General features: G+C 60.4%; 53 protein-coding genes, 1 tRNA gene and 3 pseudogenes (1 of these 57 running past the window's edge). 38 read left to right on the top strand and 19 right to left on the bottom strand.

What is annotated here, in order from left to right:
- Both lpxK and N902_RS0108630 read right to left on the bottom strand, forming a co-directional pair.
- On the bottom strand, positions 1 to 87 hold the 5' portion of the coding sequence (lpxK, locus tag N902_RS0108635) for a tetraacyldisaccharide 4'-kinase (RefSeq protein WP_153304179.1). It extends 942 nt beyond the left edge of the window; the window shows 87 of its 1,029 coding nt (coding positions 1-87); the start codon lies at positions 85 to 87; its stop codon lies beyond the left edge, outside the window.
- A gap of 2 nt (positions 88 to 89) precedes the next feature.
- A complete protein-coding gene (locus N902_RS0108630; RefSeq protein WP_027370616.1) occupies positions 90 to 797 on the bottom strand; it encodes a Bax inhibitor-1/YccA family protein in 708 nt (235 codons plus the stop codon).
- A gap of 342 nt (positions 798 to 1,139) precedes the next feature.
- Between N902_RS0108630 and N902_RS19200 the strand changes: the two genes are divergently transcribed.
- From N902_RS19200 to N902_RS0108600, 6 genes are read left to right on the top strand one after another with little or no spacing between them, the layout of a single operon-like run.
- Positions 1,140 to 1,325, top strand: a complete 186-nt coding sequence (locus N902_RS19200; RefSeq protein WP_084288083.1) for an FmdB family zinc ribbon protein — start codon at positions 1,140 to 1,142, stop codon at positions 1,323 to 1,325.
- Between the two features lie 39 nt (positions 1,326 to 1,364).
- On the top strand, positions 1,365 to 2,486 hold the full coding sequence (rlmN, locus tag N902_RS0108620; RefSeq protein ID WP_027370614.1) for a dual-specificity RNA methyltransferase RlmN: 1,122 nt from the start codon (positions 1,365 to 1,367) through the stop codon (positions 2,484 to 2,486).
- Complete coding sequence (gene hisI, locus N902_RS0108615; RefSeq protein WP_027370613.1) at positions 2,473 to 2,847, top strand: phosphoribosyl-AMP cyclohydrolase; 375 nt, start codon at positions 2,473 to 2,475, stop codon at positions 2,845 to 2,847. Before rlmN ends, hisI begins: the two co-directional genes overlap by 14 nt.
- Entirely contained in the window at positions 2,848 to 3,732 is an 885-nt protein-coding gene (gene hisG / locus N902_RS0108610; RefSeq protein ID WP_027370612.1) for an ATP phosphoribosyltransferase, read from the top strand. It abuts the gene before it with no gap.
- Positions 3,733 to 3,761: 29 nt separating this feature from the next.
- Positions 3,762 to 4,595 carry a tetratricopeptide repeat protein gene (locus tag N902_RS0108605; RefSeq protein ID WP_027370611.1) on the top strand — a complete coding sequence of 278 codons (834 nt, stop codon included), beginning with the start codon at positions 3,762 to 3,764 and terminating at the stop codon, positions 4,593 to 4,595.
- A gap of 31 nt (positions 4,596 to 4,626) precedes the next feature.
- Positions 4,627 to 5,934 (top strand): B12-binding domain-containing radical SAM protein, encoded by a 1,308-nt coding sequence (locus N902_RS0108600; RefSeq protein WP_244147393.1) that lies wholly within the window; start codon positions 4,627 to 4,629, stop codon positions 5,932 to 5,934.
- A 10-nt stretch (positions 5,935 to 5,944) separates the two neighbouring features.
- Here the strand turns inward: N902_RS0108600 and glgX are convergent, their stop codons facing one another.
- Entirely contained in the window at positions 5,945 to 8,104 is a 2,160-nt protein-coding gene (glgX, locus tag N902_RS0108595) for a glycogen debranching protein GlgX (protein WP_027370609.1), read from the bottom strand.
- 115 nt (positions 8,105 to 8,219) lie between these two features.
- Between glgX and lepA the strand changes: the two genes are divergently transcribed.
- Genes lepA through N902_RS0108580 form a run of 3 tightly spaced genes read left to right on the top strand, consistent with a single transcriptional unit; the run spans position 8,220 to position 12,246 of the window.
- Positions 8,220 to 10,028: a translation elongation factor 4 gene (gene lepA, locus N902_RS0108590; protein WP_027370608.1), complete on the top strand. Its 1,809-nt coding sequence runs from the start codon at positions 8,220 to 8,222 to the stop codon at positions 10,026 to 10,028.
- A gap of 31 nt (positions 10,029 to 10,059) precedes the next feature.
- Entirely contained in the window at positions 10,060 to 10,707 is a 648-nt protein-coding gene (gene lepB, locus N902_RS0108585) for a signal peptidase I (protein ID WP_027370607.1), read from the top strand.
- Positions 10,708 to 10,710: 3 nt separating this feature from the next.
- A complete protein-coding gene (locus N902_RS0108580) occupies positions 10,711 to 12,246 on the top strand; it encodes a YifB family Mg chelatase-like AAA ATPase (RefSeq protein WP_027370606.1) in 1,536 nt (511 codons plus the stop codon).
- 2 nt (positions 12,247 to 12,248) lie between these two features.
- Here the strand turns inward: N902_RS0108580 and N902_RS0108575 are convergent, their stop codons facing one another.
- Positions 12,249 to 12,830 carry a type I restriction enzyme HsdR N-terminal domain-containing protein gene (locus tag N902_RS0108575; RefSeq protein WP_027370605.1) on the bottom strand — a complete coding sequence of 194 codons (582 nt, stop codon included), beginning with the start codon at positions 12,828 to 12,830 and terminating at the stop codon, positions 12,249 to 12,251.
- Positions 12,831 to 12,922: 92 nt separating this feature from the next.
- Positions 12,923 to 14,398, bottom strand: coding sequence for a glycogen synthase GlgA (glgA, locus tag N902_RS0108570; RefSeq protein ID WP_027370604.1), 1,476 nt, complete (start codon positions 14,396 to 14,398; stop codon positions 12,923 to 12,925).
- Between the two features lie 205 nt (positions 14,399 to 14,603).
- On the opposite strand from glgA, the gene N902_RS0108560 reads away from it, so the two are divergent.
- From N902_RS0108560 to N902_RS20580, 8 genes are all read left to right on the top strand, one after another.
- Positions 14,604 to 14,678: transfer RNA gene (locus tag N902_RS0108560), tRNA-Val, on the top strand.
- Between the two features lie 88 nt (positions 14,679 to 14,766).
- Positions 14,767 to 16,698 carry a threonine--tRNA ligase gene (gene thrS, locus N902_RS0108555; protein WP_244147394.1) on the top strand — a complete coding sequence of 644 codons (1,932 nt, stop codon included), beginning with the start codon at positions 14,767 to 14,769 and terminating at the stop codon, positions 16,696 to 16,698.
- Positions 16,682 to 17,209 (top strand): translation initiation factor IF-3, encoded by a 528-nt coding sequence (infC, locus tag N902_RS0108550; protein WP_027370602.1) that lies wholly within the window; start codon positions 16,682 to 16,684, stop codon positions 17,207 to 17,209. Before thrS ends, infC begins: the two co-directional genes overlap by 17 nt.
- Before the next feature lie 141 nt (positions 17,210 to 17,350).
- Positions 17,351 to 17,545, top strand: coding sequence for a 50S ribosomal protein L35 (rpmI, locus tag N902_RS0108545; RefSeq protein ID WP_027370601.1), 195 nt, complete (start codon positions 17,351 to 17,353; stop codon positions 17,543 to 17,545).
- A gap of 66 nt (positions 17,546 to 17,611) precedes the next feature.
- Positions 17,612 to 17,965, top strand: a complete 354-nt coding sequence (gene rplT, locus N902_RS0108540) for a 50S ribosomal protein L20 (protein ID WP_027370600.1) — start codon at positions 17,612 to 17,614, stop codon at positions 17,963 to 17,965.
- Positions 17,949 to 19,037: a phenylalanine--tRNA ligase subunit alpha gene (pheS, locus tag N902_RS0108535; RefSeq protein WP_051564455.1), complete on the top strand. Its 1,089-nt coding sequence runs from the start codon at positions 17,949 to 17,951 to the stop codon at positions 19,035 to 19,037. The genes rplT and pheS overlap by 17 nt, the downstream gene beginning before the upstream one ends.
- 31 nt (positions 19,038 to 19,068) lie before the next feature.
- Entirely contained in the window at positions 19,069 to 21,483 is a 2,415-nt protein-coding gene (gene pheT, locus N902_RS0108530) for a phenylalanine--tRNA ligase subunit beta (RefSeq protein WP_027370598.1), read from the top strand.
- Between the two features lie 9 nt (positions 21,484 to 21,492).
- On the top strand, positions 21,493 to 21,987 hold the full coding sequence (locus N902_RS20580) for a MerR family transcriptional regulator (RefSeq protein ID WP_153304178.1): 495 nt from the start codon (positions 21,493 to 21,495) through the stop codon (positions 21,985 to 21,987).
- Here the strand turns inward: N902_RS20580 and N902_RS20365 are convergent.
- A pseudogene (locus tag N902_RS20365) lies at positions 21,931 to 22,461 on the bottom strand (LysO family transporter); the annotation flags it as partial. The gene N902_RS20580 and the pseudogene N902_RS20365 overlap by 57 nt on opposite strands.
- A complete protein-coding gene (locus tag N902_RS0108520; RefSeq protein WP_027370596.1) occupies positions 22,451 to 22,732 on the bottom strand; it encodes a LysO family transporter in 282 nt (93 codons plus the stop codon). The pseudogene N902_RS20365 and the gene N902_RS0108520, both read right to left, overlap by 11 nt.
- Positions 22,733 to 22,975: 243 nt before the next feature.
- Here N902_RS0108520 and N902_RS17125 point away from each other — a divergent pair, with 243 nt between their 5' ends.
- Both N902_RS17125 and serB read left to right on the top strand, forming a co-directional pair.
- Positions 22,976 to 24,175, top strand: a complete 1,200-nt coding sequence (locus tag N902_RS17125; protein ID WP_051564454.1) for a pyridoxal phosphate-dependent aminotransferase — start codon at positions 22,976 to 22,978, stop codon at positions 24,173 to 24,175.
- 163 nt (positions 24,176 to 24,338) lie between these two features.
- Positions 24,339 to 25,556 carry a phosphoserine phosphatase SerB gene (gene serB / locus N902_RS0108510; protein WP_034622367.1) on the top strand — a complete coding sequence of 406 codons (1,218 nt, stop codon included), beginning with the start codon at positions 24,339 to 24,341 and terminating at the stop codon, positions 25,554 to 25,556.
- A gap of 120 nt (positions 25,557 to 25,676) precedes the next feature.
- Here serB and topA read toward each other — a convergent pair whose 3' ends face one another.
- A complete protein-coding gene (gene topA, locus N902_RS17120) occupies positions 25,677 to 28,001 on the bottom strand; it encodes a type I DNA topoisomerase (protein WP_051564453.1) in 2,325 nt (774 codons plus the stop codon).
- Between the two features lie 142 nt (positions 28,002 to 28,143).
- Here topA and era point away from each other — a divergent pair, with 142 nt between their 5' ends.
- A complete protein-coding gene (era, locus tag N902_RS0108500; RefSeq protein ID WP_027370594.1) occupies positions 28,144 to 29,076 on the top strand; it encodes a GTPase Era in 933 nt (310 codons plus the stop codon).
- Between the two features lie 80 nt (positions 29,077 to 29,156).
- Positions 29,157 to 29,858 (top strand): YggS family pyridoxal phosphate-dependent enzyme, encoded by a 702-nt coding sequence (locus N902_RS0108495; protein WP_027370593.1) that lies wholly within the window; start codon positions 29,157 to 29,159, stop codon positions 29,856 to 29,858.
- A gap of 26 nt (positions 29,859 to 29,884) precedes the next feature.
- Here the strand turns inward: N902_RS0108495 and N902_RS19670 are convergent, their stop codons facing one another.
- Entirely contained in the window at positions 29,885 to 30,640 is a 756-nt protein-coding gene (locus N902_RS19670) for a TrmH family RNA methyltransferase (protein ID WP_051564452.1), read from the bottom strand.
- Between the two features lie 30 nt (positions 30,641 to 30,670).
- Here N902_RS19670 and N902_RS0108485 point away from each other — a divergent pair, with 30 nt between their 5' ends.
- Entirely contained in the window at positions 30,671 to 32,461 is a 1,791-nt protein-coding gene (locus N902_RS0108485; protein WP_051564451.1) for a lytic transglycosylase domain-containing protein, read from the top strand.
- 126 nt (positions 32,462 to 32,587) lie between these two features.
- Here N902_RS0108485 and aroE read toward each other — a convergent pair whose 3' ends face one another.
- The 6 genes from aroE to queA all read right to left on the bottom strand — a co-directional run bounded on the left by aroE (position 32,588) and on the right by queA (position 37,424).
- Complete coding sequence (gene aroE / locus N902_RS17115) at positions 32,588 to 33,433, bottom strand: shikimate dehydrogenase (RefSeq protein WP_051564450.1); 846 nt, start codon at positions 33,431 to 33,433, stop codon at positions 32,588 to 32,590.
- Positions 33,434 to 33,482: 49 nt separating this feature from the next.
- Positions 33,483 to 34,052: a 2-oxoacid:acceptor oxidoreductase family protein gene (locus N902_RS0108475; RefSeq protein ID WP_027370590.1), complete on the bottom strand. Its 570-nt coding sequence runs from the start codon at positions 34,050 to 34,052 to the stop codon at positions 33,483 to 33,485.
- A 25-nt stretch (positions 34,053 to 34,077) separates the two neighbouring features.
- Entirely contained in the window at positions 34,078 to 34,836 is a 759-nt protein-coding gene (locus tag N902_RS0108470) for a thiamine pyrophosphate-dependent enzyme (RefSeq protein WP_027370589.1), read from the bottom strand.
- Positions 34,829 to 35,917, bottom strand: coding sequence for a 3-methyl-2-oxobutanoate dehydrogenase subunit VorB (locus N902_RS0108465; protein WP_027370588.1), 1,089 nt, complete (start codon positions 35,915 to 35,917; stop codon positions 34,829 to 34,831). Before N902_RS0108465 ends, N902_RS0108470 begins: the two co-directional genes overlap by 8 nt.
- On the bottom strand, positions 35,907 to 36,146 hold the full coding sequence (locus tag N902_RS0108460; protein ID WP_027370587.1) for a 4Fe-4S dicluster domain-containing protein: 240 nt from the start codon (positions 36,144 to 36,146) through the stop codon (positions 35,907 to 35,909). The genes N902_RS0108465 and N902_RS0108460 overlap by 11 nt, the downstream gene beginning before the upstream one ends.
- 171 nt (positions 36,147 to 36,317) lie before the next feature.
- A complete protein-coding gene (gene queA / locus N902_RS0108455) occupies positions 36,318 to 37,424 on the bottom strand; it encodes a tRNA preQ1(34) S-adenosylmethionine ribosyltransferase-isomerase QueA (protein ID WP_027370586.1) in 1,107 nt (368 codons plus the stop codon).
- Between the two features lie 111 nt (positions 37,425 to 37,535).
- Here queA and N902_RS0108450 point away from each other — a divergent pair, with 111 nt between their 5' ends.
- The 6 genes from N902_RS0108450 (at position 37,536) to N902_RS0108425 (ending at position 42,106) form a co-directional block, all read left to right on the top strand.
- The gene (locus N902_RS0108450; protein WP_027370585.1) at positions 37,536 to 38,018 is read left to right on the top strand and encodes a hypothetical protein; all 483 of its coding nucleotides are present in this window, start codon (positions 37,536 to 37,538) and stop codon (positions 38,016 to 38,018) included.
- The gene (coaBC, locus tag N902_RS0108445; protein WP_051564449.1) at positions 38,015 to 39,241 is read left to right on the top strand and encodes a bifunctional phosphopantothenoylcysteine decarboxylase/phosphopantothenate--cysteine ligase CoaBC; all 1,227 of its coding nucleotides are present in this window, start codon (positions 38,015 to 38,017) and stop codon (positions 39,239 to 39,241) included. The genes N902_RS0108450 and coaBC overlap by 4 nt, the downstream gene beginning before the upstream one ends.
- Entirely contained in the window at positions 39,217 to 39,837 is a 621-nt protein-coding gene (locus tag N902_RS17110) for a hypothetical protein (protein WP_153304176.1), read from the top strand. The genes coaBC and N902_RS17110 overlap by 25 nt, the downstream gene beginning before the upstream one ends.
- 27 nt (positions 39,838 to 39,864) lie before the next feature.
- Entirely contained in the window at positions 39,865 to 40,872 is a 1,008-nt protein-coding gene (locus tag N902_RS0108435) for an NAD-dependent epimerase (protein WP_027370583.1), read from the top strand.
- Positions 40,873 to 40,903: 31 nt separating this feature from the next.
- Positions 40,904 to 41,197, top strand: coding sequence for a GAK system XXXCH domain-containing protein (locus tag N902_RS0108430; protein WP_027370582.1), 294 nt, complete (start codon positions 40,904 to 40,906; stop codon positions 41,195 to 41,197).
- A gap of 129 nt (positions 41,198 to 41,326) precedes the next feature.
- Positions 41,327 to 42,106: a ParA family protein gene (locus tag N902_RS0108425; RefSeq protein ID WP_027370581.1), complete on the top strand. Its 780-nt coding sequence runs from the start codon at positions 41,327 to 41,329 to the stop codon at positions 42,104 to 42,106.
- A gap of 96 nt (positions 42,107 to 42,202) precedes the next feature.
- On the opposite strand, the gene N902_RS0108420 is transcribed toward N902_RS0108425, so the two are convergent.
- Positions 42,203 to 42,619, bottom strand: a complete 417-nt coding sequence (locus tag N902_RS0108420; RefSeq protein WP_027370580.1) for a hypothetical protein — start codon at positions 42,617 to 42,619, stop codon at positions 42,203 to 42,205.
- 123 nt (positions 42,620 to 42,742) lie between these two features.
- On the opposite strand from N902_RS0108420, the gene N902_RS0108415 reads away from it, so the two are divergent.
- The 5 genes and pseudogenes from N902_RS0108415 to N902_RS20515 form a co-directional block, all read left to right on the top strand.
- Positions 42,743 to 43,660 (top strand): ParB/RepB/Spo0J family partition protein, encoded by a 918-nt coding sequence (locus tag N902_RS0108415; protein WP_027370579.1) that lies wholly within the window; start codon positions 42,743 to 42,745, stop codon positions 43,658 to 43,660.
- A gap of 89 nt (positions 43,661 to 43,749) precedes the next feature.
- Positions 43,750 to 44,448 carry a cell division ATP-binding protein FtsE gene (locus N902_RS17105; RefSeq protein WP_034622337.1) on the top strand — a complete coding sequence of 233 codons (699 nt, stop codon included), beginning with the start codon at positions 43,750 to 43,752 and terminating at the stop codon, positions 44,446 to 44,448.
- The gene (locus tag N902_RS17100; protein WP_034622333.1) at positions 44,423 to 45,286 is read left to right on the top strand and encodes a cell division protein FtsX; all 864 of its coding nucleotides are present in this window, start codon (positions 44,423 to 44,425) and stop codon (positions 45,284 to 45,286) included. Before N902_RS17105 ends, N902_RS17100 begins: the two co-directional genes overlap by 26 nt.
- Positions 45,287 to 45,339: 53 nt before the next feature.
- Positions 45,340 to 47,022 (top strand): dihydroxy-acid dehydratase, encoded by a 1,683-nt coding sequence (gene ilvD / locus N902_RS0108400; RefSeq protein WP_027370578.1) that lies wholly within the window; start codon positions 45,340 to 45,342, stop codon positions 47,020 to 47,022.
- A gap of 257 nt (positions 47,023 to 47,279) precedes the next feature.
- Positions 47,280 to 47,882 (top strand): annotated as a pseudogene (locus N902_RS20515) (class I SAM-dependent methyltransferase); the annotation flags it as partial.
- Positions 47,883 to 48,168: 286 nt separating this feature from the next.
- On the opposite strand, the gene N902_RS0108385 reads toward N902_RS20515, so the two are convergent.
- The gene (locus tag N902_RS0108385) at positions 48,169 to 49,413 is read right to left on the bottom strand and encodes a molybdopterin molybdotransferase MoeA (protein ID WP_027370576.1); all 1,245 of its coding nucleotides are present in this window, start codon (positions 49,411 to 49,413) and stop codon (positions 48,169 to 48,171) included.
- A gap of 2 nt (positions 49,414 to 49,415) precedes the next feature.
- Positions 49,416 to 50,120 (bottom strand): molybdopterin-guanine dinucleotide biosynthesis protein MobB, encoded by a 705-nt coding sequence (locus tag N902_RS0108380; RefSeq protein ID WP_027370575.1) that lies wholly within the window; start codon positions 50,118 to 50,120, stop codon positions 49,416 to 49,418.
- A 188-nt stretch (positions 50,121 to 50,308) separates the two neighbouring features.
- Between N902_RS0108380 and hisS the strand changes: the two genes are divergently transcribed.
- From hisS to N902_RS17095, 5 genes are read left to right on the top strand one after another with little or no spacing between them, the layout of a single operon-like run.
- A complete protein-coding gene (hisS, locus tag N902_RS0108375; RefSeq protein WP_027370574.1) occupies positions 50,309 to 51,562 on the top strand; it encodes a histidine--tRNA ligase in 1,254 nt (417 codons plus the stop codon).
- Between the two features lie 30 nt (positions 51,563 to 51,592).
- Positions 51,593 to 53,383 carry an aspartate--tRNA ligase gene (gene aspS, locus N902_RS0108370; protein WP_027370573.1) on the top strand — a complete coding sequence of 597 codons (1,791 nt, stop codon included), beginning with the start codon at positions 51,593 to 51,595 and terminating at the stop codon, positions 53,381 to 53,383.
- Positions 53,384 to 53,390: 7 nt separating this feature from the next.
- Entirely contained in the window at positions 53,391 to 53,891 is a 501-nt protein-coding gene (gene def, locus N902_RS0108365) for a peptide deformylase (RefSeq protein ID WP_027370572.1), read from the top strand.
- Positions 53,876 to 54,853 carry a methionyl-tRNA formyltransferase gene (gene fmt / locus N902_RS0108360; protein ID WP_027370571.1) on the top strand — a complete coding sequence of 326 codons (978 nt, stop codon included), beginning with the start codon at positions 53,876 to 53,878 and terminating at the stop codon, positions 54,851 to 54,853. Before def ends, fmt begins: the two co-directional genes overlap by 16 nt.
- Before the next feature lie 34 nt (positions 54,854 to 54,887).
- A complete protein-coding gene (locus tag N902_RS17095; RefSeq protein ID WP_051564447.1) occupies positions 54,888 to 55,400 on the top strand; it encodes a DUF116 domain-containing protein in 513 nt (170 codons plus the stop codon).
- 19 nt (positions 55,401 to 55,419) lie between these two features.
- Here the strand turns inward: N902_RS17095 and N902_RS19925 are convergent.
- Positions 55,420 to 55,727, bottom strand: a pseudogene (locus tag N902_RS19925) (hypothetical protein); the annotation flags it as partial.

Here is a 55,727-nt window from a genome sequence, read left to right as displayed (position 1 = left end):
CCAAGAGGGGATCAATCCGCGGGCATAGGCCAACTCCCGGATGTGCATTGCGTGTGCATACAGCCGGCCGGCCACTGCTCGAGCCACGGCTATTCCCGCATCTGTCCCAGAAAGTGGAGCAGGAAGAGAAAGAGATTGATAAAGTCCAGATACAGGGTCAACGCGCCGAGGATGCTCCCCCGGCGGAGGGCTGTGGCGTCGTCCATGGGCGCGGTCTCACCCATCCGGGTCAGCTTCTGCGTATCATAGGCCGTGAGCCCGACAAATATCAGCACCCCGAGCCCGCTGACCACGAAATCGATCATCGGACTCTGAACAAATATATTCACCACCATGGCCAGGATGATCCCGATCAGGCCCATGAACAAAAAGCTTCCCCAGCCTGTCAGATCTTTGCCTGTGGTCATTCCATACAGGCTCATCGCCCCGAACATGCCCGCGCAGACCACGAACGCACTGACCACCGAGGCCGGGGTGTACACCGTGAGCACGGCCGAAAGGGTGATCCCGTTCAGTGCGCTGTAGAGCAAAAACAATCCCGTGGCCGTGGTCCCGGACATCCGGTTGATCCCGGCGCTCACGGCAATAACCAGGCCCAGCTCTGCGGCGATCAGAACAAACAAGAGCATGGGATTGCCGAAAATCAGCTCCATCATTGCCGGACTGGAGGCGGTCATATAGGCGGCTCCGGCCGTGATGACCAACCCCGCGCCCATCCAGCGATAGACGCCCTGCATGAATGCGTTCAGGGCCAAGCCCCGGCTTTGAACCCGGGAAGTTCCGGTGCGATGTTCCATACATGTTTCTCCAGGATAAAAGTGTCAGACCCAGATTTCTTTGGTTTTTGACTCCAACTGACTGTAATTCATACCCGAGGTTGAAGGTCAAAGACCCAAATTTTTCCCTGATCAGTCATTAAAATCTACCCTTCTGGAGCAAGCTGCGTCAAGCTGCAAAAGGGGTTGACAAGCCAGCTGAAAGTTGCATCTTTAACAAAGCAGTTCACGACACTGTCCTGGGGAGAAAGGCTTTCGACCCAACCGGTCGGAGGTACTGGACAGTGGTCCCTGCTATGCCTTTTCGGTTCGACCCGCCACGGGTGAGACCAAGATCACAGAGATGTCGATTTGGAGGGATATATGCGCCTCTACGAGTTTCGCTGCCTCAAATGCGAGCATGAATTCGAAGACCTGGTCCGCAGTGATCAGGATACCGTCCACTGCCCCAAATGCGGGAGCACACAAGTGACCCGGCTTTTGTCTGCTGTGCGCCGTCAAAGCCCGGGGGGACAATCCAGTTGCGCCCCATCAACCGGATTTTCCTGAGCCTCATAGCATCACTCCGGTCCGGAGTGCACATCACCCATGAACAGACAGGACAACCAGCAGACCCGTGCATCTGTCTTCGATCTATCCTATTCGCAGCTCGAAGCCAGAATGCAGGGCCTCGGACAGCCTTCTTTCCGGGCCCGGCAGGTGTGGCAGTGGATCTGGCAGAAAGGGTGCCCGGATTTTGCCCGGATGACCAACCTGAGCAAGGAGCTGCGCCACCGCCTGGCCCAGGAACTGGACCTCCGGCTCCCGGCCCTGTCCGGCCTTGCATCCAGCCGGGACGGGACCAAGAAGGGACTGCTCAGCCTCTACGATGGTCAGGAGGTGGAATGGGTCCTTATTCCAGACAAGGACCACTTCACCCTCTGCCTTTCCACTCAAGTCGGATGCAGCCTTGGATGCACCTTCTGCAGCACCGGCCGGATGGGCTTTGTGCGCAACCTGACCTCAGGGGAGATCCTGGCTCAAGTCCTGATCGCCACGCAGGTCCTGGAGGAGGCCCGCAGCTCCTGGCCCCTGCGCAATATCGTCTTTATGGGCATGGGCGAGCCCCTGCTGAACTGGTCCCAGGTCCACAAGGGGCTGACCATCCTTCGGGATCCAATGGGGCTCGGGTTCTCTCATCGGCGGGTCACAGTTTCCACAGTGGGGGTTCCGGGCACCCTCACGGCCTTTGCCCAGACCGGCTTGGCCTCTTTGGCCGTTTCTCTGCACGCACCCAATCAGGCCTTGCGCCGGCAGATCATGCCCGCGGCATCCAGGTTGCTGCCCTTGTCCGACCTGATGGATACATTGCAGGCCATACCCTTAAAGCCCAGGCAGCGAATCACTGTGGAGTACATCCTCCTGGGAGGAGTAAACGACGGGCTGAACCAGGCCCGGGACCTGAACCGACTCCTGTCCAGGCTCAAATGCAAGATCAACCTGATCAGCTTCAATCCGGCCCCGGAGCTCCCGTATACAGCCCCGGATCCGGATGCTGTCGCCGCCTTTGAGCATTTCCTCCGGAGCAAGGGACAGACCGTGACCTTGCGTAAAAGCAAGGGGCAAGATATACAGGCTGCCTGCGGCCAACTGCGCAACAGCCCGGGGCGGAGCAACGCGGGCTCTGCCCTGGAGCCGAATATGGAAAGGGGGATGCATGCTCAAACCTGATTTCGCCAAGGGCAACGGCCTGGTGCCGGCCATTGTTCAGGAAGCGGGCAGCGGAGAAGTGCTCATGCTGGCCTACATGAACGAACAGGCCTGGACCAAGACTCTGGAGACAGGCCACGCCCACTACTACAGCCGCAGCCGGGACACATTGTGGCGCAAGGGGGGCACCTCCGGCCATGTGCAAAAGGTCCACCAGGTGCGCCTGGATTGTGATGCGGACACGGTCCTGCTTCTGGTGGAGCAGGTCGGCGGAGCCGCTTGCCACAAGGGGTATCGCAGCTGCTTCTATCGCCAATTAACCGCTTCCGGTACTGAGCAGTGCTCGGAAAAAATATTCGATCCCCAGGAGGTGTACGGCTAAATGAGCCAGCGGGAGAAAAAACTCAAGCTCGGTATTCCCAAAGGGTCCCTGCAGGATTCCACCATCAAGCTGTTCGCCAAGTCCGGGTGGAAGATCAACCTCCACCACCGCAACTACTTTCCGGAGATCAACGATCCGGACATTGAATGCAGCCTGTGCCGGGCCCAGGAGATGCCGGTCTATGTCCAGGACGGAACCCTGGATGTCGGGCTGACCGGGAAAGACTGGATTTTGGAGAATGAGGCCGAAGTGGTCACTGTGGACGAGCTCGTCTATTCCAAGATGAGCAACCGGCCCGCCCGCTGGGTTTTGGCCGTCGGCGGCGACTCCCCGTACCGACGTCCGGAGGATCTGGCCGGAAAAAAGATCGCCACGGAGCTGGAGAACTTTACCCGCCGATATTTTCAACAGGCGGACATCCCGGTGGAAGTGGAGTTCTCCTGGGGGGCCACCGAAGCCAAGGTGGTGTCCGGACTGGCCGATGCCATCGTTGAGGTCACCGAGACCGGAACCACCATCCGGGCCCATGGCCTGCGGATCATTGCTGAGCTGTTGACCACCTCCACCCAGCTCATCGCCAACACCCGGGCCTGGGAAGACCCGTGGAAGCAGGACAAGATCACCCAGATGCGCACCCTGCTTCAAGGCGCACTGCGGGCGGAGAGTTTGGTCGGCCTGAAGATGAACGTGCACCAGGACAGGCTGGATCAGCTGATGCAGATTCTGCCCAGTCTGACCTCCCCCACGGTATCAAATCTGTACCAGGCCGATTGGCTGTCCATAGAGATCGTTGTCCAGGAATCCACAGTCCGCGATCTGATCCCCGATCTCCAGTCCATTGGGGTCGAAGGGATCATCGAGTACCCCTTGTACAAGGTTATTTAGATGTCCGGCGCTCCAGATCGGAGATGAGCATGGCCAGCACCGAACTGCCGGGGAGGCTTTCCCGGAGACTGCCTCCGGATTGCCGCTTCGGCTGTCTCTTCTCCCTGCATACTGCAGGCCTGTGTCTGCTTATCCTCTGCCTGCTCCTATCCGGGTGCGCGCTGATCCACCCGGATCCGGAAGTGGACAAGGAAATCCAGGCCAGGATGGATCTGGCCTCTTCCTATCTGTCCAGCGACCGGCCCCGCCTGGCCCTGCGCCAGCTCAAGGCGGTGCAGGACCGGGGCCAGACCAGCCCGGAGTACCATCTGCTGTACGGGCTTATCTCGGCCCGGCTTGACCGGCATCAGGAGTCCAGGGAGCATCTGATCCAGGCCGTCCGGCTGCGCCCTGATTTTGCCCGGGCCTGGAATAATCTGGGCAAGGTCCAGGCCTCCATGGGGCTGGAGGAGGACGCCGAGGAGTCCTTTCAGCGCGCCCTGGACATCCCCACGTATCTGACTCCGGAATATCCGGCCTACAACCTGGCCCGGCTGTATGCCCAGCAGGGAAAATCACGGCAGGCAGAAGACATGGCCGGGCGGAGCCTGCAGGCCAACCCAGGCTTTGCCCCGGCTGTTGTTTTCCTGGGCCAGCTGCTCACTGAGGAGAATCGGATCCAGGACGCAGTCCAGGTCCTGCGCCAAGGGCTCAAGGCCCGCCCAGGCCAGGTCCGGATAATGCAGGCCTTGGCTGAAAATCTGTTGCGCCTGGGGGAACAAGCCCAGGCCAGAGTCTGGTTTGAACGCATTGCCGACACAGCACCCCCCCAAAGCGAGCCGGCCCAGGTGGCCCGAGATTATCTGGAGCTCCTCCCGAACTAAGCCCCCGGATCCTGTCCATGCCCCGCGTATCTTGGGCCTTAATCCCTGGATCTATGATTTTGCGGCCTACAACCTCTGGTCCAGGCCGGCCGGGCTTCTGGCCTGTCTGCACATGCTCCGCAAGGCAGGGGCCCATACCGCGCTCATGGACTGCCTGGATCCCACGTGGTCCGACGTTTCCTGGCCCAAACCCAGGCCATACGGGCACGGTCCGTGGCCCAAGACGCACATGCCGGCGCCTTCCTGCCTGCGGCACGTACCCCGCCGCTACAGCCGCTACGGCCAGGACCCGGATCTGGTTCGTGCTGCCCTGCACTCCCTGGAGCCCGCACCGGACGCCGTGCTCATCGGGACCACCATGACCTACTGGTACCCCGGAGCTGTTGCCGCGGCCCGCATGGTCAAGGACATATGGCCCCGGACCCTAGTTGTCGCCGGGGGAATCTACGCCACCCTCTGCACGGAACACGCCGCCAGTTTCGAGTGCTTTGATCTGGTCCTACCCGGACCTCTGGAACAGGAGGCCAACTGGCGGCGCCTGTGGTCGGGTTTGAACGCCTCTCCTCCTTCCCTGCCTGCGGACAGCGGTTTGGGACTGGCTCTGGACGCCTATCCCGATCCGGCATTCTCAATCCTCATGGGCTCCCGGGGCTGTCCATACGCCTGCTCCTACTGCGCCAGCTCAGTGCTCAATCCAAGCTTCGTCCAAAAGTCCGCCCGGGAGGTCATCTCCGAGGCAGAAACCGAACTCCGTCGGGGGATCCCGGATTTCGCCTTTTACGACGATGCGCTGCTGGTCAAGCCCCAGACCTGGCTTATTCCCTTGCTGATCCGCCTGATCCAGACCGGCAGCACAGCCAGGCTGCACACGCCCAATGCCCTGCATGTCCGGCACATCACCAAAGACCTAGCCCGGCTGCTCAAGAAGGCCGGGCTGGTCACCGTCCGTCTGGGCCTGGAGACAGCCGACTTTTCCCACCGGGCGGACAGCAAGCTGACCAGCAGCGAATGGGAACATGGCCTCAGCTGCCTGTTTGCAGCCGGCTTTTCCCCCAGTCAGATCGGGGCCTATATCCTCTTCGGCCTTCCGGAACAGGACCACCGCTCGGTGGAGGCGGCCATCGATCTGGCCCGCAGTCATGGGATCCGCCCCCATCTGGCCCAGTACTCCCCAATCCCGGGCACATCACTCTTCGCCAAGGCCAGGGCCCATTCCCCCTACCCGGTTGAGCGCGAGCCCCTGTTCCAGAACAATGCCCTCTGGCCCTGTGTGCCAGGGGGATTTAGCTGGGAAAGGCAGGAACGATGGCGAAAACGCCTGGCAGGCAAGACGGAGTGAGCCGCTTTGCTCATACCCTTCCCGCTTTTTGTGCACCGTCTGCATCAACCAGCTGAAAAACAGCCAGACTGTGCTCCAGGAGGGGATAGGCGCTCTTGCTGCTGTATGTCGTTCCGCCGTCTTGGGGAAGTCCTTCCATGTAGCGGGTATCCAGCACCAGCTTCCACCAGTCGCAGTTGGTGTACGAGGGCAGGGAAAAATCGACCCCCCAGGGATTGCTGTTCAGCAGCACGAGCATGGTGTCCCCGCTGATGCCTTGCCCCCGGGAATCGATCTCTTCCAAAGCGTCTCCACCCAGCATGAGACCGATGACGCAGCGGGAGGCGTCCAGCCAGTCCGCATGCCCCATTTCCCGGCCCTCCTCAGTCAGCCAGGTGATGTCCTTGCGTTCCGAGCCATGAATGGATCGGCCCTGGAAGAAATTCTGGCGCTTAAATACCGGCTGGCTTTTCCGCAGCCATGCCGCCCGGCGCACAAAACGCAGAAATGCTTCCTCCGCCGGCTCCAGCTCCCAGGGATACCAGGTTAGAATCGAATCCTGGCAATAGGCGTTGTTGTTCCCCTGTTGCGTGCGGCCCAGCTCATCCCCTCCGGAAAGCATGGGCACCCCGATGGACAAGAAGAGGGTGGCCATGAAGTTTCTCTTCTGCCGCCCGCGGAGGGCAGTGATCTGAGCATCCCGGGTCGGGCCCTCCTGTCCGCAGTTCCAGCTCAGGTTCGCATCATCGCCGTCCCGGTTGTTCTCCTGGTTCGCCTGGTTGTGCTTGTCCTCGTAGCTGACCAGGTCCTGGAGGGTGAACCCGTCGTGGCTGGTGACAAAGTTTATGCTGGCATGGGGCTTCCGGCAGTTGTGGGCATACAGATCACTGCTTCCGGCCAGGCGGGTGGCCAGTTCCCCGACCACTGCACACTCTCCCCGCCAGTACCTACGCACGGCATCCCGATACTTTCCGTTCCACTCCGTCCACTGGACCGGGAAGTTGCCCACCTGATACCCCCCGCTGCCCAAGTCCCAGGGTTCTGCTATGAGCTTGACCTGGGACAGGACCGGATCTTGATGAATGATGTCGAAAAAGGCCGCCAGCCGGTCCACGTCGTACAGCTCTCTGGCCAGGGTGCTGGCCAGGTCGAACCGGAAGCCGTCCACATGCATCTCCTGCACCCAGTACCGCAGGCTGTCCATGATCAGCTGCAGGACCCGGGGATGCATCATGTTCAGGCTGTTGCCGGTTCCGGTGAAGTCCAGATACTGCCGCTTGTCCTCATGCAGCCGGTAGTAGGCCAGATTGTCGATCCCCCGCAGGCTCAAGGTCGGTCCCCATCGATTCCCTTCCGCGGTATGGTTGTAGACAACGTCCAAAATAACCTCCATGCATGCGGCATGCAGGGCCCGGACCATCATCTTGAACTCCCGGACCTGATCCATGTACCCCGCCCCCGAAGCAAATCTGAGATCCGGCGCGAAGAAGGACAGGGTGCTGTAGCCCCAATAGTTGGTCAGTCCCCGCTGAACGAGAAAAGGCTCGTCCTCGTGCTGATGGACCGGCATGAGCTCGATGCTGGTTACCCCCAGCTGCTGCAGGTGGTCGATGACTGCTTCGCAGGCCACCCCGGAATATGTCCCGCGCAGTGCTTTGGGCACCCGGGGATTCTGAGCGGTCAGTCCCTTGACATGGGCTTCGTAGATCACTGTTTCGGACCATGGGATGCGGGGCGGGGCATCGTCGCCCCAGACAAAGGACGGATCGATCACCGCGCACAGCGGGGCATATGCCGCGTTGTCCAGGGCGTTGCGGCCGGCCTCCTCCTGCCCGCTGCCCAGCCTGTAGCCGTACATGGCCTCGTCCCACCGGGTTTGCCGGACCATGGACTTGGCATACGGGTCCACGAGGACCTTGCTGGGATTAAAGCGCAGCCCCAGCTCCGGACGATATGGACCAAAGACCCGATATCCATAGACCTGCCCGGGACGGACATCCGGAAGATAGGCATGCCAGACCTGATCCGTATACTGGGTAAGCTCGATCCGCTGTTCTTCAGCCCTGCTTTCCGTACTCTGGAACAGACAAAGCTCCACCTTGTCCGCATGTTCGGAAAACAGGGCAAAATTCACTCCCAGCCCGTCCCATGTCGCTCCCAGGGGATAGAGCCGCCCCGGCCAGACCCGCATATAAGCTCCGTATTCTATGTGCTGTGGTTAGACACGATAAGAGAAATAAGGTACAAGCCAATTCAGTGCGTTCCGGTCAATCACTAATTCATTGCTGAGGATAAGAAAAGTCTGAATGCGGCCTGAAACATCCCAAATCCGAAATTTCTGCATAATCGCCCACATCGATCACGGCAAGTCGACCCTGGCTGATCGGATCATGGAGCTGACCGGCCTGGTGGCTGATCGAGACCGTAAGGAACAGTTCCTGGACCGCATGGACCTGGAGAGGGAACGGGGGATCACCATCAAGTCTCAGACCGTGCGCATCCCGTACACCGCAGCCGATGGACGGTCCATGATCCTCAATCTCATCGACACCCCGGGGCATGTGGACTTCAACTACGAGGTCTCCCGCAGTCTTGCGGCCTGCGAAGGCGCCATTCTCCTGGTGGATGCATCCCAAGGGGTGGAGGCCCAGACCCTGGCCAACGTCTTCCTGGCCCTGGATCACGATCTGGAGATCATTCCGGTGTTAAACAAGGTGGATCTGCCCAGTGCAGAACCGGAACGGGTCATCCAGGACATCGAAGAGGCCATTGGTCTTGACTGCCAAAACATCGTCCAGGTCAGCGCCAAGACCGGGCTGAACGTCGATGCCCTCCTGGAGCAGATCGTCGAGATCGTCCCCCAACCCACCGGCGATGCGCAGATCCCCTTGCAGGCCCTGATCTTTGACGCCTGGTACGATCCATACCAGGGCGTGGTGGTCCTGTTCCGCATCTTCGGCGGGTACATGGAGCAGGGGCAGGACATCCTGATGATGAACACCGGGAAATCCTTTGAAATCAGTCAGCTGGGCGTCTTCGCCCCCAATCCTCAGGAAGTGGACTGGCTGGGCCCGGGCGAGGTGGGCTTCCTCTTCGCCAACATCAAAGACCTCAAGGATGCCCGGGTCGGGGACACGATCACCTCCCTGAACCGGCCCGCATCCGCTCCGTGTCCTGGGTTTAAAAAGGTCCAGCCCATGGTCTTCTGCGGGCTGTACCCCACGGAACCGGCCAAGTACGACCCCCTGAAAAAGGCTTTGGAGCGCCTGCAGCTCAACGACACAGCCTTTTCCTTCGAGCCGGAGACCTCTCAGGCCCTGGGCTTCGGCTTCCGCTGCGGCTTTTTGGGCCTTTTGCATATGGATATCATCCAGGAACGGCTGGAACGGGAGTTTCAGGCCGAACTCATCGCCACCGCCCCCTCGGTGGTCTATCAGGTCCACACCGTCACCAACCGGACCATCCCAGTGGACAACCCCAGCCTGCTGCCTCCTGCGGACCAGATCCAAGAGGTAGCCGAACCCTTTGTGCGCATGGAGATCCATGTGCCCAACGACTATGTGGGCAATGTCCTCAAGCTGTGCGAGGACAAGCGGGGAATCCAGAAAGACCTGCGCTATCTGACCTCGGCCCGGGTGATCATTACCTATGAGCTCCCATTTGCCGAAATTGTGTTCGACTTCTTTGACCAGCTCAAATCCATGACCAGGGGCTTTGCTTCCCTGGACTACGACTTTATCGGCTTTGTTCCCTCCAACCTGGTCAAGCTGGACATCCTGATCAACAGCGATCCAGTGGACGCCATGTCCATGATCGTCCACCGGGATAAGGCCTACCGGCACGGCAGGGATCTGGCCCTGAAGCTGAAAAAAGTCATCCCCCGGCAGCTGTTCGAGGTCATTATCCAGGCCTGCATCGGCAACAAGGTGGTGGCCAGGGAACGCATCCCTCCGATGCGCAAGAACGTGACCGCCAAGTGCTATGGAGGCGACATCACCAGAAAGCGCAAGCTCCTGGAAAAACAAAAAGAAGGCAAACGGCGGATGAAGAAGATGGGGAATATTGAGCTGCCCCAGGAAGCCTTTTTGGCCGCCCTGCAGAAGGATAACGACTAGCCCTCCGGATACGGCCGGATGAAGGTAGACAATGAGTTCCAACTGGTCGAATACACTCAAGGAATATGCCCAGGCCCTGGCCATTGCCCTTATTCTGGCCTTTGTCATCCGCTCCTTTGTGGTCCAGGCCTTTAAGATTCCCTCCGGATCCATGCTCCCGACCCTACAGATAGGCGACCATCTCCTGGTGAACAAATTCATCTACGGGATCAAGCTCCCGTTCACTGAAATCACCCTGGTCCCGGTATCAGACCCGGAATCCGGGGATATTATCGTCTTCAAGTTTCCGGAGGACGACTCCAAGGATTTTATCAAGCGGGTCATCGGGGTGCCCGGAGATACCATCCGCATAGAGGACAAACAGGTCTTCCGCAACGGCCAGCCCCTGCGGGAACCGTATGTCCAGCACACCGCACCGCATTTGGCCAAGCAGGAGTTCCCCATGCCCAAATGGCCCCCGCATGAGTTCGACCCCCGGGCCAGGGACAACCTGGGTCCTGTTCATATCCCGGACGGCTCCTATTTCGTCATGGGAGACAACCGGGACGAGTCGTACGACTCTCGCTTCTGGGGCTTTGTCCGGGAAGAAGCCATTCTAGGCCGGGCCTGGCGAATCTACTGGTCCTGGAACGGGATAACCAACATCAGATGGGGCAGAATAGGCGATCCAGTGGAGTAAACCATGCTATCTACCGCCGTGAGCGCGGCCCTGCTGGGGATTGACGCCTACCCAGTCCACCTCGAGGCCGACATTACCCGCTCCGGAATGCCCACCTTCATCATGGTCGGATTGGCCGAAGGGGCGGTCCGGGAAAGCAAGGAACGGGTCCTCACCGCATTGAAGAACAGCGGCTTCAAGCTTCCCTCGGCCCGGATAACCATCAACCTGGCCCCTGCCGATATGCGCAAGGAAGGCAGCACATTCGACCTCCCTCTGGCCCTCTCCCTCCTCTCAGCCGCAGAAACAATCCCCAAATCCGCCCTGCAGGGATACTTCACCGCCGGGGAGCTGTCCTTGAACGGGGAACTCAAGCCTATCTCCGGAGTCCTGCCCATGGCCCTTAAGGCCAAGGAGGAGCAGGCCCGGGGCCTGATCATCCCCCGGCAAAACGCCCCTGAAGCCGGGGTGGTCGACGAGCTGCCGGTCTACCCGGTCTCCACCCTGGCCGAGGCGGTCCAGTTCCTGTGCGGGGAACAGAGCATCGCCCCCTTCTCCTGCGATGTATCCGATCTCTGGGACAGCAGGCACGAGTTCAGCCTGGACTTCAGCGAGGTCAAAGGCCAGGACCAGGCCAAGAGAGCTGTGGAGATCGCCGCCGGCGGGGGGCACAATCTCTTATTCATGGGCCCGCCTGGAAGCGGAAAGACCATGCTGGCCAAGCGCATCCGCACGGTCTTGCCCTTGCTTCCTTTTGCCGAGGCCCTGGAAGTGACCAAGATATACAGCGTAGCGGGGCAGCTCCGGCCTGGACAGGCCTTGATCACCGAGCGCCCGTACCGCAGCCCCCATCACACCATTTCAGACGCCGGGCTGATCGGCGGGGGGCAGATCCCCAAGCCCGGAGAGGTCTCTCTGGCTCACCGCGGGGTGCTGTTCCTGGATGAAATGCCTGAATTCAAGAAGCACGTCCTGGAAGTCCTCCGCCAGCCCCTGGAAAACGGCGACGTCACCCTGTCCAGGGCTGCCGTATCCCTGACCTATCCTGCGGACTTTATGCTGGTCGCGGCCCTGAATCCATGTCCATGCGGATACTTGACCGACGACACCCATCCCTGCTCCTGCACGCCGGCTCAGGTCCAGCGCTACCGGTCCAGGCTGTCCGGTCCCCTGCTGGACCGCATTGACCTGCAGGTCGATGTCCCTGCAGTTCCCTACAAGGATCTCAAGCAGATACAAAGCTCAAAAGACTCGGCAACCATGCGGGCCAATATCGTTGCAGCCCGGGAGATTCAGGCGTCTCGGTACCGTGATCTGCCCTACGCCACCAATTCTGAGCTCTCCGGGCGCTGGCTGCAGGAATGCTGTCAGCTGACCCAGACAGAACACGACTTCCTGGAACAGGCCATGCAAAAGCTGGGGCTCTCCGCCCGGGCTCACACCCGGATCATGCGCATCAGCCGGACCATCGCCGACCTGGAGAGGGCCCCGACAGTCACTGTCAATCACCTGGCCGAGGCCATCAACTTCCGGTTCATGGACCGGGAGGACCGCTTCTAAGCTCACTTTGCTCCGTGACCACTCCCGGACTCCTGGATTGAACATGACTCCTGGGCACATGAACAGCTCAGCTCGCTCAAGGCATAGAGCAGCCGGCCCTCCTTGGCCTTTTTCTCCGCGGTGACTGTGTATTCCGGGACTGCGGCCGCCATATGGAGCAGCTCCTCCCAGTCCGGAAACTCGGCATATAAACACTCCCGCACCAGGGCACCATCCGCGACCTGCAGGATGACCGCCTTTTGAGTGTCTGTGGCCACAGCCAGACGCGGCGCCCCTTGAGGCAGGAGTCGGGCCGCGGCCAGGGTCTGCCGGGTATAGGTTTCCACCTGCCCGGCGCAGAAATTGAGGGCCATGATCGGATCACTCGAGCTTTGCCCGAGAACCAGGTCCATTTGCTGCACGTAGGGTGATTCGTCAATAACTGCCGTGACCTCGACCTTGGTCCGTACGGCCGCCTTGGGCACCCCCTTCTCCTCTACCAGAAAGCGGGCGATATCCTGGCGGATATCCTCGTAGGTCGTCGCCTCCACCTGCTCTCCGCTGATATAGTCCTGCACCGAATATCCAAGGCGTATCTCATGCATGGTCAAGCTCCCCGCCAGAGTATGCATCATTAATGGCTTGTTCTGATCCGGGCCTATCCCGCCTTTCTACCTCCGTCTCGCACTCAGCTTTCCTATCCGGCTTCGGCCGGCAGTCCGATCTCCCGGTAGACGCTCATGTATTCCCGGGCCGAGCGCTGCCAGGAAAAGTCCTGATGCATGGCCCGTTCCTGCATCCTGCGCCACTGCCCGTCGTCCTTCCATACCGCCACCGCCTGCTGGAGTGCCCGGAGCAGGGCCGGGCCCGTTATGGGGCTGAAGGTGAATCCGGTGCAGCCCTGGGCTGGATATCCGATGACGGTATCCAACAGCCCCCCGACCTGGGAGGCCACAGGGAGGGTCCCGTAGCGCAGGCTGTACAGCTGAGTCAGCCCGCAGGGCTCATACCTGGAGGGCATGAGGAAGATATCCGTCCCGGCCATGATCTGGTGCGACTTCTCCTCGGTGTATCCGATGCACGCCGCCAGCTGCCCCGGATACTGCTCCACCAGATTGCCGAGCATGGTCTCTATGCCCAGATCCCCTTCCCCCAGAATGATCAGCCCCACATCCATGGCCATGAGCTCGTCGACTATCTCCAGGACGATGTCGATCCCTTTCTGCTCCCGCAGGCGGCCGATGAATCCCAGGACCGGCCTGGACATGAACCGGGGGTGAAACCCCATGAGATACAGCAGGGTCTTCTTGCATTCGGCCTTCCCCTGCATGTTCTCCGGGGAGTAGGGATACATCAAAAACTTGTCGTGCTTTGGGTCCCAGAACGAATAGTCCACGCCGTTGAGGATCCCCCGCAGATCCGGCTGTCTCTTGGCCAGGATCCCGTGCAGGCCGCAACCGAACTCGGGAGTGACGATCTCCCGGGCATAGGTGGGGCTGACCGTGGTGATCCGCTGCGCATAGCCGATGCCGGTCTTGAGCATGTTGAACGAGCCGTAGTGCTCGGCCCCGTCCATGTCCCAGGCCTCGGCCGGAAGGCCGCTGCTCCAGAACAGGCGGGCCGAGTACTGTCCCTGGAAGGCAAGATTGTGGATGGTCAGTACGGTCTTGGTCTGATGCCAGAAGGGGTCCAGCCTGCGGGCGGCATGGACATACGCCGGGACCAGGGAGGAGTGCCAGTCGTGAGCGTGCATGATATACGGGGGGATCCCCAGCTTCCTGGCCAGGGCCACCGCGGCCCGGGAAAAGAATATGTACCGTTCGCAGTTGTCGAAGAACTCGCCGTGATAGGTGCAGTAATAGTTTTTGCGGTCGAAAAATTCCGGCCGGTCGACAAAATACACCGGCAGGCCGTGATAGTCGGCCATATAGATATCAGCGGTCACCTCCGGCCAGGGATAACCCACAGGGCAGTTTTCAAGCACCAGCCGGATCTGGAAGTCGGCCGTGTGCAGCCGACCGTAGAACGGCGTGATGACCGCCACCTTCGCCCCTTGATCCTTGAGGACCACCGGGAGCACTCCCATCACGTCACCCAGCCCTCCGGTCTTGGAAAAGGGAAAGATCTCCGAGGTCACAAACAGAATCTGGACGTTCTCTTGGTCAACCCGCATAAAACAGCGCCTCCAGGCATTTCCTCGTGCACAGCAGCGTCCCCCGGTCAGTCCTGGCCCAGGATAGCATGCAGACAGAGCAGGAGACAATGGCCATTTTCCCGTCTTCCGGATATCCAAGGCACTTCACCCCAGGGGTCGATTTTCCTGTCCCTGCTTGCTTGACAGTCCGTGCCCAGGCCTGCTAAGGAAACCCTCATTGCGAAGGCGCGTAGCTCAGGGGTAGAGCACTTGCTTGACGCGCAAGGGGTCAGGAGTTCAAATCTCCTCGCGCCTACCATGGACAGAGCACAGCAGTTAGGGAGGCCCCGGCCTCCCTATTTGCTTTCATGCACCATAAAATACGGAGGCTATCGGACGTGCAGCAGGTGGATTGCCAAGGGCAGACCATTGAGGTTACCGAGGGGCAGTCCTGTCGTGATGTCCTTTCCCAGGCAGCCAGCGGAAAGACGCTCAAGAAGTCTGTTGCCTGCACATGCGGCAACCGTCTGGTGGATCTGTCCGCCCCTGTCCCCAGGGACTGCTCGCGTCTGGAGCCGGTTCTGGCCGACAGTGAGCAGGGACTCGAGGTCCTGCGGCACAGCGCGGCCCACATCATGGCCGAGGCGGTCAAGACCCTCTTTCCCAGGGCCAAGGTTACCATTGGCCCGGCGATAGATAACGGGTTCTATTACGATTTCGATTTCGAGCGGAGCTTTACCCCCCATGACCTGGAAGCCATAGAAAAGCAGATGGCTGAAAGCATTGCCGCGGATAAGCCGTTCCAGCGCAAGATCATGTCCAGAGATGAGGCCCGGAAGTTCTTCTCCCAGCAGAACGAAACCTACAAGCTGGAGCTCTTGGACGAGCTGGACGAGGATGAGGTCTCCTTGTACACCCACAACGGCTTCACCGATCTCTGTCGCGGTCCGCACGTCCCGTCCACCGGATTCATCCAAGCCTTCAAGCTGACCTCGGTGGCAGGTGCGTATTGGCGCGGCGACGAGAACAGGCCCATGCTTCAGCGGATATACGGTACCGCATTCGCGGACCGCAAGGCCTTAAAGAGCTACCTGGCCCACCTGGAAGAGGCCAAGAAGCGGGACCATCGACGTCTGGGCCCCCAGCTGGATCTGTTCAGCTTCTCCGACGAGGTCGGACCCGGGATGCCCATCTTTCATCCCAACGGGGCACTGGTCCGGACTATCCTTGAAGACTTTGAGACCAAAGAGCATCTGCGCCGTGGATATCAACTCGTGCGTGGCCCTCAGCTCCTGCGCCGGGACCTGTGGGAGAAGTCCGGGCACTACCAGAACTACGGCCACAACATGTATTTCTCGGAGATAGATGAGCAGGTCTACGGGTTAAAGCCCATGAACTGCGTGGCCCACATGCTCATCTACAAGTCCGCCCTGCGCAGCTATCGGGATCTGCCCATTCGCTACTTCGAGCTGGGGACTGTACACCGCCACGAAAAGTCCGGTGTTCTGCACGGACTGCTCCGGGTCCGCCAGTTCACCCAGGACGACGCGCACATCATCTGCCGGCCCGAACAGCTGCAGGATGAGATCACCGGTATCATCACCTTTGTCCAGGATGTGATGAACATCTTCGGCTTTGCCTTCGAACTGGAACTCTCCACCCGGCCGGAAAAATCCATTGGCTCGGATCAGGACTGGGACCGGGCCACCACCGCGCTGCACCAGGCCCTGGACAGCATGGGACTGCCCTATGCCATAAATGCCGGTGACGGCGCCTTTTACGGCCCCAAGATAGACGTCAAGCTCAAGGACGCCCTGGATCGCACCTGGCAATGCGCAACCATCCAATGCGATTTCACCTTGCCTCACCGCTTTGACTTGAGCTATATTGGCTCGGATGGGGAAAAGCACAGACCGGTCATGGTCCACCGGACCATTCTCGGGGCCATCGAGCGTTTCATGGGCGTGCTCATTGAGCACTACGCCGGGGCCTTGCCCACTTGGCTCTCCCCGGTCCAGGCCATACTGGTCACTGTTACCGAGGCCCAGAACGATTTCGCCCGCCAGTGCGCCAGCGAGCTGCACCAGGCCGGGATCAGGGTCCAGACCGATCTGCGCAACGAGAAGCTTGGATTCAAGGTCCGGGAGGCTCAACTGGCCAAGATCCCCTATATTCTGGTCATCGGGGACCGTGAAGTACAGGACAGGGGAGTGAACGTGCGTTTCCGGAACAAGGAACAGGCCGGGACAAAATCCCTGTCCGAGGCAATAGAAATGATCAACGAAGACTGCCAGGAACCCTTCAAACGTGGAGGAATGCGCTATAGCTTCAGCAACTAACGTGCGCCGCAACCACCAAATACGAGTCCCAGAGGTGCGGGTTATAAGTGATTCCGGCGATCAGCTGGGTATTATGCCGACCAAGGAGGCCTTGCGGATGGCCAATGAGCAGGGGGTTGATCTGGTGGAAGTCGCTCCCCAGGCCAAGCCGCCGGTATGCAAGCTCATGGACTTCGGCAAGTACCAGTACGAACAGCGCAAGAAAAACCAAGAGGCCAAGAAGAAGCAGGTTCAAGTCCAGCTCAAAGAGGTCAAGCTGCGGCCCAAGACGGATGAGCACGACTTGCAGACCAAGCTCAATCATGTCCGCCGCTTTCTGGCCAAGGGCGACAGGTGCAAAATCACCCTCTTCTTCCGCGGTCGAGAGATTGTGCACAAGGAGCAGGGCAAGGCCATCCTGGACAATGTCCTGGAAGAGATCAGCGACGTGGCCCGGCTGGAACAGGAGCCGAAATTCGAAGGCCGGACCATGCATATGATCGTTGCCCCTAACGCTGCCAAGAGCAAGTAACGGCTCATCAAAGGCCAGTACCGGACGTGACCTCTCTCTGGAAGCAGGGAGGCGTCCGTCCTTTTTTATGTATATATGTGGGCCGGGCCCGGGTCCGCAGCCTGCACCAACGTCATCCGAGCAATGTAAGGGAGATACGACATGCCCAAGATGAAGTCCCATCGCGGAGCAGCCAAGCGGTTCAAAGTCACCGGAAGCGGTTCCATCCGGCGCAGAAGGGCCTATCACAGCCATATACTGACCAAAAAGAGCCCCAAGCGGAAACGGAACCTGCGCAAATCGACAGCAGTGGATTCAGCCAATATCACGGCTGTTCGCCGCCAGCTCTTGGTCTAGGACCAGTGCGCCTGGATCGGTATTTCTGTTGAATCAAATGAACACCAGGGGTGAAGGAGAAGCATCATGCGCATAAAGCGAGGCAAGACCGCTCATCAGCGGCATAAGAAATATCTGAAGATGGCCAAGGGCTACCGCGGGGGACGGAGCAAGCTCTTCCGTACCGCCCGGGAAACGGTTGAACACGCCTTGTGCAACGCCTATCGGGACAGGAAGCGCAAAAAGCGTGAGTTCCGCAAACTGTGGATCATGCGGATCAATGCCGCCGCCAGGCAGAACGGCATGAGCTACAGCCGGCTCATGTCCGGACTGCGGACCAAGGACATACAGCTAAACCGCAAGGTCCTCGCCGACATGGCGGTCTTTGATCAGGATGGCTTCGCCCAGCTGGTGGACATGGTCAATGCAAAGGAACACTGAGGTGGATATCTCCGGATCATCTTTTGTTCACGTCTTGGACCAGCTTCTGGAGGAAGGGCTCGAGGACATACGCACCGCCCGGACCGTCGACGAGATCGAGCAGGCCCGGATAGCCTATCTGGGCCGCAAGGGCAAAGTCGCTGCCCATATGGCCTCGCTGCCCTCGCTCCCTGCCGAGGACCGCCCTCAGGCCGGGCAAAAGGCCAACGCGGTCAAGACCGAGCTGACCCAGGCCCTGCAGGAAGCCAGGGATCGGCTTGAACAGCAGGCCAAAGCGGATGAGGAAGCCGGCTTTGATCCCACGCTTCCGGGCAGGACGCCGTGGATCGGAGGGGTGCATCCCATCACCCAGGTCCAGGACGAGATATGTTCCGTCTTCGCCCGAATCGGGTTCGATGTGGTCGCCGGTCCGGAGGTGGAGACCGACTTTTACAACTTCGAGGCCTTAAACATCCCTCAGGACCATCCTGCGCGGGATATGCAGGACACCCTGTATATCTCGGACAGCATCGTCCTGCGCACCCACACCTCTCCGCTCCAGATCCGGACAATGCGCGCAGGAATGCCCCCGCTGGCTGCAGTAGCGCCCGGCAAGGTCTATCGCCGGGATGCAGACCTGACCCATTCCCCGATGTTCCACCAGATAGAAGGCTTCCTGGTCGATACCCAGGTCAGCATGGCCGACCTGCGGGGGACCTTGACGTATTTTGTCCACCACATATTCGATTCCCAGACCAGGGTCCGCTTCCGTCCCAGCTTCTTTCCCTTCACCGAACCGAGCGCGGAAGTTGATATAAGCTGCGTCATCTGCGGTGGATCGGGGCAGACAGGCAATGAGCCGTGCAGGGTGTGCAAGCAGACCGGATGGGTGGAGATCCTGGGCTGCGGGATGATCGACCCGGCGGTCTTTACCGCGGTCGGCTACGACCCGGAGGCGTACACCGGCTTCGCTTTTGGACTCGGAGTCGAACGGGTAGCCATGCTGAAATACGGAATAGACGACCTGCGCCTGTTTTTTGAGAACGACCTGCGCTTTTTGCATCAGTTTCAGGGGCCGCCCCGGACCCTGTAGCTGAAGCGCGGACGAGGGAGAATACATATCCATGCTTCTGAGCATCACCTGGCTCACCGAATTTACGCCGTACACCGGCTCGATTGACGATCTGGCCCATCTGCTGACCATGCTCGGCCTTGAAGTCGAGGAAATACGCCATCCTTTCGCCCATCTGGACGACTTCCTGGTCGGCCGGGTCACATCCTGCACCCCCCATCCACATGCCGATTCCTTGCACCTGTGCTCCCTGGACCTCGGAGAGGGCCGGATCAGAGACATCGTCTGCGGGGCTCCGAATATTGCTGCGGACCAAAACGTGGCCGTGGCCCCGGTAGGGGCCACCCTCCCCGACGGGAACATGATACAAAAAGTCCGGATCCGGGGGCAGGAATCCGCAGGCATGATCCTTTCCGAACAGGAGATGGGGCTTGGGGAGGACCACAGCGGGATCAAGCTCCTCCCCCCCGGGGTGGCTCCCGGGACAGCACTGCCCCAGGCCCTGAGCCTGGATGGAGCGGTGTTCGACCTGGGCATTACCCCCAACCGGGCCGACTGCTTAAGCGTGCTGGGCGTGGCCAGGGAGGTGGCAGCAGCCTGTGGACTGCCCCTGCACATGCCCTCCATAAGCCTGCAGGAGGATAAGCAATCCGCCTCTGCCAGCCTGGAGGTGCACATCGACGATCCAAAACTCTGTCCCCTGTATCAGGCCAGGGTAATCGAGGATATCTCCCTGGGGACCAGTCCGGACTGGTTGCGCTGGCGGCTGATGGGCATGGGGGTTCGGCCCATCAACAATATCGTGGACGTGACCAACTACGTCATGCTCGAACTCGGACAGCCCCTGCACGCCTTTGACCGCAGCAAGGTGGAGGGCGGCAAGATCCGGGTGGCCAGGGCTAAGCCGGAACACTCCTTTCAGACCCTGGACGGCCAGGACAGAACCCTGACTGATGAGGACCTTTTGATCTGGGACGCCAACCGGCCGATTGCTCTGGCTGGGGTCATGGGCGGGGCCAACAGTGAAATCACCGAATCCAGCACATCCCTTGTCCTGGAATCCGCGGTGTTTGATCCCCCGACAGTGCGCAAGACCGGCCGACGGCTCGGCTTGTCCAGTGAGTCCGCCTACCGCTTTGAACGGGGTGTTGATCAGCCCGGCTCTTCTCTGGCCCTGGAACGGGCCGCACAGCTCATCAGCTCCCTGGCAGGGGGACGAATCCTCCAGGATCGCGTCCGATCCGAACCAAGGCCTTGGCAGCCTGTACAGGTCCCTTTTCGTCCCCAGCGTTCACGCGATCTTTTAGCCCTGGATGTGGACGATTCCTTCTGCCGGCAGACCCTGACCAGGCTCGGGTGCCAGGTACAGGAGGAAGACTCGGAATGGCAGGTTACCCCGCCCTCCTACCGCCAGGATCTGGAGAGGGAAGTTGATCTGATCGAAGAGGTCGGCCGCGTGTATGGAATGGAATCCATCCCGGCCACCCTACCTCGGATCAACAAGCCCCTGCACCCCGGTCCAGCCCCGGAACAGGGCATGGCCGGCTACGAGTTTTTGACCAGGGTCAAGGCCTGGGCCCAGGGCCTGGGGCTGACCGAAGTGATCACCTACAGCTTTGTCGGAGGCAAAGAACTGGACCAGTTGGGCCTGCCCGAAGCCGACCGGGTCTTGGTGCACAACCCCTTAAGTGCAGATCAGAACACACTTCGTACGGTCCTCACCCCCGGCTTGCTGCGCAGCATCCGGACCAATGCCGACCAAGGGGCAGCCAGCTGCCGTCTTTTCGAGGTGGCCAGGGTCTTTACCTCCCAGCCGGAGTCCGAAACCACGGTCCAGGAGCATACCCGCCTGGGCCTTGTGCTGACCGGTCACAGACATCCTCATACCTGGCCCTTTGAGCCGGATGAGGCCGACTACCAGGACCTCAAGGGCGTTGTAGAGAACCTGATGTACAGCTTCGGTCTGCAGAGATGTCGATTTGTTCGCCAGACCGGGCACTGCTTCCTTTCCCCCGGGGTGGTCATCCAGCAAAACGGGGAAGAAATCGGTTTTCTCGGCCGTGTACAGCCTCACCTGGCCAAAGCGGCCCACGCCCGTTCTCCGATCTGGCTGGCCGAACTGGACATGGATCGTTTGGCCGACAGGTATGCACGGCAGCAAACCGTCTATCGCCCGTGGCCCAAGTTTCCTCCTGTGCACCGGGACATGACCCTGATAGCCGGACCGGATGTCGGCTTTGAACAAATCCAGGACCTGATCAGGTCCGAGGCCGAAAAGGGCCACTTGGAGGACGTGCGACTCATCGACCTGTATCAGCCGCCAGAGCAGCTAGAACGAAATCTGACCTTGCGCCTGCGCTATCGGCACCCGGCCAAGACCCTGACGGACAAGGAAGTAGACGCTGAACACAACGCCCTGGGACAGGCATTGACCACTCGCCTGCCTTTGCGATTTCCGTCGACCTGAGGGACGGACATGGCCAGCCGGGGGGAACGGACCTACAAGATCGGGTACGCAGCCCAGCTTCTGGGCCTTGAGCCCTACGTTCTCCGCTTTTGGGAAACAGAGTTCCCCCAGTTGCGCCCGATCCGAACCCCCAAGGGCCAGCGGTTGTACACAGACGACCATTTGCGCCTCATCGGCCGAATCAAGACCCTCCTGTACGAGCACGGGCTGACCATCGACGGGGCCCGGCGCAAGCTGGACCAGGACAGCCACTGGTTGGACATGCTCGCGGACATCCACACGGAGCTGCTGGACATCCGCCACTCGCTCCTTTCCGGCCCTCTCCAGCCCGATTCGGTTACCTCGTCCAGGGCAGCGATGCCCTCGAAGACACCCCCCTCAGGCCAAGAGCAGGGGAACCAGGACCGGCACCAGGAGGGTGAGGACGATGCCGTTGATCACGGAGAGCAGGGAGAGCCTGGTCCCAACCAGCCGGTGAATAACCGGCAGAGTGGTATCCATTGAGGTCGCCCCTGCGCAGGCTATCGGGGCCAATGGACCCCACAGCCTGAATATGGCCGGGGCCAAGGCCAGGGTGAGGACCTCCCTGAACACATTGGACAACAAAGCGATGACCCCCAGCTCTTCCCCGTGCAGCTGGGTAATCAGGATGCTTGACAGGCTGTAGTACCCAAACCCAGCCCCTACAGCCAGTCCCTCCCTGAGGGTGGCGATGCCGCAGGCCAGGGCCACGCCCCCCGCTCCGAGCAGGGAGCCGGCCACCACAGCAGCCGGAAGGAACAGCCCGGGGAGATTCATCCGCAGCAGACTTCGAACCGAGCGCCTGTCCGCTCCAATCCCCATCCCCACACAGACCAGCAGGGCAAACAGGACATACAGTTCATGCCCGGCCTGCAGAAAATCCGCGGGCAACACCCGGCTCCACCCGCTGACAATCCCCAAAGCAAAGGCACCAAGGAGAATGAGGCTACCCTTCATGGATATCTCCAGGCAAGAGATGCTCCACGGGCTTGGACAGGATCAGGCTGCCCAGGATGGATCCTGCGGCCAGGATAAGCGCGTTCCAACCCAATCCCCAGAGATGGCCCATGACTTGATCATTTGAGCCTATGACCGCACCCAAAAGAAACAAAAGGAGGAGGACCAGGCCCTCGCTCAGCCTCCCTATGCTGCGCATGAATCGGTGTTTATGCCCCAAGAGGCTGCCCAGCGCAATGCCGGCGACAAAAAACAGCAGTATCCAAGCCATGGTCCCTCCGTATGGTTCCGGCGATGAGGTGGACAGGGGCTGTAGCACATGCGCTTCTGTCTGGCAAACCGGGACTGGATTTGTTGCCTGAAATCGCATATGCACGTATGCTATCGGGTTGCAGGGGGAGACAATACAGCTTTGCCTTCCGCGCCCGGTTGGCCGGATCCACAATCCGGATCGGGCCACGGAGTTTACGAGGCATATTCCGTTCAGTGTCAGCGATCATAGGAGATGGGTGGTATGCATTTGTCCCAACGAATCCTCGCAGTCAAGCCTTCAGCCACCTTGAGCATCAACGCCAAGGCGGCTGAGCTCAAGGCCCAGGGGCAGGAAATCATCAGCCTGGCCGCGGGCGAGCCTGATTTTCAGCCCCCCAAGCACGTGCTGCAGGCAGCCAAAGATGCCATAGACCAGGGGTTTGTCCGTTACACCCCGGTTCCCGGGCTGCCCGAGCTCCGCCAGGCCGTGGCCGGCTATTGCTCAAAACAGTACGGACACACCCTCACACCCAACATGACCATTGCCACCAATGGAGGCAAACAAGGCCTGTACAGCCTCTTTCAGTGCCTGTTGGACCCCGGGGACGAGGTGCTCATTCCCGCCCCCTATTGGGTCAGCTATCCGGATATGGTCGCCTTGGCCCAAGGTAACCCGGTTGTGGTCCCGTCCAGCCCGGACCGGAACTTTCGGATAACGCCCTCGGACCTCCAGCCCCTGCTCACCGACAGGACCCGCATCCTGGTTCTGAACACACCCTCCAACCCCACCGGAAGCCATTACACCCAGGCCGAAATCGATGACATCATATCCTGGGCCGTGGACAATGATGTCTTTGTCATATCCGACGAGATCTATGACCAGCTGGTCTATCCCCCGGCTGAACCGGCAACGGCCGGGAAATGGCTTCAAAAACACCCGATGCACGTAGCTGTCTGCAACGGGCTGTCCAAGTCCTTCGCCATGACCGGATGGCGCATGGGCTATGTTCTGGCCCATCCGGACCTGATCGCCAAGCTGAGCACCATCCAGGGGCAAAGCACCTCCAATGTCTGCGTCTTGGTCCAAAAAGCGGCAGTGGCAGCACTTCAAGGCCCCACAGACTTCCTCCAGGAGCAGCGGGAGGTGTTTCAAAGACGGCGCGACCTGGCCTTGGAGCACATCGCCTCCTGGCCCGGCATCTCCTGCCCCGAGCCGGACGGTGCCTTTTACCTTTTCCCCCGCATGGACACACTGTACTCCCCAGTGATCCCGGACTCCACCGCCCTTTGCACTTTTCTGCTGGAAAAGGCCAAGGTAGCCCTGGTCCCTGGAGGTGCCTTTGGCGACGACCGCTGCGTGCGCATTTCTTATGCCCTGGACGACAGGAGCCTGGTCCAGGCCCTGGATCGGCTCAAAGCAGCTGTCTGCGACCTGGCAGACTCAAGCCGCGTACACGAATGAAAGCGCCCCGTTACCGTAAAACCCGGGTTTGTGGACCAGTCCCCTGTCCGGCCGCTCTTTCCCCGGCGTGGAAGGGAACGGAAAACAGCATCTTTGCCGGCGGATCGATCAAGTGCGAGATGAAAATACACCCTCTTTGCGGACCCAAACCATAGCAAATGCCATGTCAGGACAACTGTATTCCATTTCCCTGAGCGGCCCGAACCAAACCAGCCTGGTCCAGAACATCACCCGGACCTTGAGCCAGTACAAGGCGCACATCCTGGACATCTCCGAGGCGGTTATCCACGACTGGCTGAGCATGGCCCTGCTCATTGAACTTCATCCCCCGGGGTATCCGGACGACCTGTTTGCAGCCCTGCTCCAAACCGCCAAGACCCACAGCCTGCACCTTGAATTCGGCAAGATCTCCCAGGAGGACTACGAACGGTGGGTCCAGGCCCAGGAAGGCTCGAAAAGCATCATCACCCTCCTCAGCCACCGCATCAGTGCACTGCATATCCATCAAGTGGCCGAGCTGGTCTCCGAGCACGGGCTGGACATCGTATCCATGCAGCGGCTGTCCTATCTGGACTCGCCCCGGGGGACGGTCCACCCGAGCATGGCCTGCATAGAGTTCGTCCTCCACGGCCATCCCCTGGACATGCATATGGTGCGCAACGCGCTATTGCATCTCTCCCACCAGGACGGCATAGATCTGGCTTTGCAGGAGGAGAGCCCATTCCGTCGCCAGCGTCGGCTTATTGCCTTTGACATGGACTCCACTCTGATCCAGACCGAGGTGATTGACGAGCTGGCCAGGGAAGCCGGGGTGGGGGAGGAGGTCTCAGCCATAACCGCCAAAGCCATGCAGGGAGAGCTCGACTTTCAAACCAGCCTGCGGGAACGGGTCTCCCTGCTCAAGGGCTTGGATGTTGCGATCCTGGACCAGGTGGCCCAGCGCATGCCCCTGGCCCAGGGTGCATCCAGGCTCATCTCCAGCCTCAAGCGCCTGGGCTACACCGTTGCGGTCATTTCCGGAGGATTTACCTATTTCGGCTCCTACCTCCAGCAGCAGCTGGGCCTGGATTACGTCTTCGCCAATGAGCTGGAGATGGAAGCCGGGCGGCTCACCGGGAGGCTGAAGGGAGAGATCGTGGATGGCCCGCGCAAGGCTGAGCTCCTGCAGCGCCTCGCGGATTCCAAGGGCCTGAACATGCATCAGGTCGTCGCAGTGGGGGACGGGGCAAACGATCTGCCTATGCTCAACGCCGCCGGTCTGGGCATAGCCTTTCACGCCAAGCCCTTGGTCCGGCAGGGGGCCAAGCAGTCCATCAGCAATGTGGGGCTGGACGGCATCCTCTATTTTCTGGGTCTGCGGGACCAGGACGCCCCGCGATGATGGAGTGTGCCCCAGGCCCGGCACCCGGAAATCGAGGCAGACACAAGCTCCCAGTGCCCGGACCTCGCTGACCTGGCTTCATATACCCCGCCCCCCTCTACCGGCCTTGGGCCTTTCTGCTCAGGAAGTGCGGCCCGCGGCCTTTTTCCCTTCTCCATCCCCGGAGTCCGCCTCCCCATCTTCTGAAGCCTGTCCCTCAGCGTCATCTTCCAGCTTCCGCCAGTAGGAGCAGCTCCGATTGGGGCAGGCCAAGTGCTCGCCCCGGGCCTTGGTCGTTTTCCGGACCAGGATCGGGCTCTCGCATTTGGGGCAGGGCTCCTGCACCGGATAATCCCAGACCGCATAGGAACATTTGGGGTACTGATCGCAGGCGTAGAACACCTTGCCCCGCTTGGAGCTCTTTTCCACCAGCTCCCCGGGGCAGTCTTCCTGGGGACACGGCACACCGGTCCCGAAAGGCTGGGCGTACTTGCATTTTGGGTAGCTGGAGCAGGCAATGAACCGGCTCCCGGTCCGGGCCTTTTTGAGCACCAGGTCAGAGCCGCACTTGGGGCAGGTGCCCACTTTGGTCTGCTCTTGAGGGGGCGGCGCGACCAGCTGGATTGCCCCTTGCTCGTCCCGGGCAAAGTTCGAGGTGTTGGTACATTCCGGATACCCGCTGCAGGCCAGAAACTCCCCGTTCTTGCCGAACTTGATCACCATGGGCCGCCCGCACTTCTCGCAGGTCACCTCCGTCGGAATCCCGGACTTGACTTCGGACATCTCCTGCTTGGCCTTGTCCAGGGTGGGATTGAAATCCTGAGTAAACCGGCGGAGGAGGGCAAGCCAATCCTGCTCCCCGGTGGCCACCTGATCCAGCTGATTCTCCATCTGGGCGGTGAACCCCACGTCCATGAGCTGGGAGAAATGGGCCACCAACAGGTCATTGACTGTATAGCCCAGTTCCGTGGGGAGGAACTGCCTGCCTTCCATCCGAACATAGTCCCTGTCCCGAAGGGTGCTGATGATCTGGGCATAGGTGGACGGCCGGCCGATACCCTCGTCTTCCAGCTTGCGGACCAGGGAGGCCTCGGTGAACCTGTTCGGAGGCTGGGTGAACTTTTGCTCCTTGGACAGCTTCTGCAGGGAGAGCTCCTCGCCTTCAGTCATAGGCGGAAGCTGGACCTCCTTCTTCTGGTCTTCCGGGACATACAGGCTCATGAACCCGGGAAAGGTAAGGCGTTCTCCCTTGGCCCGCCACAGGGTGTTTTCGGCCCGGACAGTAACTGTCGTGTCCCAGAACTTGGCCGCCGCCATCTGGGAAGCCATGAATCTGAGCCAGATAAGCTTGTAGAGCTGATACTGCTGCCGGGTCAGATAGGACCGGACCTGGTCCGGGTGGATGGATACATCGACCGGCCGGATGGCTTCGTGGGCGTCCTGCGCCGACCCCTTGCTCTTGAAGGTCCGGGGCTTGGGCGGATAATAGTCCTGGCCCATATTGGAAAGTATCCATTCCTTGGCCCCGTCTCTGGCCTCCTTGGAGATCCGCACCGAGTCGGTCCGCATGTAGGTAATCAGGGCGGTGGTTCCCCTGGACCCCAAGTCGACCCCTTCGTAGAGCTGCTGGGCCAGAGCCATGGTTTGCTTGGCCGAAAAGTTATGTCTGTTGCTGGCCTCCTGCTGCAGGCTGGAGGTGATGAACGGGGGTTTGGGCTGCTTGCTCCGCTCCTTCTCCTTGATCTCCTGGACTTGAAACGAAGCAGCGGACACCTTGGCGGCCAGATCCTCAGCCTGCTCCTGAGTGCCGACCTTGGCCTTCGCGCCGTTGATCTTCCACAGCTCAGCCTCAAATTCGGGCAGTGTCTCAGCTCGAAGGCTGGCCTTAAACACCCAGTACTCTTCAGGAACAAAGGCCTGGCGCTCTTTTTCCCGCTCCACTATCAGGCGCAGGGCCACTGACTGGACCCGGCCCGCAGAGATGCCCCGCTTGACTTTTTGCCAGAGCAGCGGGGAAATCTTGTATCCCACCAGACGATCCAGAATCCGTCTGGCCTGCTGGGACTGAAACAGACGATCGTCCAGCTGCCTGGGATGCTTGAGGGCGTCCCTGACCGCACCGGCGGTGATCTCGTTGAACTGGATGCGGTGGATGTTGGAGTTCGCCGACTTGATCAACTCGGCCACGTGCCAGGCGATAGCCTCCCCCTCCCGGTCCGGGTCCGGGGCAAGAAAGACCTGCTCGGCCTGGTTCGCAGCCTTTCTCAGCTTGCTGACCACCTTTTGTTTTCCGGACAGGACCTGATACTGAGGCCTGAAGTCGTTGTCTTCATCCACCCCCAGCTTGTTGCCGGGCAGATCCCGCACATGGCCGACCGAGGCCTCCACCAGATAGTCCCGTCCCAAGAACTTGGAGATGGTCTTGACTTTGGCCGGGGACTCGACGATTATTAAATCTTTACTCATAATACCCGGGGCTATACGTTCTTCGCGTATCGAGCGCAACCTTTTCTATAACCAATTGACATAGCTGATATATTTACTAAAAACTTTTCCATCTCCAGTCCACCAGCCAAACAGTACACCGCTGTGTTCTTACTGAGCCATTATGCAACAACCTGAAAATATGGGCAAAAGTGGATTCGTGGCCATTATCGGCCCCCCGAATGCCGGGAAGTCCTCTTTGCTGAACGCCTTTTTGGGCCACAAGCTGGCCATTGTCACCCCCAAGCCGCAGACCACCCGCAACCAAATCAGCGGCATCCTGACCCGCCCCGGCTTGCAGATTGTATTTCTGGACACGCCGGGCATTCACAAGCCGGCCTCCAGAATGAACTCTCTGGTGGTCCAGGTGGCCTGGCAAGCCCTGTCCGGTGCAGACCTGGCCATCCTGGTCTGCGACGTTTTCCTGGCCGCAACCAAACCGGACCGCTTCCTTTCCGAGCTGGAGTTGATGCGCTCCAGGATCTCTGGATTGGGCATCCCCCTCCTGATTGCAGTCAACAAGATCGATCTGCTCAAGAACCGCAATGCTGTTGTGCCCATTATCGATCAGTTGAGCCGTCTCTTCCCCGGCGCAGAGATCATCCCCGTGTCTGCCTCCGCCCGGGACAACACTGAGCATCTTTTGTCCCAAATCCCCCCCCTGCTTCCCGAAGGGCCGGCCATGTTTCCCGATGACCAGCTCTCCACCCTGCCCATGCGGTTTTTGGCCTCGGAAATCATCCGGGAAAAGCTGTTTTTCAGCCTTGAACGGGAGCTTCCCTACTCCCTGGCGGTCGGGATTGAGATGTGGGACCAGGATCCCGCCCGGGACCTGGTCACCATCCACGCCGTCATCTACGTCCCTAAACAGAGCCATAAAGGCATTGTCATCGGGCAGCGGGGGCAACGGCTCAAGCAGGTGGGCCAGCAGGCCAGGGAGGAACTGGAAGATCTTGCGGACATGCATATCCATCTTCAGCTGTGGGTCAAGGTCAAGCCGAGATGGACGGAAGACCGCAATTTCGTCCTCCAGTTTCTCCCCGAACTCACTGGCTGAGAGGAACCCACTTTCGGGAAAGCGATATCCTGCACGCCCGGGACGCACCCGGACATGCAGACACTGCACTCGGAGGAGCTATGGACGCTGCAAAGGACATCATCGACCGCTGGGAAAACATCCGCGGCAGAATAGTCCAAAGTGCGCGGAACTGCGGACGCAATCCGGAGGAGATTACCCTTGTCGCCGTGTCCAAGACACATCCGGCCCGGTCCGTGCGAGTCCTGGCCCAGGCCGGACATCTGGATTTCGGCGAAAACTACGTTCAGGAAGCCCTGGACAAACAGGAGGAGCTCGCTGACCTCAATATGCGCTGGCACTTCATCGGCCGCCTGCAATCCAATAAGGCCAAGTTCCTCCCCGGCCGATTCCACCTCATCCACTCCCTGGACCGGGTGAAGACCGCCCAGGCCCTGGACCATAACTGTGCAAAGCATTCCGTGGTCCAGGCAGTCCTTTTGCAGGTCAACCTGGCCGGGGAAGACCAGAAAGGCGGGATCCCGGAGGCGGATCTCATCCCCGCCTCCCGGGAGATCGATGCCCTGCCCGGCCTTGACATCCAGGGCCTGATGTGCATGCCCCCCTTTTTCGACGATCAGGAGCGGGCCAGGCCTTTCTTCCGCCGATTGGCTCAGCTCCGCTCTCAGCTGGAAAACGAACTGGGGCACGCCCTTCCTCATCTGTCCATGGGCATGAGCGGTGATTACCCGGCAGCCGTGGAAGAAGGAGCCACCCTGCTTCGCATAGGGACTTCCATCTTTGGAGCCCGGGACTTAAATTGAGGCCGCTGCCTTCTTTCCCTTTACCTTCACGACTCCTGCTGGGCCAGATGCTGCCGCAGGAACTCGGCCAGCAGCATGCTCCCGGCCTGGGCAACATTTAACGAGTCAAAGGCCCCGGACATGGGCAGGGTCACCCCGGCCGTGCAGGATTTGGCCACCAGGGGCCGGACCCCTTTCTCTTCATTGCCCAGGACCAGCACCGCCGGCCATATGATCTCGGTGGCGAAAATGCTCCGGCAGCGTTCATCCGTGCCCGCATAGTAGGTCCCGATATTTCGGTCTTGACAAGTCGCGAGGAATCTTGCCATGTTTGTAATCCGGGCAATAGGGAGCATGGACAGTGCCCCGGAAGCCGCCTTATGTGCCCGTTGCCCCAACGATGCCCCCCTGTGGCGCATAAGGGCCAGGCCGCATCCGCCCAGGGCATAGACGCTCCGGGCCAACGTCCCCACGTTTCCGCTGTCCTGGACTTGGTCCAGGGCTACAATCACCGGGAGCCGTGCTTTGGGGGCCGACTCGATCAGCTCCAGGGAGGAAACGAATCCCGGTTGAAAACATTTCGCCCCGTATCCCTGATGCGCCCCTTTGCTCAGGCCGTCCAGCTTGGACTTGGGAACGAACTGGAACTTGACCCCGGCCTCTCGACACAAGGCGAGAACCGGCTGGACGTCCTTTTTCCGGTTTTCCTGGATCAGGACTGCCTCCAGGGTCTCCGGGGCCCGATGCAGGGCTTCCATCACCGCCTGCCTGCCGAAAATGTGAAACCCGTGGTCATCCATCATAAAAACCAAGCTCCTTGAAGGAAAGTCTGTATGCGCTGTATCCTTTGCTGCTGTCTTTTTGCCGTCTTCCTTGCTGGATGCGCCCATGTCGGCCCCGGGGAATCCGGCCCCGAAACAGCAGACCAAGCCAGCACCTCCCATCAGGACAAGTCCCGGTCCGAAGCTGATCAGACCGATTCGCGGTCCCAGGGAGCGCACCTGAACATCCCGGCTCCCGGGCCGGATCTCGGCCAGCCTCTGGACCAAGAGGTTACCGGTTCTCCCCAGGTCAAAGCCGAAGAAAAGGAGCTGACGCCTGAGCAGCGCAAAGCCCTGCACAGCGAGGCGGAGATCACCTTTGAACTGGACATCCGGGAAACCGATATCCTTCACGACTACTTCGTCTATTACTCAAAGACCAAACACCATGTCTTTCAGCGCTGGCTGAAGCGGGCCGAACATTACCTCCCATATATACGCAAGGTATTTACAGAGCGCGGACTTCCCCAGGACTTGGTTTTTCTCCCCTTTGCCGAAAGCGGATTCGATCCTCTGGCCTATTCCCATGCCGGGGCAGCCGGCATGTGGCAGTTCATGCCGGCCACCGGACGCATGTTCGGCCTGAAAGCGAATTGGTGGGTGGATGAACGCAGGGACCCGTACAAGGCGACTGTGGCCGCGGCAAAATATCTCAAGCAGCTCTATAAGCGCTTTGGGGACTGGTATCTGGTTCTGGCCGCATACAACGCCGGGGGCGGACATGTTTCCCAGGCCATGCGGCGCAGCGGGGCTTCGGACTATTTCGACCTGGCCTCGTCCAAGGCCCTGCACAACGAAACCTGCCGCTATGTGCCCAAGTTTCTGGCCGTGCTGAAGATAGTCCGCAACCTGGAGACATTGGACTTTGAACCCCTGAATTGGGATGCACCGGCCCAACCGGCATCAATCCAGGTTCAGCCGGGGACCGATCTTGTGGCCCTGGCCGAAGCAGTGGGCCTGAGCTGGAAAAAATTCCGGACCTACAACCCCCGTTTCCTGCGCTCAGCAGCCCCTCCGAACGGAAAGGCCCGGGTGTATCTGCCCCAGACCAAAATCGCGACAGCCAAACAGTTCCTGAACTCCACCCGCCACACGGCCTCCAAAGGCGTCCACCGGTACCGGATCCGTCCCGGCGACTCCTGGTGGAAGCTCTCCAAACGCTTTGACGTCCCCTTATCCGCCCTCAAGGATTTCAATCAGACGTCCTCAAACACCCTTCAGCCCGGCCAGTGGGTCCTGGTCCCCGGCCAGGAGCAGCCTGCAGGCACAGGTTCGTACTCTGGCTCCGGATCAACGTATATTGTTCGTTCCGGCGATACCCTGTGGAGCATAGCCAGAAGCATGGACATTTCAGTCCAGTCCCTGCGCCGGACCAACCCGAAGCTCAACGCCCAACACCTCTCAGTCGGCCAGAAGATACAGCTTCCCGGCCGGGCCGGGACCAGACGCATCGCCACCAAGCGGGCCAATTACTCGGTCAAGTCCGGGGATACCCTCTGGGGCATCGCCCGCAAGTTTGAGCTCAGCCTGTCCACCCTGGTCCAGGCCAACGGGCTGACCAAACAGGACCCGCTCAAGGTGGGCACCAAGCTGTATATCCCGGACATCACCCATGCCCAGCAGGTCACAACCCAGAGAACCGCCAGACAGGCCAGGGTCGATTATCAAGTCCAAAAAGGAGACAACGTCTGGTCCATTGCCAGAAAATTCGGGGTCAGTCCGGACAAGATCATGGACTGGAACAAGCTCTCCTCCCGGGACATCATCCATCCCGGGGACACCCTGACCATCTATACCCGCTAAGGATCGACCGCTGCCGGGGGCGCCCCCTTCCTTTAAAGTCGCGAAGCTCGGGCTCTTAACCCCAGAAAGTGGCTCTTAGAGACAGAAGGGTATGCCGCCCCCCTGAGTCCATCCCCCGGGGCTGCTCTACTGCAGGCAGCCGGTCAGCAGGGACAGTGCCCTGCCGGGGTCAAAGCCCCGGCCGATCCAGCGTTGTGTCTGGCCCAGGGCCTGGTGGACGAACATCTCCAGACCGCTGACGGTTCGGCAGCCGGCGGCCCGGGCCTCCTGCAAAAGCTTGGTTTCCAGTGGGGTGTACACCAGGTCAAAGACACAGCCCACGCCCAAAAGGCCCTCTGGATCCGGCCACGGCGACAGGCCTTCCAAATCTCCTCTCATGCCCAGTGGGGTTGTGTTCAGCACCAGATCCGGAGTCTGGGTCCCCAGTTCCTCCCAGGGCACACACACAAGCTCCGGAAACACCTCTGCTGCCTTCTTCTGGTCCCGCGCGGCCACCCTGATCCCCGGACAGCCCAGCCTGCGCAGCGCCCGGACAGCGGCCAAAGCCGCTCCCCCGGCCCCAAGGACCAGAGCCGTGTCCGGACGGATCCCCCGCTCTTTGAGAGGGCGCAGGATGCCCAGGCAATCCGTATTATCCCCCCACAAAGCGCCCCGCTCCCAGAACAGGGTGTTCACCGCCCTGATGCCTTTGGCCTCCGGGGTCAAATGGTCCAGGTAGGGGATGATCCGTTGCTTGTAGGGCAGGGTGACACTCGCCCCGTGAACAGGCAGGGTCCGCACGGCCAGCATAAAGGCATCTAAGGCTACCGGCCGGATGTCCCAGCGCATATATGCCCCAGGGGAACCCAGCTCAGCCAGGGCCCAGGAATGCAGAATCGGGCTCAGGGAATGGCCGACAGGATGGCCCAGGACTCCGTACAGGGCCTCAGGGGGATGAACCGGGCAGGTCGGGTCTGGCTGGCTCGAATTCATCGCACGTTTTACTCGCGCTCAGGCATCTTGAGGTGCGCTGCCCGTATCCTCACACGGGCTGTCCGGCCCGGGCCCGGCTCTGCGCCCATTCAGCCCCGCGAAGCAGCGCCGCGTCGTTGGCCTGGATCAGCTTTTCTCCCTTGGAAGCGAACATGGAGGCAACCACATCCCGTACGCTCTGCATGGGCAGGGCTACGGTGGCCTGCACCCAGGCCCCGAGGGCCACAATATTGGCCATCTTTATGCTGCCCAGCTCGTTGGCCAGTTCGTTGGCCGGAACAGGGACAATGGTCTGCCCGCCCTCCTGGTCCAGGATCTCGGCCTCCACCAAAGAGGAGTTGACCACCAGGATCCCTCCCGACCTCAGCCTGGGTTGAAATTTGACCAACGAGGGCTGATTCATGGCGATCACACTCATAGGGGAATGAATAACCGGGGATCCAATCTCCTGATCGGAGACAACCACGGTGCAGTTGGCCGTGCCCCCGCGCATCTCCACCCCATAGACGGGCATAAAGGTCACGTTCCGCCCGGCCTGCATTGCCGCCTGGGCCAGCACGTTGCCGATGAGCAGTACGCCCTGCCCGCCGAACCCGGCAATAATTACATCCTGATACACGTCCTTTCACTCCTTGGCTGAAAATCTACTCCTGGGTGTGGTCCGGTTCCTTGTAGGTCCCCAGGGGAAAATAGGAGGTCAGTTCTTTGCTGATCCGCGCATTGGCTTGCAGGGGAGTCATATGCCAGTTGGTGGGGCAGGCGGACAGAAACTCGATAAAACCCAGCCCCCGGCCCTGGATCTGGACCTCACAGGCCTTGCGCAGGGCCTTCTTGGCCTTTTTCAAATGCGGAATGCTGTCCACAGCCACCCGGGCGGAAAATGCCGTCCCCTCCAAGGAAGCCAGCATCTCGGCCATTTTCAGGGGCGCTCCGTCCCGTTCCTGACATCGGCCCCCGGCGCAGGTGGTGGTCTTTTGCCCCACCATGGTCGTGGGAGCCATCTGTCCGCCGGTCATGCCGTAGACAGTGTTGTTCACAAAGACCACACTCACTTTCTCCCCCCGGTTGGCGGCATAGACGATCTCCGAAAGCCCGATTGCGGCCAGGTCCCCGTCACCTTGATAGGTAAACACAAAGTTGTCCGGCCTGGCCCGCTTGACCCCGGTGGCCACTGCCGCGGCCCGGCCATGCGGGGATTCAACTGCATCCACCCGCAGGTAGTTGTAGATAAACACCGAGCAGCCGACAGACCCGACACATATCGTGGAATCAACCAGACCCAGTTCGGTCAGGCATTCGCCGACCAGACGATGAATGATGCCGTGATGGCATCCGGGACAAAAATGCATGGGGGTGTCGACCATCACCTCCGGAGCGGAAAAAACCTGTTCTTCCTTATACATGCCGTGCCTCCTCCGGCTGATTCTCGGTATCCATCAGTCGACGGATGGGGTGTTCAAAATCTTCCGGGTTGGGCAAAACGCCCGGATATACGGTCAAAAGCTCGGAATCGGCGTGCCGCCGGATTGCCAGGCGCACATCGTCAACCATCTGCCCGGTATTGTGCTCCACAGTCACAAACCGCTTGCCCCGGGCGGCCAGACCGGCCAGATCCGGGGATGGAAACGGGTACAGGGTCACCGGACGAAAAAGCCCCACCCGGTACCCCTCAGCCCGCAGGGTCCGCACCGTGCTTTTGGCTATTCGGGCTATGGATCCGTAGGCCACAACTACCAGATCGGCATCCTCGGTCCATACATGCTCTCCCCTGGCCTCATCCTGCATGGTCCGGTATTTTTCAACCAAATGGGCATGGTGCCCGGCCAGGGCCCCTTCGGACAGATACAGGGATTTCAGCAGCCGCGGCTCCCGCCCCTTGGCTCCGCTCAAGGACCATTCCTCGGCTTCACCGGCCGGCCTCCCCCGGGTCTTCCAGGGATGTATGGGCTCCTTCATCTGGCCCAGAATGGCATCTCCAAGGATCATGATCGGATTGCGGTAGCGAAAGGCCAGATCAAAGGCTTCGATTGTCGCATCATAGGCCTCCTGGCAGGTGGATGGAGCCAGGACCAGCGTCCGATAGTCGCCGTGTCCGCCCCCGCGGGTGGCCTGATAGTAGTCCCCCTGGGACGGATCTATGCTGCCCAGTCCGGGTCCGCCCCGACAGATATTGACGATGACCGCCGGTAGATCGCTTCCGGCCATGTAGGAGATCGCCTCCTGCTTGAGGGAAATCCCCGGGCTGGATGAGGAGGTCATCGCTCTCTTGCCGCAGGCCGCGGCCCCAAGCAGCATATTGGAGGCGGCTATCTCGCTCTCGGCCTGGATGAACTCTCCCCCGGCCTCCACCAGGGCCGTGGATAAATATTCAGGTATATCGCTTTGGGGGGTGATGGGGTAGGCGAAGTAGCATTCGCATCCCGCGGCCATGGCCCCCATGGCAATCGCCTCGTTTCCCTTGACCAGTATCCGTTCACTCCTCATGTCCATCCCCGTTGTTTTGGGTCCGAAAGACCCGGATAACCATATCCGGACAGATCTGGGCACAAAACGCACACCCCTTGCACTGTTCCATTCCTCCAGGAATCATGTGCACAACCTTGTATCCCAGGGCATTCATCTCCTCGGACTGCTCCAGAATCCCAGCAGGGCAAACCGTCGTGCACAGCATGCATCCCTTGCATCGTTCCTCGCGTATTTCCACTCTGGACATATCCTCTCCACTCCACATTCATAACCAATAACCCGCAAAATTGGACCAAACTTAGGTAGAGACCAGTTTCGGCATATTTTGTCAATAGGAACGGGTGAAACCATCCGCCCCCATCCCGCCGGATCCCTCAACGTTTCTATGGAGCCGCCGGTTCTTGCGATCTGATGTCCCCTATTTGATGAACATGGCGTCTCCATAGGAAAAGAATCTGTACCCGCTGGCCACCGCCTGTTCATAGGCGTCCAGGACCTGCTGTCTTCCCGCAAATGCGGCAACCATCAATATAAGCGAGGACCGGGGAAGATGAAAGTTTGTGAGCAAATGATCAACCACCCCAAACGATGCCCCGGGATACAGGTACAGATCCGTCCAGCCGCAGAAAGCCCGGATCTCGCCGAAACGGGCATACGCGCTCTCCAGGGCCCGGACGCTGGTGGTCCCCACGGCCACGATGGGCCGCCCTGCAGCTGATGCCTGCTGCAAGGTCCGCGCAGACTGCTCCGAAATCTGCATCAGCTCGGCATGCATCCGGTGGGTGCGGATGTCTCTGACCCGGATTGGAGTAAATGTCCCGTAGCCGACGTACAGGATGAGGTCCACAAAGGTATGTCCCTGGGCCTGCAGATTCCGGATGTGTCCCCGGGTAAAATGCAGCCCGGCCGTTGGAGCGGCCACAGAGCCCAGCCCCTCGGCCCGGGCGTAGACGGTCTGGTACCGGTCTCTGTCCTCCGGTCCCTCCGGCCGCCGAATGTACGGGGGCAAAGGAAGGCTCCCGCAACTGGCCAGGATGGCGGCTAAATCTCCTTTCCATTCCAAGAGCACCGTACTCCGGCCGAAGTCATGGACCGCCTCCACCTGCAGCTTTATCTCTCCGGGCAGGTCCACCCGGCTCCCTGGGCGCAACCCCTTCGCCGGGCGGAGCAGACCTTCCACCCTGGCCCGGTAGTTCCCGTCCTTGATCCTGGAGCATTCAACAGCCGGAAGCGGGGTCAGGAGCAAAAACTCAACCTTACCCTGGGTTGTCCTCTTGCGTCCATGCAGTCTGGCCGGTATAACCTTACTCACATTGGTGACAATAACGCTTCTTGGGGGCAAGAAATCCCCCAGGCGTGAGAACTGTTCGTGCCGAATACTCCCCGAGGTCCGGTCCAGAATCAACAGCCGTGACCCCTGCCGGTCTTCGCACGGGGCCTGCGCAATCTGTTCGGAAGGCAGGTCAAAGGCATAGCTTTCCAGATCGTAATCCACAGGCAGATGGTCAGTTTTGTCCCTTGTCATATGCGTATCGGTATGATTGAATTTCCCAGTCTCAAACCCGGAGCAGCGGGAAGTGGAGTGTGGCTGAAAACCGGGCCGCATGCAACGTCTACTCCTGAATGGAGGTCTCCCATGCACAGATACGTTTACTGGACTGCAATTGTTTTGGCCTGCCTCGGTGCATTCGGCTGCAGCGCACTGTCCTCCTCCCAATCATCGCCCCAGGGCGCCACCCTGTCCGGCAATGCCACTCTGGAGACCCCGGCCCCGGCCTATGAGTTTACGGATGTCCGCATCCCGGGAGAGATGAAGCTGCAGAGCGATGATTCCTTCATCATGCAGACGCCTCAGGTCAAGGCCGGTGCACTGGTCTACACCGGATGGGTGGATCCCACCTCCCTGTCCTCCTTTTATCTCCGGGAGATGCCGGAGGCCGGCTGGTCACCCTTGAGCTACTTCAAGTACGGTCATCATCTCATGGTCTTTGAAAAGCCGGAAAAAGTCTGCGTCATCCGCATTCACAAAGGCCACTTCTCCACCCGGTTGGAGATCTGGGTCAGCCCGGCCGTCAACCAGGACGGCTCCGAGTTTTCAGAACGGGTTTTGTCTCAATGATCCCAGACCACTACTATTTGTCCACCGTCGCAGGGGCCCGGCTCCATCTGGGCATCTGCGGCAGCATCGCCGCGTACAAGGCCCTGGATCTCTGCCGGGCCTTTCAGAAGTTCGGACTCCGAGTGGGTGCGACCCTGACCCGGGCCGGGGCTGAATTCATCACTCCGCTGTCCTTGACCGCCCTGGGGGTGCAGCCGGTCTATACCCGGCTGTTCGCCCCCGGCGACGACGTCTACGCCCACCTGGAGCCAGGGCAGGAGAGCCGGGCCTTTCTTGTGGCTCCGGCCAGCGCCAACACCCTGGGCAAACTGGCCTCCGGCCTGGCGGATACCATGCTTTCCTGTCAGCTGCTGGCTGCCCCCTGTCCCATTGTCCTTGCCCCGGCCATGAACCCCAACCTGTGGGAGGCCGAGGCAACGCAGGAGAATGTTCACCGCCTGGAGCAAAGGGACTCCGTCCATCTTATCCCCCCGGACCGGGGGCTGGTGGCCTGCGGAGACCAGGGAGCCGGACGCCTGGCCAGCGGCCCCGAGATATTCTGGAAAACCCTGCAGAGCATGACCGGATCCGACCTCCAGGGCCGCAGGGTGCTGATCACTTTTGGCCCGACCCGGGAGTTCTGGGATCCGGTCCGCTATTGGTCCAACCCGTCCTCCGGGAAAATGGGCGCTGCAATGGCCTTGACCGCATGGCTGCGGGGAGCGGATGTACACTGTGTCTGCGGCCCGAACAGCCAATGGCTGCCCCAGGGGATCGTTCGGACCGAGGTTACCACCGCCCGGGAGATGTTTGAGGCCTGCATGGATATCTGGCCCCGGGCCGACATCGGATGCCTCACCGCCGCTGTCTGTGATTTTCGGCCGGCAGCGTGCTCGGACCAGAAGATCAAAAAAAGCGCCCACCAGAAGGACGGACTGAGCATACCCTTTGCGCCCAACCCGGACATTCTGCGGACCTTGGGAGAGCACAAGCGGGAGGGCCAGACACTGATCGGCTTTGCCGCCGAATCAGAAGCCGACCATGATCACTTGGTCCAGGACAAGATACAGACCAAGCACCTGAACTGCATTGTGGCCAACCGGATCACCCAATCCGGAACAGGTTTCAATGCCGCCCAGAACTCGGTCACTGTCCACTTTCCCGACCAGCAAAAGACCCCCCTGCCCACAATGAGCAAAGCCGACGTGGCCTGGAAGATATGGGACTTGATCTGCGCGAAGTAAACATGCCGAGTGCGTCGTTGATCCTGTATCAGGCAGGGATCCGGCATCTCTTGCCCCCAGACGACGGCTTGGCACCTGCTGCTGATCAGCAGGCCCAGGAGATGCCGGATCCGGAAAGGCAGGAGCAGCACGAAGCTGTCGAGCAGGGCTACCCCGCTCCCTGGTCCACGGTGTGGAGCACGCTCTCCCCTCCGTACACCATGGTCTGGACCTACTGGCAGCTCTCCGAGGACCTCGGTCCCTCGCCGGATCAGCAGCGAAGGACACTGTTTAAGACCATCCTGAACAGTCTGGGCTGGCCCAAAGGGAGTGTCGCGTTTTGGCCTTTGACCAGCTATACCCCGCCAGACCATACGCCGAGGCTGGATATATTCTGGTCCGGGGTGTCGGCCGTCCAGGCCCAGATGATTGTTGTCTTCGGCGCCCAGGCCTTTAGGACCATATTTCCGGAACGTACATCGCGGTTTGGGTTTACAAGTACCCCCGAGGGATTGCAGATTGTGCATGTCCCAGGACCACAGGACATGCTCCCGGACAACCGGGAGATGAAAAACCTGACCTGGAGCATGTTATGCCCTTTGGGCCCCAGCCGGTAATCGCCGCGTTTTTCATCAGGAGTTAGCATGCACATTTTAGTCACTGGTGCCGCCGGGTTCATAGGCTACCATCTGGCCCGCCGCTTGCTGGAAGACGGGCACAGTGTGGTCGGCCTGGACAATCTCACCCCCTACTATTCGGTTCAGCTCAAAAAAAACCGCCTGGCCCAGCTGAACAATTACTCTGATTTTACATTCGCCTGCAGCTCTCTGGAAGACCGCAATGAGCTGGATGCCCTGTTCACGGCCCATACTTTCGACTGTGTAGTCAACCTTGCGGCCCAGGCCGGAGTCCGCTACAGCCTGACAAATCCGCAAGCCTACATCGATACGAACCTGGTCGGTTTCGGCAATATCCTGGAATGTTGCCGCCACGCCGGGGTCAATCACCTGCTTTTTGCTTCCTCCAGCTCCGTATACGGCTTGAACACCAGCATGCCGTTCAGCGTCCACGACAACGTCGACCACCCTATCAGCCTGTACGCGGCCAGCAAAAAGGCCAACGAGCTCATGGCCCATACCTACAGCTACCTGTACGGACTTCCGTGTACCGGCCTGCGGTTCTTTACGGTCTACGGCCCGTGGGGGCGGCCGGATATGGCCCTGTTTCTGTTCACCGAAGCCATCCTTGCCGGCCGCCCCATCCAGGTATTCAATCACGGCGAGATGGAACGGGACTTTACCTACATCGACGATATTGTCGAGGGCGTGGTCCGGGTCCTGCATCGACCGCCTGAACCCAATCCGGACTGGAGCGGCCAGACCCCGGACCCTTCCTCCAGTCTGGCCCCCTACCGCCTCTACAATATCGGCAACAACAACAGTGTGCAGCTCATGGACTTCATCCATGCCCTGGAGGAATGCCTGGGCCGGACCGCCCGCAAGGAATATCTGCCCCTGCAGCCTGGGGATGTGCCCAAGACCTATGCCGATGTCCAGGACCTGATCCAGGATGTCGGCTTTCAGCCCAACACCCCGATCCAAAAAGGGATTGAGGAGTTTGTTTCCTGGTACCGTTGGTACTACAACCAGTAACTCAGGCCACAATTGTTGCGGAGGAACAAGGATGCGCCTCGCTCAGATCAAAAACGACCTGGAAGCAGTCTTTAACAAGATCAAGAAAACATCGGCAGAAGGTGACCTGCCGCAAGAAGAAGACGTCAAGCAGTTTGTCCGGCTCTGCAGCCATATGCAGACCTATGCCCATGAAGACTGGGCCTTTGAGGCCGACGACTTCCTTCACCTGGCCCAGGAGCTGCTGCAAAGCGTCCGGCAGGAGGAGGTTCAGGACACCATCCCCTTGATTGATTCCCTGGAAGAAGCTAAGACCTATTGTCATCGAACGTTTCGAACTTCATAGTCTCCCAGCCGGGCTCCCCGCCGGGCACAACCATGGCTTGTTGCGCCGGCTGCCGCAAGGAGCTCCCAGGATTTTGTTGTTGCGGTTGTGCCCTGCCTGCCGGGGCGGACTGCTAGGGATGGAGGTTGTATGCACCCAGTCATCGCCATCGCCAATCAAAAGGGCGGAGTGGGCAAGACCACAACGGCCATTAATCTCGCCGCCTCCCTGGCGGCGATGGAGAAAAAAGTCCTCCTGGTGGATTGCGATCCCCAGGCCAACGCAACCAGCGGGCTGAACATCCAGCCCGATCAGGAGCAGGGGACAGTCTACAACGCCCTGTTTCACCCGGAAAAGACCGGGGAGATGATCTCCCCCACCAGCCTGCCCTATTTGTTCGTTCTCCCTTCCATCCAGGATTTGGTGGCCGCTGAACTGGAGCTGGTGGACAAAATCGGGCGGGAATACTACCTCAGGGACAGTCTGGGCCATGTGCTCGGCGACTTCGACTATGTCTTCCTGGACTGCCCCCCGTCTCTGGGCCTGATCACGGTCAACGCCCTGTGCGCAGCCACCCATCTGCTCATCCCCCTGCAGTGCGAATACTACGCCCTGGAAGGCATTGCCCATCTCATGCGCACCTACGAGCTGGTCAAGAACCGCCTGAATACTCCACTGCGTCTTCTGGGAGTGGTCCTGACCATGTTCGACCGCCGCAACAAGCTTTCCCACCAGGTGGAACAGGAGGTCAGGTCCTACTTTCAAGACAAGGTCTTCTCCAGCATCATCCCCCGCAATGTCCGCTTGTCCGAGGCTCCGAGCCACGGCCTGCCGGCCCTGTGCTACGACTACAAATCCAGCGGTTCCCGGGCCTACCTGCAGCTGGGGCAAGAGCTGCTGGAAGATCAGACCTCGTTCGCCGCGGCCTGAGTCCTTCACCCGCCCCGGTCCAGGCATGGGGAACCCAGGCCAGGGGGGTCAAGGCCCTGGGCCCAATGCGAAAGCAACGACCGGGAGACATCCGGCCTAGCTCCCTTCCCGTCTGGGAGTTGTCTCCGTGGTCACCCCGTCCTTGAAGTGCCGTTTGCTGATCCGGGCCTTGCAGGACAGACATTCAAAGACCACCAGCCCCCCCAAGCTGGCGGCCTTCAGCCTGAACCTGCGGGGCTCATCCTCCTGCCAGTTCAAGGTGCTGGCCCCGCACTGACCGCAGCTGACCTGCATATCCACCGGATACTTGAAGTCCCAGTTGGCGACTAGGAGCTCCCAGTCCTGCATGGGTTCCGCCTGGGGCTTCGGCCCATAGAGCCGCTCCTGGGCTGCCTGCAGGCCGGGAAGGACCTCGGCTTCCGCCTCGGCCCACAGCTCAGCCGGGATATAGACCCCGACAGACTCTCCGGTCGCCGAATACAGAGTCTGGACACTGATGAGTGGATCTGCCATGTTTTCTTTCTCCTCTGTTTCATGTACATAGAAAGGCAGATCAAGGCCCGGGGTTCCCGGACCTGATCCGCACACTGCCCTGGGACCTTGTCCCAATCCATCTTCAACCAAGGAGCAACGCCCATGGCCGGGACAGGCAGAGGTTTGGGCAAGGGTCTGGATGCACTTTTTAATCCATCCCAGCCCCAGGAGCAAGATGCCTCCAGCCAGGGGATCCAAGAACTCGAAGCCAACCGGATAGACCCCAATCCGGAACAGCCCCGACAGTCAATCAGCCAGGACAGCCTCGACGAGTTGGCCCAGTCAATCGCCGAGCAGGGCCTGCTTCAGCCCCTGCTGGTCCGGCCCCATCCGGCCCAGGAAGGGCGATACCAGATCATAGCCGGAGAACGGCGGTGGCGGGCCTGCCAGCTGGCCGGGCTTCAGCTCGTACCGGCCCTTATCCGGGATCTCTCGGACAGCCAGACCCTGGTTTTCGGCCTGGTGGAAAACCTGCAGCGCCAGGACCTCAACCCGGTTGAAGAGGCCCGGGCCCTGGCCCGACTCCTCAGGGAACTCGACGTCTCCCAGGACGAGCTGGCCCGGCGGATAGGACGCAGCCGTTCAGCCGTGGCCAACAGCCTGCGCCTGCTCCATCTCCAGCCCGCTATCCTGTCCGCCCTGGCCGAGGGACGAATCAGCTCCGGGCAGGCCAGGACGCTGCTGGCCGTTCCGGACCAAGAGGCCAGGATGCATCTTTTCGAGGCCTGTATCGATAAACAGCTCACAGTCCGTCAGTTGGAGCATGCCGTGAACTCCTGGAAGGCCACCGGTTGTTTCCCTCCACCTGTCGGCTCAAAACCCGGGCCGCGTCAGGATCAAAGCGGATTCTCCCCGACCAGGACAGCCTTGCAGCAGGCCTTGACCCAGAGGCTTGAAGCCGGGGTCCAGGTCAAGGGGGAAAGGAGCAAGGGCCGAATCACCCTGGCCTATAGCTCAGAGGACGAATTGCGGGACCTGGTGCGCAAGCTCGGTGTGGATCCGGACACATGTTTCACGTGAAACCGAGGCCGATCCGGGAAAAGCCGCGCGCCACCATTGGCCAGCGTGCTCCCGGAGTTCTGCACAGCACATCTGCAAAGTAGCCAGGCATGCACAGCACACCGACAATCCGCCTCAAACATCTGTCCCACTCTTTTGTGTCTTCCTGGGCCCTGAAAAACATCTCCCTGGACGTCACTTCCGGGGAGTTCGTCTTTTTAACCGGTCCGTCCGGCGCAGGAAAGACCACTCTGCTCTGCCTGCTGCACGGCGCCCTGCCCCTGCAAAGAGGCATGGCCAGCATAGCCGGGCATGATCTCGGATCATTAACCAGCAGCCGGCTGCATTTGCTGCGCAGGGAGGTGACGGTTGTATTTCAGGACTTCAAAGTTCTGCCCCAGCGCAGTGTTCGGGAAAACATTGCCCTTCCCCTGGTCGTTCGGGGTTTCCCCTCCGCGCAGATCCACAAGCGGGTCAATGCGGTTCTGCGCGGCCTGAGCCTGGACGGCAAGGGACACACCCCCTGCGGTCGTCTTTCCGGGGGGGAACAGCAGCGGGTCGCCATCGCCAGATCAATTGTGGTCAACCCCAAGGTCATCCTGGCCGACGAGCCCACCGGGAACCTGGATCCAGAGTTATCCCTCCGCCTTTTGGACATCTTCGGGCGGTTTAACGCGCACGGGACCACCGTCCTTCTGGCCACCCACGACCAGAATTTGATCCGGGCCATGCCCCAGGCCAGGGTGGTGCACCTCGTTGACGGCCAGCTGCAAGGAGAAGGCCATGTTCCTCCGAATGCTGGGCTCTGAGCTGATCAGCTGGAAATATATTCGCACTGAGCAATTCATTGCTCTTTTCGGGGTCAGCCTTATTGTGTTTCTGGCCCTCACCGCCTATGTGGGGTCAAAATGTATCCACTCCCTGGCGGCCTCCTCCACGGCCGACATCCAGATGCAGGTCTTCTGGTCTGCGGATGCGAACCAGGACCAGGTAAACCAGGCCTGGGAAAGCATCGAAGAGATGCAGGCGGTGCTCGGGATCACAACCTATACTCCGGACCAGGCCTTGGCCGAAATGACCTCCAGCATCGGCCCGGACCTGAACCTGTCCTGGGTGGAGGACAACCCCCTGCCCCCAACTGCCGTCCTCCAGGTCGGCCTTGGCTCAGCCCAAACCGCGCAGGCACTCGCGAAAGAAATTCGCGGCCTTTCAGGCGTGGATGCGGTGCATACCAGCCCTCTGGAAGTCACCACCGCCGCCGCCTGGCAGCAGATAACCTCAACCGTCCTCTGGCCCTTGATCACTGTATTGCTCCTGACCCAGGCCGTGCTCCTGGCCAATACCGTTCGGCTGACCATTGCCAAGGTCCAGGCCGACATCCAGGTCCTACGTCTGGTAGGGGCCACCCGGATTGCCTGTCAGGCCCCCATTCTGGCTCGAATGCTGGGCCTTACCCTGGCCGGGACAACTCTTGCCCTGGGCGGGGCCGCAATCATCCACTGGCAGATCAGCTCCGTGCTGTCCGCACCCCCCTTCCATCATCCCTGCCCCTTTGTTTCCTGGCCGGAACTGGCGGGGATGTATGCAGGCGTGTGCGCGGTCTCCGCCCTGAGCTGCATCTTTGCCATCCGCACCAATGGAATGTAGACCCAAGAACTGGCATACTGTTTGCTTAAAACGAGTTCACAGGAGATTGGCTCATGCGTAGTCAGAAAATGACCTCCGGCCTGGAAAAGAGTCCTCATCGATCCCTCCTGCACGCCCTGGGCCTGACCCGGGACGAGGTTCAGCGCCCCCTGATCGGGATCGTTAATGCCGCCAGCGAGGTGGTCCCGGGGCACATCCACCTGGACCGCATAGCCCAGGCTGCCAAGGACGGGGTGAGAATGGCCGGCGGTGTGCCGCTGGAGTTTCCGGCCATAGGCGTCTGCGACGGCCTGGCCATGAACCATGAAGGAATGCGGATGAGCCTTCCCAGCCGGGAGGTCATCGCCGACTCCATTGAGCTTATGGCCACAGCCCACCCTTTCGACGCCCTGATCTGCATTCCCAACTGCGACAAGATCGTTCCCGCAATGCTTATGGCCATGCTCCGCTTGAACATACCTGCCGTATGCGTCAGCGGCGGCCCTATGCTGGCCGGGTCCCACCAGGGACAAAGCATTGACCTGATCAGCGTCTTTGAGGCTGTGGGCAAGGTGCGTCACGGGGACATGTCCCCCGAGGACCTCGCTGGTCTGGAAGAAAACGCCTGTCCTGGTTGCGGGAGCTGTTCCGGAATGTTCACCGCCAACTCCATGAACTGCCTTTCCGAGGCCATCGGCCTGGCGTTGCCCGGCAACGGAACCGTCCCCGCAGTCCATGCGTCCAGGATCAGGCTGGCCAAGGAATCCGGGATGCAGGTCATGCACCTTTTGGAACAGGGTATACGGCCCAGAGACATCGTTACCCAGGACAGCGTGCATAACGCAATTGCAGTGGACATGGCCCTTGGCGGCTCCACGAACACCGTCCTCCATCTTCCGGCTATTTTTTCCGAGGCCGGGCTCAATGTGACCTTGGACATCTTTGACCGCATCTCCCAGGCCACACCCAACCTCTGCCGTCTGTCCCCGGCCGGCCCCCACCATATTCAGGACCTGCATCAGGCCGGAGGAATCCCTGGAGTCATGGCCGAATTGGCGGGCAACGGACTGCTCAAAGGCCATTGCCTTACGGCCACCGGGCATACAGTCCACGAGAACCTGGACCATCTGAAAGCGGCAAACCAAAATCCCGAGGTCATCCGGCCTGTGGATTCCCCGCATCACCCCCAGGGTGGGATTGCCATCTTGTATGGAAACCTGGCTCCGGACGGCTGTGTGGTCAAGCAGTCGGCCGTGGCCAGGGAAATGCTGGTCCGGGAGGGAGAAGCCGTGGTATTTGACAGTGAGGAAGAGGCCACAGAGGCCATCTTAAACGCTGAGATCAGGCCGGGACATATCGTTGTCATCCGCTATGAAGGACCCAAGGGCGGCCCGGGAATGCGGGAAATGCTCACTCCAACCTCGGCCATTGCCGGCATGGGGCTGGACCGGGAGGTGGCCCTGATAACCGACGGCCGGTTCAGCGGAGGCACCCGGGGGGCAGCCATCGGGCATATCTCCCCGGAAGCAGCCAATGGCGGACTGATCGGACTGATCAGAAATCAGGATCGGATCAAGGTCGATATCCCCAACCGCTCTCTTGAACTGCTCGTCGACGAGCAGGAGCTGGAGTCCAGGCGAGAATCATTTGCCCCCAAATCCAAGCCTGTGTCCTCCGCTTTCTTGCGCCGCTATGCCCAGCATGCCACCTCGGCTGCCCACGGCGCGGTCTTTTGCGATCCGGAGCAGTCCATATAAGAGTTTGCCGTCTCTTCTGTGTGCCTTGAGGGTAAGGCCGCACATTTTCCTGGTCCCGCCACCCGGCACTCACATACGGGTCACTGCTTTCTGTTTGAGTGAGCGTATCATACACGTGAGTGCCGGGTGGCGGGAATGAGAAAATACCGGGCCGAAAGTGGGCACTCAGAAGAGAGGGCAAACTCCAAAAATCCACAGGCTACGTCCAAGAACCGTATTTCTGCTTATGCGTTGGATGCCGCAGCAAGTGGTGGAACATGTCTCCCCTTCAGCATGTATTCGTTCGGGAGACTACCCCGCCTTCAGCTCGGAGCGCGGCCCCAAACCTTATCCTCAACGGTCTGAATATGCAGCACCACGATACCCCGTCCAAACGCTTGACTGACTGGGAGCATACCCCCCAGGGGCAATTCGCCCTCAAGCAGGAGCAGTCACTTCTGCTCCATACGGCCTCGCATTGGCGGCGGCGACAACGGAGAATGCTGTATGTCGAATGCGGCACCGGTCATTTCCTGGAGACCTTCTGGGCGGCCGGCTTCGACATAACGGCCACTGTCTCCTCGCCGGCGGACCTGCACAAGACCCGGACCAGGATAGGCCGCCGGGCCGAGCTGCACCTCACCCATCCCGACGATCTTCCCTTCGAGGACAACTCCTATGACTATGTCCTCCTGATCACCACCTTGGACTATTGTCCCCGGCCGAACCAGATCCTGGCCGAGGCCTCCCGGGTGTGCGCCAAGGAGATGCTGATCAGCTTTCTGAACAAGCACTCCCTGTACCTACTCTCCCTGGCCAGGTCCAAAAACACCCGCGCCCCGCGTCCGACAAACTGGTGGTCGTGGCCCTCCATGCGGCTGTGCGTCTACCACAACCTCGGCCCCCGAAGAGTGCGCTCCAAGGCCGGGATTCTGCCCGGCCCATACCACACCTGGCATGCACGAGCAGCCTGCAAGGCTGTGAACAGTCTGCTCTGTCCCAATATCTTCGGCGCCTACTGCACCATGCTCCTGGACATGACCGGGGAACGGGTCCGCACCCCCTTGCCGGCCTGGGTCCAGCCCCGGACCGATGCGGCGGCCCCCAGCCCCAATCAAATCCAGGCCGCCTCCCCTCCGGCGGATCGGATTTTCATCCGCCCCCGGATCACAAAAGCAGCACCTCACACTCTTCTCCAGCCCTCACTCCTTCGCAGGATGCCGGGATGGGCAGCAAACCGTCGGCCCGGAGCAGGCTGCGGAGCAGACCGGACTTGGCCAGCACCGGTTCAGCCAAAAGCCGCTCATGATCGGACCGAAGCAGCCTGACCCGTACATAGTCCTCCCGGCCCTGCTGGGAGGGAATGTTGCGTCCGGCCCGGGCCCTCAGCCTGGCCTGCGCTTTTTGCTCCAGGGCACCGCTCACCCCGCTTAAATGGGCCAGAAAAGGAAGCCCCAAGACGTACATGACCACCTGGGCCGAGGTGACCTGCCCGGGAAGGCCGATGATGGGCACTCTGCCGGCTGCGGCCAATATCGTCGGCTTGCCCGGACTCATGGCCACTCCGTGGACCAGGACTCTTCCCTGGTCCAGGCCGGAAATGACCTCAATGCTCAAGTCCCTCGCCCCGAGTGAGCTCCCTCCGGACAACAGGACGCAGTCCGCCTTTTGAACTGCTGCGCTCACCCCTTGGTGCAGGTCATCGAGCCTGTCGGGGATGATCCCCATTGGTTCCGGGATGCATCCGGCTTTCACGCACCAGGCGGCAAGGGTGGACGAGTTCACATCCCGTATCTTGCCCGCAGGAGGGGTTTCCTGGACAGGCACCAGCTCGTCTCCGGTGGACAGGATGGCCACCCGCGGCCGGCGACGGACCGTTGTCCGGAGTATCCCCAGAGCGGAGAGGACGCCAAGCTCCTGGGGCCGAAGCCTGGTTCCGTCCGGAACAACCGTCTGGTTCCATTGACAGTCCTCGCCCTGCAGCATCACATTTTCGCCGGGGCTCACAGCTCGGAATATCTCGACTTCATCCTCGGCTATCTCCCTGACATGCTCCCACATAACCACAGCGTCCGCACCTGGAGGGAGGCTGCCCCCGGTCAGGACCTGAGCGCATTCTCTGGGCCCAAGGGTCCATTGGGGAGCCTCATCCACGGCCATCCTGGCTTTTAGCTCCAGGTACACCGGGGTCCCCTCCCCGGCCCCGAAGCTGTCCCCGGCCCGCAGAGCGAACCCGTCCATGCTGGATCGATTAAAGCCCGGTATATCCTCGCCGGCGAGAATATCACCGGCCGCAACCCTGTCCAGGGCCTGATCGGAGCTTATGTCCTCTGTATCCGCGACCGGTTCGAAAGAGGCCAGTATGTCCCGGCATTCGGCAACGCTTTTGACCTCGAAAAATCCCTTGTTCATCCTCACGTCTCCAGGCTGATGTCTATGGTTCCAGGGGCATATCCCTTGAGCTGCTCCAGCATCCCCCGGATGCTTCCGGAAACGATCCCGGCTGCAAAGGGATTCAGGCCCAAAGGCTGGCCGTTTATCCGAATGCTCATGGATCCCTGCAGGGCACGGCAGTCATCGATTGATGCGGTCCCGGACACGATTTCCCCGGCCAGATGGGCACAACTCTCCCGGCCGCATGCTCCGCAATTCAAACCTGGAAGAAGAAACCCCCGGGCAAGGACATACTCACCGAGTTCCTGGATATGGTCCATAACCGGAAGCTGGGCATCAATCTGCCGCTTCCAGCTGGCCAAGGCCAGATCCTGGTCCAGCTGTCGATCTTCGTGATCCTCGGCTTTGGGAAGCAGGATACGGGGCAGGACCTTGAGCTCTCTGCCACCTTCAATGATCAGCACATCGCTTTGCAGCAGGGGCACAAGATCCAGCAGGTAGCGCTGTCCGGACCAGAGGACCATGCTCTGGTCCGGGCTCACCCCGGCAACTGCCTGGGCCTGTTCACTCAAGCGCTGCGTATCCGTATCCCGGAGGTCAAACCCATGGCTGGAGTGCTTGGCGTACCCCACCCGCAGATCAAGGGACCGGAAGTATGAGCACAGCTCAAGGGCCAATGTGGTCTTTCCCGACTTCGAGTTCCCAATCAGGGAGATTGCTTTCATAGCCTCTGCTCCTTCCTTTGGCTCAGACCAGGACCCGGCTCTGGAGCCCTACCCATGTCTTTTGGTGGCAGCCGACAGATTTTGACAACATCTCCGGTTTGGTCTAAGGAAGTCTTTTTACTTTGTCTACATGTGCCTCCCGACTGGAGGCGGTCCTCCATCCCGTTTTCAATCCAAGATTTTCCGCTATGCACCAGATCTCGAAGATCAAAGGGTTCAATGACCTTTGGTGGCCGGAGTCGGCCAAATACACCTTCATGGAAGCAACGGCCGGTACGGTGTTTTCCCGCTACGGATATCGCGAAATCCGGGTCCCGGTTTTGGAAAAGACCGAGCTTTTTGCCCGCAGCATAGGTGAAGACACCGATATCGTGCAAAAAGAGATGTTCACCTTTGCTGACCGCAAAGACCGGCTGCTCACCCTGCGGCCGGAGGCCACCGCCGGAGTGGCCCGGGCCTACCTGGATGACACCACCCGTCCCCAGGGACAGATATGCAAGGTCTACACCTGCGGTCCCATGTTCCGCTACGAAAGGCCGCAAAAGGGGCGTCAACGCCAGTTCCACCAGGTCAACGCCGAGCTCTTCGGCTCCGCCTCCCCCTGTGCGGACGCAGAGCTGATCGCAATGCTCTGGCGCTACCTGCATGAACTCGGCCTGGTCCACCTGGATCTTCATCTGAATTCCCTGGGCTGCCCCCAGTGCCGGCCTGAGTTCTCCCGCCGGCTGCAGGAATACCTGGCCGAACAGGCCCTGGATGCGCTGTGCCCGGACTGCCGGCGCAGAAAAGAGACCAACCCCCTGCGGGTACTGGACTGCAAGGTGCCGGGATGTCAAAAGATCGCCGAAAATGCCCCGAACATCCTGGACCATCTCTGTTCCGAGTGCCGGGATCATTTTTCCTCGGTCCAGAACATCCTTCAGGCCTGCTCCATCCCCTATGTGCTCAATCACCGCCTGGTCCGGGGGCTGGACTACTACCAGCGGACAACCTTCGAGGTCATGTCCCGGGATATCGGGGCCCAATCCTCAGTTGCCGGCGGAGGACGATACGACGGGCTCCTGGAGCAGCTCGGAGGGCCACCCTGTCCGGGCATTGGGTTTGCCTGCGGGATGGAACGCCTGGCCATGCTCCTGGATCCTCCTCCTGCGCCCCCGCCGGACTTCTATCTGGCCGTTCTGGATCCGGCAGCCCTGGATCAGGGCCAGATACTCGCCCTTGGGCTTCGGGAACAGGGCCTGCGCGGCGAGGTCAGCTTTGAAGCCAAGGGGCCGAAGCCCCAGCTCCGTCTGGCCAACAAGCAGGGGGCCGCGTATTGTATTCTTCTGGGCCGGGAGGAACTGGAAAGCCAGACCGTGGTGGTCAAAGACATGCACAGCGGAGAACAGCGCACCCTGCCCCAGTCCGGACTGTCCGAAGCCTTGGGCAGAAGCATACCTTAACCCGTCAACTGTTTACAATGAGACCAGTTTATGCCTGAACGCACATCTTCTGAACTCCTTTCCGACCTTGCCGGCTGGCAGAGGACTCATCACTGCAGCCAGCTCAACTCCGCTGATATTGACCGCCGAGTATGCCTTATGGGCTGGGTGCAGTACAGGCGGGACCACGGTGGTCTCATCTTCATCGATCTCCGGGACCGGCAGGGGTTGACCCAGGTCGTGTTTTCGCCGGAAATAAATGCTCAGGCCCATGCCGAAGCCCACGTCCTGCGCACGGAATACGTACTGGCAGTTCACGGCCTGGTCCGGATGCGGCCCGAGGGTATGCACAACCCCAGCCTGCCCACTGGGGAGATCGAGGTCGTGGTCCAGGACTGGAAGCTGCTGAACACCTCCCGGACCCCGCCCTTCCTCCTTGAGGACCGGGTGGATGTCTCCGAGAACCTACGGCTCAAATACCGCTACCTGGACCTGCGCCGGAGTCAGCTCTCGGCCAATATGATCCTCAGGCACAAGGCGGCCCAGAGCGTTCGTTCCTATCTCAACAGCCTGGATTTCCTGGAGGTGGAGACCCCGGTCTTGACCAGAAGCACTCCGGAAGGGGCCCGGGACTTCCTGGTTCCCAGCCGTTTGAACCAGGGAGAGTTCTTTGCCCTTCCCCAGAGCCCGCAGCTGTTTAAACAGCTGCTCATGATGGGCGGCCTGGACCGGTATTACCAGATCGTCCGCTGCTTTCGGGACGAAGATCTCCGGGCCGACCGACAGCCCGAGTTCACCCAGATCGACATGGAAATGTCCTTTGTGGATGAAGAACAAGTCATGGATATAGCCGAGGGCATGATGTCCGCCCTGTTCGCCGACACATTGGGCCATGCCCTGGATCACCCCTTTCCCCGCATGAGCTACGACCAGGCCATTCGTGACTACGGCCTGGACCGTCCGGACATCCGCTTCGACCTCCGCCTGCAGGATGTGACCCAGGTCGTCCGCGACTCACAGTTTCGGCTCTTTGCCCAGGCAGAGCTGGTCAAGGCTTTACGGGTTCCTGGCGGGGACCAGCTGACCCGGAAAGAGATCGACGACCTGACCGAGTTTGTGAAGATCTACGGGGCCCAGGGACTGGCCTGGATCAAGATCAAGGACGGCGAATGGCAGTCCCCGATAGCCAAGTTTCTAAGCCCTGAAGAGCAAAGCGGCCTGCAGGAAGCCCTGGGCCTGATTCCGGGAGACATCGTCTTCTTTCAGGCCGGAGCCCCGGGAATGGTCAACGCCGCCCTTGGGCACCTCCGGCTGCGGCTCGGGGAGCGCTTCGGCCTCATCCCGTCCAACGCCTTCTCCCCGGTATGGATAACCGACTTTCCGCTGATGGAGTGGAATGCCGAGGACAAGCGCTGGGAGGCCTGCCACCATCCCTTTACCTCCCCCCGGGAGGAGGACATCCACCTTTTGTCCTCCCACCCGGAGCAGGCCCGGGCCAGATCCTACGATCTGGTCATCAACGGCAGCGAGGTGGGCGGCGGGTCCATCCGGATCCACCGCCACGAAGTGCAGATGGCCATGCTTCAGGCCCTGGGCATCAAGGCCCAGGAGGCGGAAGCCAAGTTCGGGTTTCTCCTCGAGGCCCTGACCTACGGCGCCCCGCCCCATGGAGGCATTGCCTTCGGCTTGGACCGGCTGATTATGCTCTTGGGGGACACCTCGTCCATTCGGGACGTCATTGCCTTTCCCAAGACCCAGAAAGGCACCTGCCTGCTGACCTCAGCCCCGGCACCGGTCTCCAACGCCCAGCTTCAGGAGTTGGGCCTCCGCCTGCGGAAGTGAGGTGGCTATGATTTTGGACATCACGACCTACCCTCATCCCGTCCTCCTCCAGCAGGCAGCGCCTGTTGAGGAGATTGACGATGAAATCCGGACCCTGGCCCACAACATGGTCCAGACCATGTACGAGAAACAGGGCATCGGCCTGGCCGCACCCCAGGTCGCCCACAGCTGCCGCCTGATTACCGTTGATATCTCCGGGCCGGAATCACAATCCGATCTGAAAGTGCTGGTCAACCCTGAGATTGAAGAGCGGGAGGGAGAGACGGAATGCGAGGAGGGCTGCCTCAGCCTGCCTGAATTCAAGACCAAAACCAAGCGGGCCTCCCGCATCGTGATTTCCGGTCTGGATCTGGACGGCGCTTTGCAGCGCATCGAGGCCGAGGGCCTTTTGGCCATCTGCCTCCAACATGAGGTGGATCACCTCCACGGGACCCTGCTTCTGGATCATGCCGGACGGCTCAAGCGGAACATGTACGAAAAGAAAGTCCGCAAATGGCAGCGCAGCTGAACATCGTCTTCATGGGAACGCCTGAGTTTGCAGCCGTTGTTCTCAGGCACCTTGCCGCCCACGAGTTGACCTCGATTCAGGCGGTCTACACCCAACCGGACCGCCCCAGGGGCAGGGGGCGTAAAACCGTCCCCCCTCCGGTCAAGGTTGTGGCCGGGGAAGCAGGCCTTCAAGTCAGGCAGCCGGAAACGCTGCGCGATCCGGAGGTTGAAGCCGGACTCCGCCGGCTCCAGCCCGACCTCTTGGTGGTCGCAGCCTACGGACTGATCCTCCCCAAGGCCATTCTGGATATCCCCAGGCTCGGAGCCCTCAACGTCCATGCCTCCTTGCTCCCCAAGTATCGCGGAGCAGCCCCTATTCAACGGGCCCTGGCCGCCGGCGAGGGGGTTACAGGAATCAGCATTATGCGCATGGAGCCGGGCCTGGACTGCGGCCCTGTTCTCTTGCAGCGGCCACTGGCCATCGCCCCGGAGGACACAGCCGCGGACCTGCACGATAAGCTGGCCGATCTGGGCGGGAAGGCCCTGATACAGGCCCTGGACCGCCTTGCAGCCGGGGACATCGTCAGTGTGCCCCAGGACGAAGCCCAGGCCACCTACGCCCCCAAGCTGCGCAAAGACGAAGGCCGCATTGACTGGAATCAGCCGGCCCGCAGGGTGCACGACCACATCCGGGCCATGCACCCCTGGCCCGGAGCCTTCACCTCTCTGGACCGGGGCCCGGGAGGGAAGAGCCTGAAGGTCCACATCTCACCCGGACACATCCGAGAAGAGCCGGAAACAGCCCTTCCTCCGGGGAGCGTTGTCCTCGGGCCGGAGGACACCCTGCTCATTGCCTGCGCCGATCGCTTGTATCAGGTCGTGAGCATCAAGCCGGAATCCAGCCGTCCAATGCCTGCATCCGCCTTTGTCTGCGGCTATCTGTCCTCGCGTTCTGAGCCAGGCCGGGCCAGATTCCGGTAGGCTCCAGGCTGGTTGGGCAATACAGGCAAGAACTATGACTGGACTCCCGTTTCGTCGTCATACGCCATTCCAGGACGCCCTCGCGGACGGATTTGAATCCAAGAAACGTCTGTTTATCGGGCTCTTGTCCGGAACCAGCCTCCTGCTTCTGGGTGCGATGGTCCTGGCCTGGGTCATTCCCTACATCGGCCTGCAGGCCATCCATCCCCTTGCCCCCTGGCTGCTGGGAGGCATACTTGCCCTCAGCGCCGGGCTCGTTGTGTGGTCCACCTCCGCTCTGATCCTGAATATCCTCTGCAAGCGCCCACTGCTCTTCTCCCGCAAGATCCGGGGGATCACCGTCAAGTGCTTTCTGCCCCTGATGACCCAGGTGGGCAAGATCATCGGGATTTCCCAGGAAAAGGTCCGGGCCTCCTTTATCAGAGTGAACAATGACATGGTCATCTCCGAAGGGCGATGCTATTCCCCGGAAGAGATCCTTCTGCTTATGCCCCATTGCCTGCAGAACAGCCGCTGCAAGTACCGTTTGACTCAACTTTCGGCGTAACTTTATTGCATTCAACAAGCTAAGATCTTTGACATAATTCCTTATTTAGGCCGAAAAAGTCGATTGCTGTCCCGAATATGGCGGAAATTAGGGCCTGGTAGATTTCCTCTACAAAGTCACCTGCTGCCTGTAGCTTGGCTATGGCTAGCTCGAGAATGCGCTGCAAGGCCATCATAAAGCTGAGGTCTTTCATTTCCTCGCAACAGGCCCGAAACAAGGCCCCGAATGTCCGGGGATCATCTTGACGACGCTGCTCCAAGGCCAAGAACATGTAGCGGACCATGACAATGGAAGTATGGGCGATCTGGCTATCGAAGTCCCTGGTCT

This window comes from Desulfovermiculus halophilus DSM 18834 (assembly GCF_000620765.1).
GTDB lineage: Bacteria > Desulfobacterota > Desulfovibrionia > Desulfovibrionales > Desulfothermaceae > Desulfovermiculus > Desulfovermiculus halophilus.
Note: the sequence above shows the minus strand (reverse complement) of the source record. Positions and strands in the feature narration are given on the sequence as shown.

What these genes read in the sequence shown, in the direction of transcription:
- N902_RS0108630 (WP_027370616.1), bottom strand. Translation starts at nt 797, where the DNA reads ATGGAACATCGCACCGGAACTTCCCGGGTTCAAAGCCGGGGCTTGGCC.
- N902_RS19200 (WP_084288083.1), top strand. Translation starts at nt 1,140, where the DNA reads ATGCGCCTCTACGAGTTTCGCTGCCTCAAATGCGAGCATGAATTCGAA.
- rlmN (WP_027370614.1), top strand. Translation starts at nt 1,365, where the DNA reads ATGAACAGACAGGACAACCAGCAGACCCGTGCATCTGTCTTCGATCTA.
- hisI (WP_027370613.1), top strand. Translation starts at nt 2,473, where the DNA reads ATGCTCAAACCTGATTTCGCCAAGGGCAACGGCCTGGTGCCGGCCATT.
- hisG (WP_027370612.1), top strand. Translation starts at nt 2,848, where the DNA reads ATGAGCCAGCGGGAGAAAAAACTCAAGCTCGGTATTCCCAAAGGGTCC.
- N902_RS0108605 (WP_027370611.1), top strand. Translation starts at nt 3,762, where the DNA reads ATGGCCAGCACCGAACTGCCGGGGAGGCTTTCCCGGAGACTGCCTCCG.
- glgX (WP_027370609.1), bottom strand. Translation starts at nt 8,104, where the DNA reads ATGCGGGTCTGGCCGGGGCGGCTCTATCCCCTGGGAGCGACATGGGAC.
- lepA (WP_027370608.1), top strand. Translation starts at nt 8,220, where the DNA reads ATGCGGCCTGAAACATCCCAAATCCGAAATTTCTGCATAATCGCCCAC.
- lepB (WP_027370607.1), top strand. Translation starts at nt 10,060, where the DNA reads ATGAGTTCCAACTGGTCGAATACACTCAAGGAATATGCCCAGGCCCTG.
- N902_RS0108580 (WP_027370606.1), top strand. Translation starts at nt 10,711, where the DNA reads ATGCTATCTACCGCCGTGAGCGCGGCCCTGCTGGGGATTGACGCCTAC.
- N902_RS0108575 (WP_027370605.1), bottom strand. Translation starts at nt 12,830, where the DNA reads ATGCATGAGATACGCCTTGGATATTCGGTGCAGGACTATATCAGCGGA.
- glgA (WP_027370604.1), bottom strand. Translation starts at nt 14,398, where the DNA reads ATGCGGGTTGACCAAGAGAACGTCCAGATTCTGTTTGTGACCTCGGAG.
- rpmI (WP_027370601.1), top strand. Translation starts at nt 17,351, where the DNA reads ATGCCCAAGATGAAGTCCCATCGCGGAGCAGCCAAGCGGTTCAAAGTC.
- rplT (WP_027370600.1), top strand. Translation starts at nt 17,612, where the DNA reads ATGCGCATAAAGCGAGGCAAGACCGCTCATCAGCGGCATAAGAAATAT.
- pheS (WP_051564455.1), top strand. Translation starts at nt 17,949, where the DNA reads ATGCAAAGGAACACTGAGGTGGATATCTCCGGATCATCTTTTGTTCAC.
- pheT (WP_027370598.1), top strand. Translation starts at nt 19,069, where the DNA reads ATGCTTCTGAGCATCACCTGGCTCACCGAATTTACGCCGTACACCGGC.
- N902_RS20580 (WP_153304178.1), top strand. Translation starts at nt 21,493, where the DNA reads ATGGCCAGCCGGGGGGAACGGACCTACAAGATCGGGTACGCAGCCCAG.
- N902_RS0108520 (WP_027370596.1), bottom strand. Translation starts at nt 22,732, where the DNA reads ATGGCTTGGATACTGCTGTTTTTTGTCGCCGGCATTGCGCTGGGCAGC.
- N902_RS17125 (WP_051564454.1), top strand. Translation starts at nt 22,976, where the DNA reads ATGCATTTGTCCCAACGAATCCTCGCAGTCAAGCCTTCAGCCACCTTG.
- serB (WP_034622367.1), top strand. Translation starts at nt 24,339, where the DNA reads ATGTCAGGACAACTGTATTCCATTTCCCTGAGCGGCCCGAACCAAACC.
- topA (WP_051564453.1), bottom strand. Translation starts at nt 28,001, where the DNA reads ATGAGTAAAGATTTAATAATCGTCGAGTCCCCGGCCAAAGTCAAGACC.
- era (WP_027370594.1), top strand. Translation starts at nt 28,144, where the DNA reads ATGCAACAACCTGAAAATATGGGCAAAAGTGGATTCGTGGCCATTATC.
- N902_RS0108495 (WP_027370593.1), top strand. Translation starts at nt 29,157, where the DNA reads ATGGACGCTGCAAAGGACATCATCGACCGCTGGGAAAACATCCGCGGC.
- N902_RS19670 (WP_051564452.1), bottom strand. Translation starts at nt 30,640, where the DNA reads ATGATGGATGACCACGGGTTTCACATTTTCGGCAGGCAGGCGGTGATG.
- N902_RS0108485 (WP_051564451.1), top strand. Translation starts at nt 30,671, where the DNA reads ATGCGCTGTATCCTTTGCTGCTGTCTTTTTGCCGTCTTCCTTGCTGGA.
- aroE (WP_051564450.1), bottom strand. Translation starts at nt 33,433, where the DNA reads ATGAATTCGAGCCAGCCAGACCCGACCTGCCCGGTTCATCCCCCTGAG.
- N902_RS0108470 (WP_027370589.1), bottom strand. Translation starts at nt 34,836, where the DNA reads ATGTATAAGGAAGAACAGGTTTTTTCCGCTCCGGAGGTGATGGTCGAC.
- N902_RS0108465 (WP_027370588.1), bottom strand. Translation starts at nt 35,917, where the DNA reads ATGAGGAGTGAACGGATACTGGTCAAGGGAAACGAGGCGATTGCCATG.
- N902_RS0108460 (WP_027370587.1), bottom strand. Translation starts at nt 36,146, where the DNA reads ATGTCCAGAGTGGAAATACGCGAGGAACGATGCAAGGGATGCATGCTG.
- queA (WP_027370586.1), bottom strand. Translation starts at nt 37,424, where the DNA reads ATGACAAGGGACAAAACTGACCATCTGCCTGTGGATTACGATCTGGAA.
- N902_RS0108450 (WP_027370585.1), top strand. Translation starts at nt 37,536, where the DNA reads ATGCACAGATACGTTTACTGGACTGCAATTGTTTTGGCCTGCCTCGGT.
- coaBC (WP_051564449.1), top strand. Translation starts at nt 38,015, where the DNA reads ATGATCCCAGACCACTACTATTTGTCCACCGTCGCAGGGGCCCGGCTC.
- N902_RS17110 (WP_153304176.1), top strand. Translation starts at nt 39,217, where the DNA reads ATGGGACTTGATCTGCGCGAAGTAAACATGCCGAGTGCGTCGTTGATC.
- N902_RS0108435 (WP_027370583.1), top strand. Translation starts at nt 39,865, where the DNA reads ATGCACATTTTAGTCACTGGTGCCGCCGGGTTCATAGGCTACCATCTG.
- N902_RS0108430 (WP_027370582.1), top strand. Translation starts at nt 40,904, where the DNA reads ATGCGCCTCGCTCAGATCAAAAACGACCTGGAAGCAGTCTTTAACAAG.
- N902_RS0108425 (WP_027370581.1), top strand. Translation starts at nt 41,327, where the DNA reads ATGCACCCAGTCATCGCCATCGCCAATCAAAAGGGCGGAGTGGGCAAG.
- N902_RS0108420 (WP_027370580.1), bottom strand. Translation starts at nt 42,619, where the DNA reads ATGGCAGATCCACTCATCAGTGTCCAGACTCTGTATTCGGCGACCGGA.
- N902_RS0108415 (WP_027370579.1), top strand. Translation starts at nt 42,743, where the DNA reads ATGGCCGGGACAGGCAGAGGTTTGGGCAAGGGTCTGGATGCACTTTTT.
- N902_RS17105 (WP_034622337.1), top strand. Translation starts at nt 43,750, where the DNA reads ATGCACAGCACACCGACAATCCGCCTCAAACATCTGTCCCACTCTTTT.
- N902_RS17100 (WP_034622333.1), top strand. Translation starts at nt 44,423, where the DNA reads ATGTTCCTCCGAATGCTGGGCTCTGAGCTGATCAGCTGGAAATATATT.
- ilvD (WP_027370578.1), top strand. Translation starts at nt 45,340, where the DNA reads ATGCGTAGTCAGAAAATGACCTCCGGCCTGGAAAAGAGTCCTCATCGA.
- N902_RS0108385 (WP_027370576.1), bottom strand. Translation starts at nt 49,413, where the DNA reads ATGAACAAGGGATTTTTCGAGGTCAAAAGCGTTGCCGAATGCCGGGAC.
- N902_RS0108380 (WP_027370575.1), bottom strand. Translation starts at nt 50,120, where the DNA reads ATGAAAGCAATCTCCCTGATTGGGAACTCGAAGTCGGGAAAGACCACA.
- hisS (WP_027370574.1), top strand. Translation starts at nt 50,309, where the DNA reads ATGCACCAGATCTCGAAGATCAAAGGGTTCAATGACCTTTGGTGGCCG.
- aspS (WP_027370573.1), top strand. Translation starts at nt 51,593, where the DNA reads ATGCCTGAACGCACATCTTCTGAACTCCTTTCCGACCTTGCCGGCTGG.
- def (WP_027370572.1), top strand. Translation starts at nt 53,391, where the DNA reads ATGATTTTGGACATCACGACCTACCCTCATCCCGTCCTCCTCCAGCAG.
- fmt (WP_027370571.1), top strand. Translation starts at nt 53,876, where the DNA reads ATGGCAGCGCAGCTGAACATCGTCTTCATGGGAACGCCTGAGTTTGCA.
- N902_RS17095 (WP_051564447.1), top strand. Translation starts at nt 54,888, where the DNA reads ATGACTGGACTCCCGTTTCGTCGTCATACGCCATTCCAGGACGCCCTC.